Genomic DNA, 57,671 nt, shown 5'->3' on the forward strand with positions numbered 1-57,671 from the left:
TTACGATCGATCCGTTCAACGGCTTCATCATCTGCGCACAGCCTGCCCGGCCGACCAGCCGGGGGCGCATCGACATCAAGAGCGCCGACAGCACGATTGCACCGGCGATCCGTCCGAATTCCCTCGCCACGGAAGAGGACCGGCGAACCGTTATCGACGGCGGCAGACTGTGCCAGAAGCTGATGTCCAGCAATGCCCTGAGCAAGCTGGCAGAGAACTCCGTCGCACCGCACCTGAACGAATTGGACGACGATGGCATCCTGGCGGATTTCCGGGCTCGTGCAAGCACGGTCTTCCATCCGGTTTCCACCTGCCGCATGGGCGAGAACCGCGGGACCACCGTCGTCAGCAGCCGGTTGAAAGTCCACGGCGTCGATGGCCTTCGCGTTGTCGATGCTTCCGCTTTTCCGAATATCACTTCGGGCAATACCAACGCCCCGACCATGATGCTGGCCCTCAAGGGGGCCGATCTCATTCTCGAAGACCAAAGACGGAACATGCAATGACTGTCCAGGATATCGTACAGGACTACCTGAAGACGGGAATGCTGGTGTCGCTGCCCGATGGCCACTTCATAGACGGCAGGTTCACCGCCGCATCCGACCGCAAGATGGAAAGCTTCGATCCGGGCCGCGCGGAAGTCTTCGCTGAATTTTCCCTCGGCCGGGAGGCCGACATGGACCGGGCGATCGCGGCTGCCGAAAAGGCGGCGAAACACTGGCGCCATGTCGCTCCCGCCGAACGCTGCCGCATCCTGAACACCGTCGCCCGTGTCCTCTGGGAAAACGCCGACCGGCTTTCGGTCATCGAGGTGGTCGACAGCGGCAAGACCCTCGCGGAGGCCTCCGGCGACGTTCAGGCATCGGCACGCCTGTTCGAATATTACGCCGGCGCCGCCGACAAGCTCGATGGCCGGTCGGTCAATCTGGGGTCTGCCTACACCGCGTTCACCATGCGCGAACCGGTCGGAGTAACAGGGCACATCATTCCCTGGAACTATCCCACCTCGACCTTCGCGCGCGGTGTCGCCCCCGCTCTGGCCGCCGGCTGTTCCGTCGTGGCAAAACCCGCCGAAACCACTCCGTTCACAGCGCTGGTGATGGCGCAGCTGCTGTCCGAAGCCGGCGTGCCGGACGGGTTGGTGAATGTGGTGACCGGTCTTGGGACCGATGTTGGCGCGAAAATGGCGCAGGACCCGCGCATCAAGCAGCTCACTTTCACGGGCTCCGTTGCGACGGGGGTTCATGTCGCGCAGATGACAACACCAAACGTGACCCGCCTGACGCTGGAACTTGGCGGCAAGTCGCCGCTGCTCGCCTTTCAGGATGCCGATCCGGACAAGGTTGCCGATGGCGCCTATTGGGCGATTTTCTCCAACTCGGGCCAGATCTGCTCCGCCGGATCGCGTCTCATCCTGCACAAATCGATCCGAGACGAGGTTCTTGCAATTCTCGCGGAACGGGCACGAAAGATCAAAACGGCGCACGGCCTGACGGCTCCCGATATGGGAGCGATCAACTCGGACCTGCATCTGTCCCGCATCAAGGCTCATGTGGATGCGGCAAAAGCCAGAGGCGCCAATATCCTCACCGGCGGAGACGTCACCACCGACGCGGACACCGGCAAGGGCTGGTTCTTCCAGCCGACCATCATCGCGGACCTTCAGCCTGACGATCCGGCTGTGCAGGAAGAAATCTTCGGTCCGGTGCTCGCAGTGCAGAACTTCGAAACCGAAGAAGAAGCCGTCGCCCTTGCCAACGGCACGGAGTTCGGTCTGGTGGCCAGCGTCTACACATCCGATGTTGGCCGGTCGATGCGTATTGCCTCGGCCCTCGACTGCGGCCAGGTTTCGGTCAACGACTATTGGGCAGGCGGACTGGAACTGCCTTTCGGTGGCAACAAGAAATCCGGTTACGGACGCGAAAAAGGCTGGGAAGGCCTGGACGCATATACCAAGGTGAAATCGATCACCATCAGCAACGCAAGCTAAACGGTTCCAAATGAAACTCGACCAAATCGAGACATTCGTCGTTGAAAATGCTCCGCCACGCCATGGCGGCCGCTATTTCATCTTCGTCAAGCTGGTGACTGCCTGCGGCATCACCGGCTACGGCGAAATCTACAACGCCACCTTCGGCCCGCATCTGGTGGCCGACATGGCGAAGGATGTTTTCCAGCGCCAGTTCGAAGGCGCGGATCCGCATCATATCGAGAAACTCTGGCACAAAACCTATGGCGCCGGTTATACGCTGCGCCCGGATGTCACCGTCATGGGTGTGCTGTCCGGACTGGAAATGGCCTGCTGGGACATTATCGGCAAGGCGGCGGGCAAACCGGCCTACGAGTTGCTTGGCGGCAAGGTGCACGAGAGGCTGCGCACCTATACCTATCTCTACCCTGCGGAAGGCGACGTCTATCCGGACCCTGCCCTGCCGAATGTCTATAACGATCCGGACATGGCCGCCGAAGTGGCCGTCAAAGCCGTCGAGCAGGGTTTCACGGCGGTCAAGTTCGACCCGGCCGGGGCCTACACCATCTATGACGGTCATCAGCCGAGCCTGGAGGACCTGGACCGTTCGGAAGGTTTCTGCCGCGCCATCCGCGAAGCCGTCGGGACAAGAGCCGACCTGTTGTTCGGCACTCACGGCCAGTTCACGGTCTCCGGCGCAAAGCGCATGGCCCGCCGGCTGGAAGCCTATGATCCGCTGTGGTTCGAAGAGCCCATTCCGCCCGAACGACCTGAAGACATGGCGGAAGTTGCCCGCTTCACCTCCATTCCCGTTGCGACCGGTGAACGGCTTTGCACCAAATACGAGTTCTCCAGGGTTCTGGAAACCGGAGCAGCGGCCATTCTCCAGATGAACCTCGGCCGGGTCGGCGGGCTGCTGGAGGGCAAGAAGATCGCGTCGATGGCCGAATGCCGTTCCGCGCAGATCGCGCCGCATCTCTACTGCGGTCCATTGGTTGCCCTTGCGAACATCCAGCTGGCGACCTGCAGCCCGAACTTCCTGGTGCTGGAGTCGATCCGCCGCTTCGACGGCTTCTATGCCGATCTTCTGAAAACGCCGATCCGCTGGGAAGACGGCTACGTCATCCCCTCAGGTGAACCGGGCCTTGGCCACGACTTCAACGAGGAGATCGCGAAGGCCAATCCGTACACGGGCAACGAGTTGCACCTCGGGCTTCAGGAGCGGCCGGCTCTTCCGCTTTAGGGTGAGAGGCGGCAGAAATGCTGCCCTTTCACGCGACCTCGCTGACGGGGCCGATTTTACAGACCTCCGGAGGGTTGTTTTCTTCGGACCGGTCCGTCGCGAGCCTGGCGACCAGAGAGCGGATGTCGTCGACAGGCATTGGTTTGCCGAAGAGAAAGCCCTGCACTTCATTGCAGCCTTGCGCGGCCAGAAGGCCAAGGTGCTCTTCGGTTTCCACGCCCTCGGCGAGCACCGGGATATCAAGGCTTTCCGCCAGGATAATCGTCGCCTTCACGATGGCGTCGGATTGCCGGTTGCTGCCCAGATCCTTCACGAATTCGCGGTCGATCTTGATCTTGTCGAACGGGAAGGCCTGCAGGGTCGCCAGCGAGGAGTATCCGGTTCCATAGTCGTCCATAACGATACGCACACCGAGGCGCTTAAGCTGGTGAATGATCTGCAGGGCGTGTGCAGTGTCGGCAATGATGCCGGTCTCCGTAATCTCCAGTTCAAGCCGCGCCGGATCCAGTCCGCTGCGTTCAAGCGTCCGTTCCACAAAACCCGGAAATTTGCTGTCGGAGAGCTGCACCTGGGCGATATTCACGGCGATCTTGAGGGGCTCCGGCCAGGCAGCAGCCTCATGGCAGGCGGTGCGGAGGACCCAGGTGCCAATTTCGAGAATCAGTCCGGTTTCCTCGGCAATCGGAATGAATTGCGAGGGTGACACCTTTCCACGCTTTGGATGGTTCCAGCGCAACAAGACCTCGGTCCCGGTAACGGCCCGTGTCGCGACGTCGTTCTGAAGCTGATAATAGAGCTCGAACTCATCATTTTTGAGCGCATTGCGCAGATCCATGGCAAGGGCGCTGCGGTCGCGGATCTGCTGATCCTTGTCCTCATTGTAACAAAGGGCGGTATTTTCGCCCTCCTCCTTGGCGCGGCGCATCGCGCGCTCGGCCGCATCGAGAAGCTGAACCCCGCTGGAACCGTGGTCCGGATAAAGAGCATATCCAACATTGCAGCCAACACGGATATCCTTGCCGCGCCACGTCATGGGCTGCGATACCAACTTCTGCACCCGTTTGCAGAATTCGAGTACATAGCCTCGATTGTAAGAGGGTTTTCCGACAATGACGAATTCATCGCCGCTGAGCCTGGCAACATACTCGCCCTGTTCCAGGTGCTCGGACAGACATTTTGCGACGTGACGTAAAAATGCGTCCCCGCCGGAGTAGCCGAGAACCTCGTTCACTTCCTTGAATCTGGTCAGATTGCAGCTCATCACGACAATGCGTGCGTTGTCATTTGTGACCCCGGACAGGGCCGCGTCCAGATATCTGTCGAGAGCCCCCCGGTTGGGCAGCCCGGTCATGGGGTCGTGATGAGCCACGTGATGCAGCTTGTTGTCGGTATCCTGCGCATTTGCGGAATCGATCGAATACGTAATCATCGCCGACAGCATGAGAACGCCCATAGTGAAAACAATGGCTATTCCGACAAGCCTGTTGGAGACGAGATCGCTGGTGCTGGCGTCCAGACGCAATGGCGTGATATCCACGCCGGCCATGGAAACAAAATGCAGGCCGGACACCGCGAGGATGAAGCTGAGCACGGCGCCATATTTGCAATAACGTGTCGCCGGCCGCACCACTCGGTTGGTCACCAGCATTCCGAAGACACAGGCAAGGACGACCGAGGCGGCCACATACGACAGGGAAACCGTCAGGATCCCGGACACCTTCATCGCCTCGATGCCAATGAAATGCATGACCACGATGGACGCTCCGAGAACCAGCCCGCCAACCTCGATCAGTATCGATCTTCGCGTAACGCTGCTGATCAGCAGTCCGGCGGTGGCGCCGCACACGGCGACCACCAGCGACATCACCGTCAACCCGAGATCATACCCCAGTATGAACGGGCTTTCATAGGCGATCATCGCGAGAAAATGCGTACTCCAGATTGTTCCGCCCGCGATCAGACCGGAAAGAAGCAGCCACAGATACTTGAGACTACCATGCGTCCGGCGTACTCTTGCGAATAGCCGCATGGTCAGAACTGAGCCGACCGTCAAAATTATTACCGCCAGCAGAACAAACAGCGGATCATGTTCGAAAGCGATACATGAAAGAACAGTCAGCATCTCTTACTCCAGAAGACACAAAATACCTCCTTTCCCTGGAGAATTCGTAAAAACACGTGTTTGAAACACAGTATCAATAATGAAAAGTTACCCACCCTAATCCGTTGAAATAAATATCGTATCGGCGCGATTTCACACTTATTCCGGTAAACGATATTTATCTCAATTTTTAGGTGTTCATCTTTCGCGTTTCAACACCCACTCCCAGCTCACCCGGCAGCCCGCAAATGCCCCGGGCTGTAGCGCCATGCGGCGCTCGAAGGGCCCGGGCGCATGCCGCGCCGGCCCTCATGCAGCCGTCTTCGCCTTGAATTCGATCCGGCGGCGGTGGAGGACCGGCTCGGTATAGCCGTTCGGCTGTTTCGTTCCTTCCAGCACCAGCTCACAGGCCGCCTGGAAGGCGACGGAGTCGTCGAAATTCGCGGCCATCGGGCGGTAACCGGGATCTCCGGCATTCTGACCGTCAACCACTGCAGCCATGCGCTTCATGGTCTCCATCACCTGATCCTTGCTGACCACACCGTGATGCAGCCAGTTGGCGATGTGCTGCGAGGAAATTCGCAACGTCGCCCGGTCTTCCATGAGGCCGACATTGTTGATGTCCGGCACTTTGGAGCAGCCGATGCCCTGTTCCACCCAGCGCACGACATATCCCAAAATACCCTGGGCGTTGTTGTCCAGCTCCGCCTGGATATCTTCAGGCGTCCAGTTCGGCCGCTCCGCTATCGGAATGGACAGAATATCCTCCAGTCCGGCGCTTTCGCGGGACTTCAATTCGGCCTGGCGCTGCGCGACGGACACCTTGTGGTAATGCAGGGCATGCAGGGTGGCCGCCGTCGGTGACGGTACCCAGGCCGTATTGGCCCCCGCCATCGGATGGCCGATCTTCTGCTCCAGCATGGCTTCCATCAGGTCCGGCATAGCCCACATGCCCTTGCCGATCTGGGCATGGCCGGGGAGCCCGCAGGCCAGCCCGACATCGACGTTGTTGTTTTCATAAGCGGTGATCCAGGCCGCCGCTTTCATGTCGCCCTTGCGGATCATCGGCCCGGCTTCCATGGAGGTGTGCATCTCATCTCCGGTCCGGTCGAGGAAACCGGTGTTGATGAAGAACACCCGGTCTTTCGCCTGGCGGATGCATTCCTTCAGGTTCACCGTGGTACGGCGTTCCTCGTCCATGATGCCCATCTTGAGCGTATGGCGCGTCATGCCGAGCGCGTCCTCCACCCGATCAAAAATCCGCGATGCGAAAGCCACCTCCTCGGGTCCGTGCATCTTCGGCTTGACGATGTAAACCGAACCTGCGCGGCTGTTGGTTTGCCGGCCCTTCGGTCCGATATCGTGCAGCGCGATCATCGATGTGATCATGGCGTCCAGAAGACCTTCCGGCACTTCGTTGCCGTCCTTGTCCAGCACCGCGTCAATCGTCATGAGGTGGCCGACGTTGCGTACCAGCAGCAGCGAGCGGCCATGGAGCGTCACGGCGCTGCCGCTGGGTCCTGTATAGTGCCGGTCGCCATGCATGCGCCGGGTGACGGTTTTGCCGCCCTTTTCAAACGTCTCTTCCAGATCGCCCTTCATCAGGCCGAGCCAGTTGGTGTAAACGGCCACCTTGTCCTGCGCGTCGACCGCGGCGACAGAATCCTCGCAATCCATGATCGTCGACATGGCGGATTCCAGAACGATATCGGAGATATGGGCCTTGTCGGTGCTGCCGATCGGATGCTGACTGTCGATATTGATTTCCAGATGAAGACCGTTCTTGACCAGCAGGATCTTGTAGGGAGCGCTTGCATCGCCGGAAAAACCTGCGAATTGAGCTTCATCGGCAAGAGAGACGGAACCGGTTTCCGTAGCGATCTGAAGCGCGCCGCTGTTCACGGCCAGTCCGGTGACGCTGGACCAGCTTCCGCTTGTCAGTGGCGCCGCCTCGTCTAGCGCCTTGCGGGCATGCGCGATCACTTCCGCCCCACGCGCTTCATCATATCCGCCGCCCTGCGGCCGGCTGCCCATGGCGTCCGTGCCGTAAAGCGCGTCGTAGAGCGATCCCCAGCGGGAGTTGGCGGCATTCAGAGCGTATCGTGCATTCATCACCGGAACGACAAGCTGGGGACCGGCGACTTCGCCGATTTCCGGATCGACATCGGTGGTCCCGACCTCGAAATCACCCTCATCGGGCACCAGATAGCCGATTTCGCTCAGAAAGGATTTATAGGTCTCCATGTCCGGAGTCCCCGGATTGGCCTTGTGCCAATCGTCGATCCTCGCCTGCAGGGCATCGCGTTTTTCCAGCAGGGCCCGGTTGACCGGAGCCAGATCGTGAACCAGCGCGGAAAGGCTTTTCCAGAAATGATCCTGGTCGACACCTGTCTCCGGCAAGGCTTCGCCGTTGATGAAATCGAAGAGTACCCTTGCGACTTTCAATCCATGGACATCGATCCGGCCGGTCATTCCTGTCTCCCTAAAATCCGTTTGTCTTCAGGGCACGACCCCGAGACCCGTTACGAGCTGCCAGTGTTTTGGGATGAAACCGGGCGGGCGTCAATTGGCCGGGTTCACCCATGACTTTTTCTGTTTTGGAAACAATCCAGGGTATTATCTCCAGAACCCGATCCGTATTTTGAAAAGAAGGCCCTTTCGGTCCCTCCCTTCTTCCAGTACCGATGGCGGCATCAACACCGCTTTTCGCGGAAAGGTTCTTATGCTTTCGATTGCGAGACGACTTGGCGGCCTCGGCTACGGGAACGCCATTCTTATGCTCGGCCTCACCACCCTGTTCTGGGGTGGCAATGCGGTCGCCGGGCGCCTCGTCGTCGGTGAAGTCTCTCCCATGGTGGTGGTTTTCCTGCGCTGGTTCATCGTCGCCGGCATCCTGATGCCGTTGCTGTGGATACGCATCCGCACCGAATGGCCTGTCATGCGGCCCTATCTGCCGCGCATGATTCTGATGGCGGTCTTCGGATTCGTCGGCTTCAATTCCCTGTTCTATATCGCCGCGACCAGTACGACCGCCGTGAATATCGGCATTATCCAGGGATCGATCCCGATCTTCGTTCTTATCGGATCGGTGATCGCCTTCGGCACCCGTGTCAGGGTGCTTCAGATCCTGGGTATCGTTCTCACGCTGGTAGGGGTTACGTTGATCGCCTCCCAGGGCAAACTGGACACATTGCTGGCGCTGGCGATCAACCCGGGCGACGGCGTGATGCTGCTCGCCTGCGTGCTCTATTCAGGCTACACACTCGGCCTCAAGAACAGGCCACAAGTCTCCGGTCTTGCCTTCTTCGCCGTTCTTTCGGCCATATCCGCACTCACCTCCATCCCGGGTCTGACCTTCGAGATGGCCACCGGCGCCGCGCAGTGGCCAACGCTGAAAGGCTGGCTGGTGGTTTTCTACATTGCCCTCTTCCCCTCCTGCCTGGGGCAGATCTTCTTCATGCGCGGTGTGGAAATGATCGGCCCGGCGCGGGCCGGTGTCTTTATCAATCTGGTTCCCATCTTCGCGGCTATCCTTGCGGTCTCGATCCTCGGCGAGCCGTTCAGGTGGCATCACGGCCTCGCCCTTTCCCTGGTTCTGGGCGGTATCTGGCTTTCGGAACGCAAGGCGGCCGGCAGGCCAGACCAGCCTGATCCGGGAAGAGCCGCGTAAAAGCTGCAAGGACGGCACAAATTGCGTCCAGAACCGCAAATTATGCACTCGGCAAACGGTCGCCTTTACGCTTCTTAAGCGGAAATACTGCTATCGCTTGGGAGGCGAAGTGTTCTCAAGATGTGGCTTTGTTTGAAAAGCTGCTCCTGTGAATGGTGGCGGAGCCTTCGAGACACACGGGCTTGACGCACCAAGGCTCCGATCTACAAAATTTCCGCTTTCGCTTCGTCGACTTCGATAGTGGCCCGGTCCGGCGGAATTCAGGAGAGACACATTTGAAATCGCCGCAATCGCAAGGCACGATGGGTTCATGGAAACACCGTTGATTACAGGCGCTTTCGCGCTGCTGCTGATAACAATTTCCCTGCTGCAGCCACTTGCACGGCGGCTCGGGCTTGCCCCCAGCGTCTTACTGGCCACAGTGGGCACGATGATCGGCATTCTGGCGATCTATCTGCGCTATTCGGCCGAAACCAATGTCTTCAATGCCATTGCGGATGTCTTCATCAATCCTCCGCTGGATTCGGAGATGATCCTTTACATCTTTCTGCCGATCCTGCTGTTCCAGACCGCACTGACCCTGGACATCCGCCGGATCTTGGAGGACATCGGCCCCATCCTGTTGATGGCCATCGTGGCAGTTTTCGTGGCGACGGCCTTTATCGGCTTCGCGCTTTATCCACTCGCGCTGCTGTTCTCGCTTGAAGATATATCGCTGGTTGCCTGCCTGCTGCTTGGCGCGATCGTGGCCACCACCGATCCGGTTGCCGTCGTCGCCATATTCCGGGATATCGGCGCTCCCGCGCGGCTTGGCCGCATCGTCGAGGGTGAAAGCCTTTTGAACGATGCCGCAGCGATCGTGATTTTCGTCATATTTCTGCACATGCTCACCGGGCAGCAGACCTTGTCGATCAACGAGGCGGTGATTGCCTTCTGCCGGTCCTTCGCCGGGGGCATCATCGTCGGAGCCTTGCTGGGTCGGATCTGCGTCGCCCTCCTGCCGATCATGCGCGACATCCCCCTGGCCCAGGTAACCCTCAGCCTTGCCCTGCCCTATGGCACCTATGTTCTCAGCGACCAGTTCGCAGATGTCTCCGCCGTGGTGGCTGTGGTCTGCGCAGGAACCGTGTTCAATTTCTATGGGCCCGCGCGCATTCAGCCGGCCATCTGGCAGTTCCTGCATGCGGTGTGGGAGCAGATCTCCTTCTGGGCGGCATCGCTGATCTTTCTGCTTTCTGCAATCCTGATCCCGCGCTTCGTCGAGGGATTCAACCCCATCGACATTCTGCTGTTGCTGGTCGTGATTGTCGCGGCGCTGGCAGCGCGGGGGGTCGTGATTTTCGGATTGCTGCCGGTTCTGAGCGTTTTCAAGATCGGGCAATCGGTCAACAGCAAGTTCAAGACCGTGATGCTGTGGGGCGGCATGCGCGGCGCGGTGACGCTGACGCTGGCGCTCAGCGTGTCCGAACACACGGCGCTGTCGGCGGAAGTTTCCGGATTTGTCACCAAGCTGGCGACAGGGTTCGTGCTGTTCACCCTGCTTGTCTACGGCACCAGTCTGAAACCGCTGATCCGTCTGCTGGGGCTCGATAAGCTGAACGCCCGTGACGAGGCGTTCCGGACACAATTCCTGGCGCTCTCCCTGTCCGATGTGCGCCACGGGCTGGAGACGGCGGCGAAGGACTATCATATCGGACCGGAAGTCACCGCGCAGGTGCTGAAGGACTATGAAGACAGAGCTGCCGCCGCCGCGGCGGAAACCGACAAGCTGGAAGAGCTGAAGGATTGGGACCGGGTCCGCGTCGGCCTGATCGCGCTCGCGGATCGCGAACAGCAACTGGTTCTGGAACACTTCCACGAAAAAACCATCTCGGGCCGGTCCGTGTCGTGGTTCCTCACACTTACCGGCAGGACAGGCGACCTGACCCGCAGCGACGGCCGATCCGGCTATAACAAGGCCACCCGGCAACCGCTGAAGTTCGACCTGTCGTTCCGTCTGGCGCAGGCGCTGCAAAGACGGCTGCGGATCACGCGGCCGCTGGCGATCCGACTGGCCGACCGCTTCGAATTCCTGCTGGTTTACCGGATCCTCGCGGATGAGCTGATCGAATTCAGCAACCAACACATCCGGCCGCTGCTGGGCGACCGTGTCGGCGACATTCTGCAGGACACGCTCGCCATCCGTCAGGACGAAACCCTGCAGGCCATCGACGCCCTGCGTCTTCAATATCCCGACTACGCGGACGCGCTGGAAGCACAGTTCCTCAGAAAGACGGGCGTGCGCCTGGAGGAAACCGCCTACGACGATGCCAAGGCGCAGATGCTGATCGGAGCCGAGTTACACCGCGACCTTCTGCAAGATGTCGAACGCGCGCGCCGCGCCTGCCACACACGCCCGGCCCTGGACCTGGGCCTCAAGACACGCGAACTGGTGAGTGCCCACCCTCTTTTCGCCGATTTGCCACCCAAGCAGAAAAAGGCGATACGGCGCATGATGCGGCCGCAATTCGCGACCCCCGGAGAATTGTTGGTCCGCAAGGGTGACCGGGGCGATGCGGCCTATTTCATCGCCTCGGGCGCGGTGGAAGTACGCACGCCCACCCACGCCGTACGCCTCGGACGCGGCGACGTGTTTGGCGAGATTGCACTGATGACGGGGGGCCGGCGCAGCGCCGACGTGGTCGCGCTCGGTTATTGCCAGTTGCTGAGCCTGGGCGCCCAGGACTTCAAGGAGTTGATGGTACAGCATGAGGAACTGCGCGAGCATGTCGTTGCTCTGGCCAAAAAACGGCGTTTCATGAATTCCAACAACGACGCCATTGAAATGGACGACCCCGTGCTTTCGGTCTTCGCCGGAACATCGTCCACTTCGGATGAGGAGATGGAAACCTCGGCGGGCGGGGAGGAAACACCGGTCGATACGCCAGAAACCGCCGAAAGCACGGCGACAGACAGCTCCTCCGAAAACGAGGGCCAAACTCTGGAGACAACGGACCCTGATCCTGAGGGCCCTTCCGAGACAGGAGATCCTGTGGCACCCAAGAATGCCGAAGAAAACAAGGCGAACCAGAAAACAGAAACCGCTTAATACCAGGACCGGTTTCAGCCGAATGCCGACAAAGTCTCGACAAGGCCGGTTCCGACGGACCGAGCGGCCCGTCTCCTGCCCGGGGAAATTCAGCCCGCTTTGCGGATTTCCACGGAGTGCGGATACGGGATGGAAATACCGCCGGCGTCGAAGGCTTCCTTGACCGCCTTCAGCATGTGGAATTTCAGCTCCCAATAGTCACCGGAATCGCACCACAGCCGCACACCAAGATCGACCGAGCTGTCGCCGAGGTTCGTCACCCGGACCCAGGGCTCAGGGTCCTTGTGGATGCGCGCGTCGGCATTGGCGACATCCAGAACAATCTGAATGGCCTTGTTGGCATCGTCGCCGTAGTCGATACCGAAAGTCAGATCGAGGCGGCGCGTCGGATGAGCAGAGTAATTCGTCAGCACCGTTCCCCAGGCCTGACCGTTCGGCATGATGATCTGCACGTTGTCCGGCGTAACCAGTTCGGTGACGAATATATTGAGGTCCTTCACGGTCCCGCTGGTGCCGCCGATATCGACGAACTGGCCAATCCGGTAAGGGCGGAAAATGATCAGCATGACGCCGGCGGCAATATCGCTCAAGGTGCCCTGCAAGGCGAGACCAATCGCCAGTGTGCCGGCGCCGAGAACAGCCACGAGGCTGGTTGCCTGGATGCCGAAAAGTTGCAGCACGGCAATCAGCGTGACCAGAAGAACCAGCCAGCGCACGATCGAGGCGGCAAAGCCACCGATCGTGTCATCGATACGCGGATGGCTGACGATCCTCTTTTTAACCAGGGCCGACAGCAAACCGGCCAGAAACCACCCGATGAGAAGGACGATGACCGCCTTGACCGCGTTGATCAGCAGCGGCGTATAAACGCTGACCTGGTCCATGGCACTTTCCATGATGCATTCCTCCGTTGGGAAACCGGCTTCGACCATATGCGGATTTTGAAGACGGAATCCCGCCGGACCGGCAAAGTCCCCAACCTTTTCGACGGGCCCCGCAGATACCCTCGTCAGAACTGCGGAGCCTCAACGTGCAGTCTGGCGGATGCGAATGGACTGGGCGTCTTCGCTCCGCCACGACAGATCACACCCGGCCGGACCTTTCCTGCCAGTCTTCCAGAAACGCCGCCAAATCCGGGTTACCGCAATTGGAGACATAGTGAGGCTGAAGAACGCTGCCGGCCTCCAGCAACAGTCGCGCACAGGCAATATGGTCGGCTTCCGGCTGGCCGGGAGCGAACTCTGAGCCGTGAACCACCGTGTCGAGCGCGTCGCCGCCATAGTGGTTTTTCCTGGAAAGATCCGGTTCGAGCGACAGAAAGTAGCTCAGCTCCGGCACCAATCCGTGCCATCCCGCGATATGCAACGGTGGAAGCCCCATGTCATCGGCCATGTCGGGGTCAAGACCGGCCACGACGAGCGCTTTCAGGTGATCAAGCCGTCCGGAACAGGCGGCCAGTTCGCTCAGAAGTGTCCGGTCTTCCCTGGTCAATGCGTCAGGGTCCAGCCTTCCAGGCCGGGCAGTGCCATCGGCGCAGGCCGCGAGGATCGTCTCGCTTTCGGAGAGCGGAGACGCGTGCCCCTTTTCCGCCAACCGGTCTGCGGCAGCCTTGTTGCCGTGGATCCGCGCAAGCGCATAGGGCGAATGGCCCTGCCAGACGGCCTTCGCGTCCGCGCCGAACTCCAGAAGCAGCTCGACAATGGCGGCGGACCGGCCGCGCCTGACGGCCTGGTGAAGCGCGGGAATGGAATTCAACGGCAAACCGCCCGGCTGATCCGGCACGGTGATGTTCGGATCGGCGCCGGCCTCAAGCAGCATGCGCACCTTGACCTCATTCTCGAAATCGAGTGCCCGCGGCAGGGCGTTTGTGCCGTCTGGACGAGCGTTGTGCTTCAAGAGCAACTCCAGCGTCCTTGTGTGGCCAAGTTCAGTCGCGTGATAGAGGCTCTCGTTGTCATTGGGATCGGCCCCCTTGTCCAGAAGCCAGCGGCCGAGCGTGAAATTGTCCGCATGACACAGCGCGCCATACAATGCCGGGAGCATGTCCTTGTCGCCCGGCTGGTACGGGTAACCATCATTGACGTCCGCGCCGCTGGCCACCAGCAATTCGGCAATCGCCATCATGTCTGCCTCTTTGCCGGGACTGCGATGAATTTCCTTTGAAAACGCCAGATGCAGGATCGGCGACCGGATACCGACGGGCCGCACTGCCGCACCGGGATCGCTGCCGACAACCGTCCGCACAGAATCCAGATCGTAAAGTGCAATCTGCAGTCCGAGATTGTCGTCCTTCAGGGTCGGATCTTCAGCCAGAAGCCTGTCGGTCTTCCAGTGCTGCCCCTGATAGAGCGCCACCTTCAGCCGTTCGGCCTTTTCGGCCCGGCTCATGGCCGCGCTTTCGACCGTGAATTTCAGTTTCGGCCAACTGTCTTGGCCCTCTTCGCGGGCAATCACATGCAGAAAGTCGGCGTGCCTGAGCGCCTTGTCGGGGTCGACATGGGCGGCAACCCGTGCACGGGCATCCGGATCGCCGGCCACATGGGCTTTCCTGAGGCGGCGGGCCGCGTTCTTGAAGGTATCGAGGGTGAATGCAGGTCCATCGGACATGGCTTTTCTCCTGTTGCAAAGCCCGGGCGATCCGCTGGTTTCGGGCGCAGGTGAAAAACCGGCATATGTCGTCAGTTGTCAGGGTGCTTGCGCTTTCCGCGGATCCGGATGCCGCCCTCATCGGCTCCGGCAAATTGCATGAACAGGCGCGGCAATGCAAGCCTGTTCATCCGCTTTTTGCGCAGATGCTCAGCCTTTGAGCGGTCCGAGATCGCAGGGGGCCTCGCTGTCCTCCGGCACGAAAAAATCCGGCGCCAGCGCCTGTGTCGGATCGACCCTGTACCTGTTGAAATCGGTGACGCCCCGGCTTGCCAGGAAAGTGTCATCGATCAGGAACCGGCCGGAGAACTCCTTCGCCGGCGATGTGAATATTTCATGAGCGGCATCGGCAAGAATATCGGGTGTCCGGCTCTGTTGCATCATCTTGTCGCCACCGATGATGTTCTTGATCGCCGCCGTCGCGATGGTCGTGCGCGGCCACAGTGCGTTCACCGCAATCCCTTTTGACCGCAGCTCGCCGGCAAGGCCCAGGACCACTAGACTCATGCCGTATTTGGCTATGGAGTAAGGCGTGAACGGAGCAAACCATTTTTCCTGCATGTCGAGCGGCGGTGACAGCATCAGGACGTGCGGGTTGTCGGCATTCTTGAGGTGTTCGACGGCGTGTTTGCAACACGCCAGCGTGCCGCGCGTATTGACCTGGTGCATCAGGTCGAAGCGCTTCATGTCGGTCTGGGCCAGCGGGGTCAACTGAATGGCACTTGCGTTGTTGACCAGAATGTCCAACCCGCCAAATTCCGCGGCCGTCTTGTCGATTGCAGCTTTCACGGCCTCGTCATCGCGCACATCGACAACCAGGGGGAGCGCTTTGCCACCGGCTGCTTCAATCTCCTCGGCGGCCGTAAAGATCGTGCCTTCCAGCTTTGGATGCGGCTCGGCGGTCTTGGCGGCAATGGCGATGTTGGCGCCGTCCCGAGCCGCCTTGAGTGCGATTGCCTTGCCGATCCCGCGCGAGGCGCCTGTGATGAACAGGGTTTTGCCATTCAGTGACATCTTCTAGTTCTCCGGATTACCGCCGTTCTGGCGCATGTTCGTTTTTCAAGGCACTTGCCGCCGATGACAGCCGATATCTCTGTCTCTAAGTCTTCCCGGATTTCGACATGAAAGCCTGGAATGCGGCTATCGTTTCCGGCGAACTCAGCCGGCTTGCAAAGATCCTGATTTCTTCTTCCACGCGCTCTGAAAGCGGGCCGGTGTCGCCGCGCAGGAGCTTGCGAGACAGCGCCATCGCCTCCGGCGGCTTGGCCGCGATCTCCCTGGCGCAGTCCAGGGCGGCGGCATCGACATCGCCTTCCACCACCTCGTTGACAAGGCCCGCCATCTCAGCCTTTCGCGCTGAAAAGGGTCTGCCGAGACAAAGCAGTTCAAAAGCACGAGCCTGACCGAGCATCTGTGGCCCTAACAGGCTGGAGCCGGCTTCCGGCACGAGGCCAAGATCCACGAAGGGGGAGCGGATAACAGTGCGCGGACTGGCGAACACCATGTCGCAATGCATCAGCAAAGTCGTACCGACGCCGATGGCGATGCCGTCGAGCGAGGCCACAAGCGGCTTTTCGTTGCGCACCAGCGCGCGCAGGAAACGGACCACCGGGGTTTCCGTCATGCCGGACTTGCCGGCGTATTGCAGGAAATCGCCAATGTCATTGCCCGCCGTAAACACCTCCGGCTGGCCGCAGATCAGATGGCAGCGCACGCCGTCATCCGTGTTCCCGGCCTCCAGAGCCTCGGCGAGATCCGTATACATGGCCCCTGTAAGGGCATTTTTCTTTTCCGGCCGGTCCAGCCGCAGAATCTGGACACCGTTCTCAATGGTTTTCAGGATCATAGGGTTCTCCCGTGCGGCACTTCAGGATGCCAGAGCTTCCGCATCGAACGCCTGGATGGCTTCGGCCGACAGCAGGATGTCCGACTTCAGACCGGCTGTTTCGCAGAGCGTGGTCTCGCAGAAATTTCGGGCGAGCAAAGTCCGTTCGGCGAGCCTTTGTGCCGGTTCCCCCACGGAGCGCAACGCCCCCCTGGCGAGCAGCGCCCCGCCGAGTGCCAGTCCGGCCACGCGCAGGTAAGGCGTCGCACCTGAAAGAGCGTCGGCGATCCGGCCCTCTGACTGGGCTGCCAGCATATAGTCGCTCGCCTCTCTCAGATCCTCGATGCTGGCTGCGAGGCGTTCTGCTGTCGCGCCGAATTCCGGCCGGTTGGAGGCGGCGACCTCATCGGCAACGGCCTTGAGCTCGGCAATGAAGCCCCTGATGTGATCTCCGCCCGACAACGGCAGTTTGCGCAGGACAAGATCAATGGACTGAATGCCGTTGGTGCCTTCATAGATCGGCGCGATACGCGCGTCGCGCAGATGCTGTGCGGCGCCCGTCTCCTCGATGAACCCCATGCCGCCATGGATCTGAACACCAAGCGAGGCCACTTCGACACCGAAATCGGTCGACAGCGCCTTGGCGATCGGTGTCAGCAGGCCGGCGCGTTCGCTCCAGAACCTCCTGGTATCATCGTCCTCGGCTCCGTTCGTCATGTCGATGGCATGCGCGCAGGCGTAACAGATCGCGCGGGCAACCTGGGTTCTGGACTTCATGGCAAGCAACATACGCTTGATGTCGGGATGGCGGGCGATGGGGCTCATCCCTTCGCCCCTATCCTCCGGTGCCCTGCCCTGCTTGCGGTCCAGCGCATACTGCAGGGCATGTTGATAAGCGCGCTCGGCGACACCGAGACCCTGAATGCCGACGGCGAGACGGGCGTTGTTCATCATGGTGAACATGCAGGCGAGACCCCGGTTTTCCTCACCGATCAGCCAGCCCGTCGCTCCGCCCTCATCGCCATAGATCATGGTGCAGGTCGGGGAGCCGTGAATGCCCATCTTGTGCTCAACCCCGGCCACACGAACATCGTTGCGCGCGCCCAGCGAGCCGTCGTCATTGACAAGAATCTTGGGCACCAGGAACAGCGAAATACCCTTCGTCCCGGCGGGGGCATCAGGCAGGCGCGCCAGAACCATATGAATGATGTTGTCGGTCAGATCGTGATCGCCATAGGTGATGAAGATCTTCTGGCCGAAAACCCGGTAGGTCCCGTCGTCATTGCGTTCCGCCTTCGCCTTGAGTGCGTTGAGGTCGGATCCGGCTTGAGGTTCGGTGAGGTTCATCGTCCCCATCCACTCCCCGGAAACCAGTTTCTCCAGATATTTCGCCTTCAGATCTTCGGAAGCGTGTTTTTCCATCGCCTCGATCGCGCCCATGGTCAGCGTCGGGCCAATCGCGAAGGCCATCGAGCCGGAGTTCCACATCTCCAGCGCAGCGGCGGAGAGCATCTGGGGCAGCCCCTGACCACCAGTGGCCGGGGACGCCGACAAGCCGTTCCAGCCACCCTCGATCCAGGCATGATAGAGGTCCCGCCAGCCGGGAGACGTTGTGACCTCACCGTTCTGGAAGGGGGTTCCGTGCCGATCCGCGACGGCGTTGAGCGGTGCGATTTCCTCGGAGGCAAACCGGCCGGCCTCGGTCAGAATGGCATCGACAAGATCGTCACCGAGCTCCGCATGAAGCTTGTTTTTCTGCAGGTCATCAAGGCCACAGACATGTTTCAGGGTAAAAGCAATCTCATCGACCGGCGCGCGATACATTCATGTCCTCCCAAGGCAGCCTGTTTTGCCTTGAAAGCAATCAGGATGCTCTAACACTTTAAAATTGATCGACTTTTCAGCCCTCCACATCTTCAGAACAAGCTTGTCGATCCCTCATTCGCCAGTTTCTCCGCTGCTGGCAACCGGCTGTTTTACTGCTCAAAGCTTGACGACGGCAGTGGTTCTCCGCAAAAGGCGCATGAGACAGTGGTTTGACAGGACAGTAGCCCTGTTGACGTAAACGTCAACCCATATCGCAGCGGCAGGTGCGCAGGTTTTCGGTGAAAACAGACGCACCCGTCATGAAGAGACCGGCAATGCAACGTTGGACGCCCGACTTGAAGTCCCGGGATTGGCAGGACACCTCCGAAGCGGAGGCCGTGTGCGCAGCGCTGGTCGCAGGTGAACTGGTCGCGGTACCGACCGAAACCGTCTACGGTCTGGCGGCAGACGCCACCAGCGGGACCGCCTGTGCCGGGATCTTCGCAGCCAAGGGGCGGCCGCAATTCAATCCGCTTATTTCCCACGTCGCCTCTCTCGAGTCGGCCATGGAGCACGGTGTCTTCGACTCGCGAGCCCTGGCGCTGGCTGAAGCGTTCTGGCCCGGCCCGCTGACGCTGGTCGTGCCCAAAAGCAAGACTTGCCGGATATCCGATCTCGCCACCACAGGGCTTGAAACCGTTGCCCTGCGTCTTCCGGACGGTCCGGTGATGCGGTTCCTGTCCGAGAACACCGGCCGGCCACTGGCCGCACCAAGCGCCAACCGGTCCGGCCGGATCAGCCCGACGACCGCCGGTGACGTGATTACGGATCTCGGCCCGTCCCTGAGTTTCGTCATCGATACCGGACCTTGCACGGTCGGGATCGAGTCGACCATCGTCGGCCTGGGCGATGATACGGCGCGCCTGCTGCGTCCCGGTGGCATTTCGCGCCAGGACATCGAAACCGTTCTCGGTCATCCGCTGCAGGGTGCTTCTTCCGATATGCGCGCGGACGCACCGGCAGCTCCGGGAATGCTGTCCTCGCATTACGCGCCTGCGGCGGCTGTGTTCCTGAACGCGCCGGAAGCGCACCCGAAAGACGGCTTGCTTTCCTTCGGTCCCGATATACTCCCCCGTGCGTCCGAGGCCCTGGCGGAGGTCAATCTGAGCCCTTCGGGAAACCTCACCGAGGCAGCTGCCAACCTGTTTCAGGCCATGCGAACCCTGGATGCGAGCGGTGCCCGCACCATTCGGGTGCAGTTTATCCCCAACTTTGGACTGGGCGAAGCGATCAACGACCGTTTGCGCCGGGCAGCTGCACCGCGCGATTGACCGGGCAGCGCCCGGACAGACGCCGATATCCGGTCATACCGGCAACCGGGAAGGTGACAGCAAAGCTCGCTATCCTGCGGAAAAGCCTTAAAAATCAGCAACTCCTGCGAGAAACCTGCCACTTGCACTCAATCCGGACCGCATTAAGTTATTCGGCGACTTCAGCAAGTTCTCCGTCTTGAAGTTCTCAAGAACACAATGACCAAGCATCAAAAAAGCCTAAGCAAAACAATCGATGGCAGTTGATAATCACGGGTCAATTTTCGCGATTTCTACACCACGTTCTAAATGGATAACGGTTAAAGGCTCGCCAAAGCTTACCGGAATCACGTAATCTGTTTTTGAAATTGAGATGCAGCGGACCTCCCCTCGGGCATTGCGGTGCTCGCACCTTTAAACGGCCGGCCATGATTGCCGGCCATTTTTTTGTCCTGTTGCCGATATCCGGCCTTTCCCGTCTACTCCCCATCGTTAATTGACAGAAGCACCGGCGACCGCTCTGATAGCTTTGGTTCATGACGCAGGTCATTCCCCATAACAAAGCCGCCCGGAAACGCTCTCAGTGTCCACACTTCTGCTCCACCATCCGTCGTATCTTGATCACCTGACGCCGGTCGGCCATCCGGAACGGCCGGACAGGATACGCGCCATAGACCGGATACTGGAACACGAAAAGTTCCAGTCGCTGGAGCGGGATCTTGCTCCAGTCGGCGCTTTGGAAGATATCGCCCGGGCGCATCCGATGAGCTATATCGACCAGCTTCACAGGCTGGCCCCGAAAGAAGAAGGCACGACGAGGGTCGATGCCGACACCACAATGTCTCCCGGAACCTGGGAAGCCGCGTTGAGAGGGACGGGCGGAGCCTGTCTCGCCGTGGACGAAGTTCTGGCCAAAAAGGTCAGCAATGCCTTTTCCGCCTCCCGGCCTCCGGGTCACCACGCCGAAAAAGACAGGACAATGGGGTTCTGCTTTTTCAACAACGCCGCCGTTGCCGCCCGCCATGCCCGGACAGTCCACGGCATCGGACGGGTCGCCATCGTGGATTTCGACGTTCACCACGGTAACGGAACCCAGGATATTTTCTGGAACGATCCCGAGGTGATGTATTGCTCGACGCATCAGATGCCGCTTTATCCGGGCTCCGGTGCCGCCTCGGAATGCGGCGATGCCAACACGATGGTCAATGTGCCTCTTTCCCATGGTGATGACGGCGCTGTCTTCAAGGAAGCTTTCGAAGCCGTCATCCTGCCCCGCCTGGAAAGCTATGCTCCGGAGCTCATCATAATTTCCGCGGGCTTCGATGCACACGCACGCGACCCGCTTGGCGGACTCAATTTGGTGGAAGCCGATTTCGCCTGGGCGACCCGCGCTCTCATGGATGTCGCAGACAGGCACAGCGACGGCCGCGTGGTCTCGCTGCTGGAAGGCGGATATGATCTGGAAGGACTTGCCCGCTCGGTCGCCGCCCATGTCATGACCCTCATGACGGGCTGAGCCGCACCAGCAGGTTCGGGAGGCAAAACCACGGGGACCACCGGGCCGAATTTGAAATCAGACCTTGACCTCGGCCCTTTGGACCGCAAGTTTGCGCTGAAGATCAACCGACATCCAGAGATCAATACCGGGGACCGCAGCTATGAGCGATGCAGCCAAAGACATTTCCGGCCTTTCCTTCGAAGAGGCGCTCAAGCAGCTGGAGACCATCGTGCGCGAACTTGAGCAGGGCAATGTGCCGCTTGAGAAAAGCATCGACATGTACGAACGCGGTGACGCCCTGCGCAAGCACTGCGATGCGCTTCTGAAATCAGCCGAAGCGAAGGTGGAGAAAATCCAGCTCGGTCAGAATGGCGAAGCAAGCGGAACCGGCGCTCTGGATCCCCAGTAGATCCCACTGCCACCCTCCTCAACGAGGTACATATCTCTCCGGATTTGAAAAACGCGCGCGCGAGCCGATAACCCGCGCTCTTTGCTGAGCCTGTTTCCGAGAGTTTTCAATCGGTTGCATTTACGCCCGACACTTGCCTGCCCGATGTCTTAGACAAGACCAGACTCTTTAATATACTTGATCATGGAGAAATCCATTATATTCGCGCAGCTTTCGGTTATTATTTCCGTTGCGCTCGGCTTAGATAATTGTTAACAATATTTAACAAACTGTGGAGTTCAAATGTAATCGTTAGTAGATAAAGTATTCAATGCCCGAACTCAGTAAATCAGATGAAGCAAAACTACTTATGCGCGTTCTTGAGTGCTCTGCGCAACCTGAGGGATGGAATTCCATTCTTGAGCTCATCGAAGAACAACTGGACTGCAGATCATTTCTGGTGGATTTTGATCAGAACGGCGATCCGACACCGAAATTCGGCGAAGACCGGCGAGCACGACAACTTGGTGAAATCTTTCAAAACATACGGATGTCCAGTAGCCGCACCGCGCTGCAGTTTCTGATCGCCGAAGCATCCCTGTTCCAACCCTATTGCAAAACCTCGATCGACGCAGATACGGGCGGCAACAGCTCCCCACCGGATGCGTTGCGCGGCGACGGCCCGGACCGGATGGACCTGTCCGCGACCGGTCAGGATGAGCCGGAGCAGCATCAGATGAGGCTGCTATCCCGCGCTCCGGGACTTGTTTCTCCTCTCAGGCGAACAAAAAATTCAACAATATTGTTCGCCTGCCTGTTCACAGCTCATACGGCGGACACAATCGACAGCGCCGTCGCAAGCGACACCTTCAGGACAATCGTCAAGGCACTCGCGCCCGGCCTGCATACCTTCCTGCGACTCGAACAGGAGAGGTCCCTCGTTCAAATCCACCGCACGTTCCTGTCCGCTCTCGAAAGTCCTGCGATCCTCATCAATGCCAATCGCGATATTCTGGTGCAGACTCCCACGGCACTGGAGATGCTTCAGCAACTGGGGCTGGCCGGCGGGTCGAGCCTCAGGCTACTGGTCAGAAACAAGGATTTTGAAAACGGTCTTCAGGCTCTCGCGCTCGCCGAAGGTCACCAGCGCGCCACAAACGGCGAAACACCAATGGCGCGGTCCGTGTACATCACAGGCCGGGACGGAACGCTCAAACGGATTTCCATTGAAAGTGTCGAAAGCGCCGCCTCGTCTTATTCGAATTCAGACGATGTCGCACCACCGTTTTTCCTGATCCGTATCGCCGCCACGGCAGAGTTGTCCGAGGACGTCGAGAACATCCTCCACGACCTCTACGACCTGTCTCTGTCGGAAGCCCATCTGGCAAGATATCTGACGATGACCGGCTCAATGCATGTCACAGCTGAGCATCTCGACATCACCCGCAATACGGCCAAGACCCATCTTCGGCGTATTTACGAGAAAACCGGTGTGCACACGCAGCTTCAACTCGCAAGGCTGGTACACCAACTGGCGGGCCTTTTCTGAACATTCTGTGACGGACAGGATTGATGCCGCAACAAAACCGCCAGGCGGCCCTCCGCTCAATTTTTCCATCGGATTTCCGGCAGTCTCCGGGTTGGATGCGGGCGGGCGACCGGATTTTTACGGACTCGCAGGTGCGTGCGCATAAAAAAACGGGGCCGCATAAATACGACCCCTAGTTGATCACTGTGCACGTGGCCCCATCGACCACGAATAGTCCATTAAGACAGATCAGTAGGAGATGCATCACCCAAAAGGGTGACTGGGCCGAAATTCGTCCGAAGTTACGTAAAATCCACAAGCTCAACCCCTAATTTTACAACCTTTCCGGGAGCCAACTCCCGACTTGGGTACGCATCTGTTCACAACCGATGCTGTTACGCCGCATTCCATTTGCCGAATTTGCGCCCTATATCGGGTTGGTGTATGCCTGCCCGCCATGTTGCAACTCCCGGAGCCGTCGACAGAGTGACTTCCAAACCCCATACGCCTTTTCTCGACAAGGTGGCCTCGCCCGCGGATCTGCGCGAGCTAGAGGAAGCCGATCTCCAACAGCTTGCCGACGAGTTGCGCACCGAGACGATAGATGCCGTGTCGATAACCGGTGGCCACCTGGGGGCCGGACTTGGTGTCGTGGAACTGACCGTCGCCCTCCATTATGTGTTCAATACACCCGATGACCGGATCATCTGGGATGTCGGTCATCAATGTTACCCGCACAAGATCCTTACGGAGCGCCGTGACCGCATCCGCACCCTGCGCCAGGGCGACGGCCTGTCCGGCTTCACGAAGCGCACAGAAAGCGTCTATGACCCCTTCGGCGCAGCGCATTCCTCCACCTCGATCTCGGCCGGCCTGGGAATGGCAGCTGCCCGTGACCTGAAGGGCGGCGACAACAACGTGATTGCGGTCATCGGAGATGGTGCGATGTCCGCGGGCATGGCCTATGAGGCGATGAACAATGCCGGTCATCTCGGATCACGGCTGATCGTCATCCTGAATGACAATGACATGTCCATCGCGCCGCCCGTCGGCGCGATGTCGGCTTATCTGGCAAAGCTTGTGTCTGGCCCGACGTACCAGTCCCTGCGCGGCGCGGCGAAGAACATCGTCAAGAATCTTCCCAAGCCGCTGTTCGAGAAAGCCGCCCGGGCGGAGGAATATGCCCGCGGCTTCTGGACCGGCGGAACCTTGTTCGAGGAACTCGGCTTCTATTATGTCGGACCGGTGGACGGCCATAACCTGGAACATCTGCTTCCGGTGCTGAAGAATGTCCGCGACACCCACCAGGGCCCCGTGCTGATCCACGCGGTCACCCAGAAAGGCAAGGGTTACGGTCCGGCGGAAGGCGCCCGGGACAAGTACCATGGCGTGGCAAAGTTCGATGTCGTCACAGGCAAGCAGGCGAAGCCGAAGGCAAACGCTCCGAGCTACACCAATGTCTTCGCGACATCGCTCATCAAGGAAGCTGAAACCGACGACAAGGTCGTGGCGATCACCGCAGCCATGCCGGACGGAACCGGCCTGAACCTCTTCGGCGAGGCCTTTCCGGAACGCACCTACGATGTCGGCATTGCCGAACAGCATGCGGTGACCTTTGCAGCCGGTCTTGCGAGCGAAGGCTTCAAACCCTTCGCCACCATTTACTCCACCTTCCTGCAGCGGGCTTACGACCAGGTCATCCATGACGTGGCGATCCAGGGGCTGCCTGTTCGGTTCCCGATAGACCGCGCCGGACTTGTGGGCGCCGACGGGCCGACCCATGCGGGTGCCTTCGACACCGCCTTCCTGTCCTGCCTGCCCGGCTTCGTCGTGATGGCGGCCGCCGACGAAGTGGAACTCAGGCATATGGTGGCAACAGCCGTCGCCTATGACGAGGGACCGATTTCTTTCCGCTACCCGCGCGGCGAGGGCGTCGGCCTGGAAATGCCGGAGCGCGGCAGCGTGCTCGAGATCGGCAAGGGTGTCATCCGCAGGGAGGGCACGAAGGTCGCCCTGCTCAGTTTCGGCGGCCGTATGGGCGAATGCCTGAAGGCAGCCGATGAACTGGACGCCGCCGGTCTGTCGACGACCGTGGCCGATGCCCGGTTCGCCAAGCCGCTGGACATTGATCTCATCCGCCGGCTGGCCCGCTCGCACGAAGTACTCGTGACCGTCGAGGAAGGCGCTGCGGGCGGATTCGGCAGCCATGTCCTGACCAGCCTTGCGGACGAAGGTCTGCTCGACAACGGCCTGAAGATCCGCACGCTCGCACTGCCGGATGTCTACCTCGATCACGACAAGCCGGACACCATGTATGCCAAGGCCGGTCTCGATTGTGACGGTATCCTGAAAACCGTGTTCACAGCGCTCGGATCTCAATCCCTGAGGTCACCTCAGCGGGCCTGAGAGCTCCGGATGCGGCGATAAACCGTCACAAACGGCAACAGAAGCGTCCTTTGCGGGTTTGCGCGGCGCGCGCGCCCAGAACCTGATTGACACCCGCTGTCAGACCTGAAAATGCTGATCGGAAGAATAAACGCGTCGGCTCGAACCGGCGCTTTTGTTTTTAGCCCGATTTTCAGGAGACAGCCGTGGCTCAGACGCTTCTTTCCGTGTCCGCTCTATTGTTGTCCGTCGCGCTGCTGATCTTCGGCCATGGCCTGCAGACAACCCTCCTGCCGCTGGCCGCAGACCGCTTCTATTTCTCCGACTTCGAAATCGGCCTGGTGTCTTCGGCCTATTTCTTCGGCATGGTGCTCGGCTGTCTGGGAGCGCCGCTGATTATCATGCGGGCAGGTCATATCCGCGCATTCGCCGCACTGGTGTCCCTGATGTCGGCAGCCGCGATCCTGCACCCGGTGCTTATCGACCCCTATGCCTGGATGATCATCCGCCTGATTTCCGGTTTCAGCCTGGCCGGGTTCTACATGATCGTGGAAAGCTGGCTGAACGAGACCGCCACGAACGAAAATCGCGGCACCGTGATGTCGACCTACATTCTCATCCTGTTTGGCGCTCTCATGATGGGGCAGGTTTCCATCGCCACGATGAACATTTCCTCCTTCGTGCCGTTCGTGATCGCCTCGGTGATGGTCAGCCTTGCGGTCATGCCGGTTGCCCTGACCACCTCCAACCAGCCCGCGCCGATCACGCTGGTGCGCTTCCGCCCCGCACAGCTCTACAAGAACTCTCCAGCCGCGTTTGTCGGCGTTCTTTTTGTCGGCTGTTCGCAAGGGGCTCTGCTGACGTTATCGCCGCTGTACGGATCGCAGATAGGCCTGTCGACCACGCAGTCCGCCTTTTACGCGGCTGCGATTATCGGCGGCGGCCTGATCGCCCAGTGGCCGGTCGGCAGACTGTCGGACAAGCTCGACCGGCGCCTTGTCATGGCCGGCCTTGGCGGGGGAACAGCGGCCGTTGCCCTTGCAATCGTGCTGTTTTCGCCCGGTGAATTTCAGATCGCCATTCTGTGTGCCGTTGTTATTGGCATGTTCTGCCAGCCGCTTTACGCGATTGCGGTTGCCCATGCGTTTGACCACGCGGCGCATGAGGATTTTGTCGAAACCTCGTCCGGCATGCTGCTTTCCTTCGGGATCGGCTCTATCGCGGGACCGCTGATCGCCTCGCTTGTCATGAGCAAGACCGGCCCTTCCGGTCTGTACATCATGGTCGTCGGGGCCAACGTCTTGATGGTTGCCTTCATCCTGACCCGCGTGCTGACGCGCGGTGCGCTCACGGCGGAGGAAAAGACGGACTTCGAATATGCCTCTACCGCCCAGGTCGGTTCGGTCATTTCCGCCGAACCACTGGACGCTGACGAAGAAGAATATGTTATCTCGCCTGAAGATTTTCCGGCCTACGAAGACGATATCTACAACTTCGACCAGACCTCGCCCGATGATGAGGGAGAAGACCAGCCGGGCCTGGCGGCGGATAACAACTCCGAAACACAGCCAACGTCCGCGAAGGCCGGCGCAGACGACGACACAGACGGTCCAGCTCCGAAAAAGAACGGCTGACCGGGTGCCCCCGGCCGACCTGCTGCGCCGTTTCGCCGCTCGACATACGGCCCGATTGAGCCTATAGCCGCACCATGACCGCACGCATAACACCAATGCAAGTGTTCCGGAAGGAGCGTCACCCGCTGGTGACGCTAACGGCGCTTGCCTTTGCCATGCGTCTTGGCTTTTTCGTTCTCGCCTCGGCACTGTCTCCCGATGCGGCCGCGGCAGCAGGCCTGACAAGTCTGTGCAACTCTTCCGGCCAGCAGCAGTTTCTGCCCGGCGCGCATGATCCGGCCACCTGCCAGTGCGGACCGGTATGTGCCCATGGCTGCTCGCTGAAGACTGATCTTTCCGGCGGTGCGCATGCGCCCTTGCTGACCGGCTCTGCCAACGGAACCGGCGAGACGAGCGTTGCCCGGGACGGACTGCGTCCATTTCTGGGCAGGCTCGCCGCGATCCGTGGCCCTCCCCTTTCCTTGATCTGACACTTTTCTCAAATTCAGAAATCAAGGACATGAAAAATGAAGCTCTGGACATCCATCGCCGCAGCAGCGGCTCTCACGCTTGTTTCCCTTTCCGCCCTGGCCGCGGAATACACGGCCGGCGACCTTACGATCTCCGGCCCCTGGACCCGCGCAACGCCGCCGAAAGCCAGGGCCGGTGGCGGTTTCATCGAAATTGTCAATAACGGTTCGGAGGACGACCGGCTGATCGCCGCGGCTTCGGATGTGGCCGGCAAGGTCGAACTGCATGAAATGGCCGTCACCGACGGGGTAATGACAATGCGCGAAATGGAAGCCGGCATAGACATACCGGCCGGCGAAACAGTCGCCTTGCAGCCCGGTGGCCTGCACATCATGTTCATGGGACTTAACCAGGCCTTCGAAGAAGGCACCAAGGTGCCCGTCGTCCTGACATTCGAAAAGGCCGGTGATGTCGCAATCGAACTCGACGTCGCCGCCATGGGCGCTAAATCAATGGGCGCTGGCCACGCGGGCCATGGCAAGATGAAACACGGCAAGAACTGAATGTTTCCAGAAGAGGACACCTCATGTCAGGACTGAAACTCTTCCGGTACGGGGCCTGGGCGGCAGTTGCCGCCCTTGCCGTCGTCTCCGGCGTGCTGGTCTACCAGCAAACCGCGGGCAATCAGAATTCGGGCGCCCTGATCGAACCGCTCAGTGCCATCGGCGGGCCGTTTGAAATGGTCAACGGCAATGGCGAGACGGTGACGGACCAGACCTTCGCCGGCAAGCCCACGCTGATGTTCTTCGGCTTCACCTATTGCCCCGACGTCTGTCCGACTACCCTGTCGGAACTGCAGGGCTGGATGGAAGCACTCGGCGAGGACGCCGGCGGGCTCAATTATGCCTTCGTGACGGTAGATCCCGAACGCGATACGCCGGACGTCATGCGTGACTATGTCTGGGCCTTCGACAAGCGCATCACGCCGCTGACCGGATCCCGGGAGCAGGTCGACGCAATGATCAAGGCTTACCGGGTCTATGCCAAGAAAGTCCCGCTTGACGACGGCGACTATACGATGGACCATTCGGCGGCCGTTTACCTGATGGATTCCAACAATCGGTTCGTTGGCACCATCGCCTACGGGGAAGACGAGGAAACCGCGCTGAAGAAGCTGCACCGCCTGATCGGCAAGGCACCGGCTTCCAGCTGACCCTGCAACGGAGCAAACCGGACCGATGCGCATGCCGCTCTACATCGGACTGACCGTCGGCGCGACGAGCCTCGTCGCGCTGTCGGTTCTGTTGTGGCTGTATTCCGGTGAACGGGTCTATGCGGACCGGCTGATCTCCGCCATCGCCGGCTGTTTCTGAAAACCCGGCACGCATGTCCAAGCAACGCCTTGACCAGCATCTTGTCGATACCGGCCTGTTCGCCAGCCGCGCCCGGGCGCGCGACGCCGTCCTGCGCGGCACCGTTCGGGTGGGCGGCGAGATATGCACCAAGCCGGCCCGCAAGGTCGGTGCGGATGCCGCCGTGGAGGTGGAAGACCCGGCCGCACAATATGTTTCCCGTGCCGCGCTGAAACTGATGGAGGGACTGTCCCGGTTCGATATCGACCCCAAGGGCAGGATCTGCCTCGACATCGGCGCTTCCACCGGCGGGTTCACCCAGGTTTTGCTGGAGCGCGGAGCCGAGAAGGTGCATGCGATCGATGTTGGGCACGACCAGCTTCATCACACACTGTGCGGCCATCCCCGGGTCACGGCCAGGAACGGTCTCAACGCGCGCGATCTTACGCAAGACCACCTTGACGGTGACTGCCCGGACCTGCTGGTCTCCGACGTCAGTTTCATTTCCCTGAAACTTGCTCTTCCGCCCGCGCTCGACCTCGCCGCCCCCGGTGCGGAGGGCGTTTTTCTCGTCAAGCCCCAGTTCGAGGCCGGCAGGGACAATATAGGCAAGGGCGGCCTGGTCGAGGCAGGGGTCGCGGAGGAGACTGCAACGAGCCTGAAGATCTGGCTGGCATCCCTCCCCGGCTGGCAGGCGGGCGATCTTGTGCCCTCCCCCGTGAAAGGTGGCGACGGCAACAAGGAGTGGTTGCTTTACGGGAGGAAAACAGAATGAGCGTCGCAGGGCCGCAAACACTTTCGTGACGTTTCCAGCCTGTTACCCTTTGGGAAGGTCAACGGCATTTCTGCCAGAAACAAGCCCGGTCGTGTGCGTGTTCACTCTTTCGGCTGCGGAGCAATCTCGATCTTCACCGAAGCGTACCAGTCGGCCGCAGCGCGAATGTCCGCATCGCTCATGTCGGCTGCAACCTCGCTCATGATCTCGTGGGTTCGCTTGCCATTGCGGAAAGCCTTCAACTGAGTGTCGGTGTAGATGCTGGTTTCCCCGGCCAGGTTGGGCGCATCCTCGATCATCGCGATGCCATCGACACCGTGGCAGGAGACACACGCCTCCGGGGCTTCGCTTTCATCCCGGGTCAGCGTTACGGTGACTTCGTGTCCGGCATACCATGCTGCGAGGTCGGCAATTTGTCCGTCATCAAGGTTTTTAGCCACGACACTCATCATTTCATGAACGCGCGTGCCCTCGCGAAATGCCCTGAGTTGATGCTCAATATAGGCGGCCGGTTCACCGCCGATATGCGGGGCGATGGGAATTTTTGCAAAACCGTCAAGGCCATGACAGGTCCTGCACGCGCCGGCCTGTTTCCTGCCCGCTTGCGGATCGCCCGGCGGCAATTCTGTCGCCTGAACAGCCCCGGCGAGGAAAACCACGCCGAGGCTCAAAATCGCGGCTCGCATCACTGGCCGTAGCTGATGCGGTAGATCGCACCGGCCAGATCGTCGGAGACGAGAATGGAACCGTCACGCAATTGCGCGATATCCACCGGACGGCCGAGATATTCTTCGTTCTCGTCGATCCAGCCTTCGGCGAACGGTTCACTGGTCGCATTGCCCTCGTCATCTATGAAGGTGACCATGACGCGCGCACCGACCGGCGTCGTCCGGTTCCAGGACCCGTGCTGGGCCGAGAAGATCGCGTTCCTGTATTTCTCCGGGAACATCTTGCCTGTGTAGAAGGTCATGCCGAGATCGGCGGCATGCGCCACCATTTCGACGGCGGGGAACACGGCATCCGCAGGCGGTTCACTGTCCTTGTACTCATTGGTGCGGACGCTCCCGCCGCCATACCAGGGAAAACCGAAATGCTGGCCGGCCTCGGTCTGGTGGTTGAGCTCACCGGGAGGGATATCGTCTCCCATTCCATCGACCTGATTGTCGGTGAACCACAAGTCGCCGGTCACCGGGTGGAAATCATGACCGACCGAGTTGCGAATTCCGAGCGTATAAACCTCTCGGTCCGTTCCGTCGGTGTTCATCCGGATCATGCCGCCAATGCCCTGCTCGGTATAAAGATCCATCTTTTCCGGTGCGAAGACGTTGAACGGCTGACCGAGCGAGATATAGACCTTTCCGTCCGGGCCGATCTTGCAGACCCTGGCAGTGTGGTTGTAGCTCTCTTCTTCCGGCGGGACGAGTTTGCCGCCCGGTACAATAGGCACCGCAACGACGTCGGGGCTTTCATAGAAGAATTCTGCTGCCGGGTAGAGCAACACCCGGTTCTGTTCGGCAATGATCAGGAAACCGTCCTTGGTGAAGCAGGGCCCGTTCGGGATCGCCTTGGTCAGCGAGGGGGCGAAGTTCTTTACCTCGTCCGCCACCCGGTCCTTGTTGCGGTCGGTCACCGCCCAGACTTCGGTTTTCCGGGTTCCGACGAAGGTCACGATCCCCTGCGGTCCGACCGCCATGTGGCGGGCGTCCGGGACGACCGCATAAAGCTCGATCTTGAACCCGTCGGGCAACTTGATCCGCTCAAGGTTTTTCTTGATGCCGTCGGCAAAGGGGCCGGTCTGTTCGACAACGGTGAAATCCGTGACACCCGTGGTCTTGAAAGCACCGAGCTTTGCCAGATTGTCCGGCAAGGCTGCTGTTTGCGCAAGTGCAGGTGCGGCCAGCAGCGTGACCGCAGCCAATGTCGTCAGGAATGTCTTCATTACTTCCTCCCAAAATCAAGTCGACAAGTTTCTGTTTTCTTTTTTCGACACCTTCAACGCTAGATTTTTATTTCTCTCACTTCAACTTCGATTTGAAATCCAGGTTATCTGCAAAAATCAAAACACTTATTCCCCTGGGTTAAATATCCTGGTGACCAACTTGCGGTTTTCCGGCAGGTTTTCTCGCCCTTCTGTCAAACGGCTTGCTCATCCCCTTGCTTGGCGCTATCGCTCTGCAATGAGTGAGAGAGAGCTGACAATTTCTGAACTCGGTCATCGTGGCGATGGTATCGCCCGGACCGAAACCGGCCCGATATACGTCGAAGGCGCGCTGCTGGGCGAAATCGTCCGGGCACGGGTCGAGAGCGGCCGCGCGCTTGATGCGGTTATCGAAACACCTTCCGCGGACCGGATTTCACCTGTTTGCAGGCATTACGACGCCTGCGGCGGGTGTTCCATTCAGCATCTGGCGAAAGCGCCTTATCTGGCCTGGAAGCGCGGCATCGTCGTCAATGCACTGCGCGAGCGGGGGATCGAATGCGATGTCCCGGACACTGTTGCCGCGACAGAGGGCGGACGACGGCGAGCTGTGCTGACGGCAGCCCGGGCCGGCAACCATACGCTGCTCGGCTATCACGAGAAGGCCAGCCACCGGCTGGTCAATATCAGCGAATGCCCGGTTCTGGACCCCGCCATTGTGAGCGCCCTGCCCGGCCTGAAAGCGCTGGCCGCGCAGGTGCTGCCCAAAAAGGGCGAGCTGCGCCTTACGGTTCTGAACACGACCACCGGCCTGGATGTCTCCATCGACAAGGCCGACAAAGGCTACGACCGCAAGATACCCATGCTTTCGCAAAAGGCGGCCGAACTCGGTTTCGCCCGCTTGTCCGTCAACGGCGAAGTGATCGTCGAGTTTCGACCGCCGTTGCTCGACATGGGCGGGATCGGGCTTGTGGCCGCGCCGGGCGGTTTCACCCAGGCAACAGTTGCTGCCGAAGAGGCCCTGTCCCGGCTGGTTCTGGAGGGCGTCGGCAAGGCCAAGCGGGTGGCCGATCTCTATTCCGGCGCCGGCACCTTTGCCCTGCGTCTCGCCAGGAAAGCCAACGTTCATGCGGTTGAAGGCGATGCGGCCGCCATGGCCGCCTTCGACAAGGCGCTGCGCAAGCCGCAGGGCCTGAAGAAGGTCACCTTCGAGCGGCGTGACCTTACCCGCCGTCCGCTCGTACGCGATGAACTGGAGCCCTTCAATGCGGTGGTCTTCGATCCGCCCCGCGCCGGCGCGCAAGCCCAGGCGGAGCAACTGGCTCTCTCGAAGGTCAAAACCATCGTTGCCGTCTCCTGCAATCCGGCAACCCTGGCCCGGGACCTGAAAATCCTGATCGGCGGCGGCTATGTGCTGCAAAGCGTCACACCGGTGGACCAGTTCCACTATTCGCCCCATATTGAAGCAGTGGCAGTCTTGAAAAGGGAGTGAGCCATGAGTGCGGCGGACAATGAATTCAGGCCTTCTTCGGGCTCTTCTGGAAGTCCACCGCTCTGGTCAATTGCACGCCGGTCGCGCTATGCGCTCCAGCAAGGCAGCCGGGTCGCGCTATATACGCTGCACTCGGAAGTCATGCGGCGCATGAACCGGCGACTGCAGAAAGAACTCCCCGAAACGCCGAAGGTCGTGCCCGAGGGGCCGCTGCCGGGCCAGCGGCGCATGCTGGCGGATATCGTCAAGCTGTTCGCCGAGGATCTCAAGGCCGTCGAGAACGGTCTTTACCCGATGCCGTCGGACGGCACCATGACCCCGCGCGAACTGCTTTCCACCAGTCGGGCCTTTTTCCGGGATGTGCCGCAAGTCGCCCGCCGCAGAGCGGCCGGTGCGCATCAGGAAGTGAACGAACAGGCGGATGGATTTGCAGACGCCCTGCCGCGCTACTATCGCCAGAATTTTCATTTCCAGACCGATGGCTGGCTCTCGCAGGAAAGCGCACGGCTCTACGATTTTCAGGTCGATGTGCTGTTTTCCGGCGCCACGGCCGCGATGCGCCGCCGCGCGCTTGTGCCCTTTGCGGACATTCTGCGCAAAAAGGATCAGCGCAGGGTCGCCTTCGTAGACCTTGCCTGCGGTACGGGCGGGCTTCTGCACCCTGCCCTCGCGGCTTTCCCTCGCCTGAGAGGAACGGGACTGGATCTTTCGGAGCCTTATCTGAACGTTGCCCGGGAGCGAACGCCCTCGAAGCGCGCCAGCTATGTGACAGCAATGGCGGAAGATCTGCCGTTCGCGGACAATTCGCTCGATGTCGTATCCTGTGTCTTCCTGTTCCACGAGTTGCCTCCGAAGATCCGCAGACAGGTGATTGCCGAGGTCGCGCGGGTGCTGAAGCCGGGTGGATCCTTCCTCTTTGTCGACAGTCTGCAGAGCGGAGATGTGCCGGAATATGACGGGCTTCTTTCCGTCTTCCCGCAGCTTTTTCACGAGCCCTATTTCACGTCCTATCTCGACGAAGATCTGACCGACCTGTGTGCCAACAGCGGCCTGCAGCAGCAGCGCTGGATGACGCCGGCCTTCGTGTCGCGCGTGGTGGAATTCGTCAAAAGCAGCTAGATCTATTCAGCGATACTGAATTTTTGACGACCATTCTCTTGAGGCTGAATGCGAACAGGTTTATATCCTGTCGCATGAGACTCGATCAATGGCTCTTGCAGACCGGAGAAAACCGCAGCGCCTTCGCGCGCCGCGCCAACCTGTCCCCTGCTTCTGTAACCGCCCTTTGCAATGACCCCAACGTGTGGGTGTCGCGGGACATGGCCCGCAAAATCGCCATCGCCACCAGCGGCGAGGTTACTCCAAACGATTTTCTCGGACTGTCTACAACCAAGGAGCATCCCGTGTCCCAGGCCCGTGTCGCAGAAGCAATCCGTGCGTTCGAACGTGGTGAAATGGTGGTCGTGACCGACGATGACGACCGTGAGAACGAAGGTGACCTGATTGTCGCCGCCTCCAAGATCAAGCCCGAGCAAATGGCCTTCATGGTGCGCCACACATCCGGCATCATCTGTGCACCGATGACGGTTGCCCAGGCACGGCGCCTGAGGCTCGATCCGATGGTTGCGGAAAACGATGCGCCGCTGTCGACAGCCTTCACCATATCCGTCGACTACCGGCACGGCCTGAAGACCGGCATCTCTGCCGAGGAGCGCTGCTCCACGGTCAGGGCCCTCGCCAATCCCAATGTCGGTGCGGAGGATTTCGTGCGTCCGGGGCATATTTTTCCGCTGGTCGCGAAGGAAGGCGGCGTGATGCTCCGCTCCGGCCACACGGAAGCCGCCGTCGATCTCTGCCGCCTCGCCGGTCTGGAACAGGTCGGCGTCATCAGCGAACTCGTCAATGACGACGGCACCGTCAAGCGTGGCCAGCAGGTCGCGGAATTCGCCGCCGAGCACGATCTGAAAATGGTTTCGGTCTCCGACCTGATCGCCTGGCGCCAGCGCACGGAACGGCTTGTGGAACGGGTCAATGAACAGCCGGTCGAAACCGTCGCCGGCACGGCCTATGCAATGACCTATTCCACGCCCTACGATCCGATGCACCATCTTGCCATCGTCTACGGAGATATTCTCGACGGCCGCAGCGTGCCCGTGCGGCTGCAACTGGAATCCGTTCTCGACGATGTCTTCGGCGGCGGCAAGCCGCTCGATCATATCATGAGGCATTTCGCGGATCGCGGCAGGGGAATCATCGTCTATCTGCGCGAGGGCTCTGTCGGTGTCGCGCAACAATCCAGACGCACCCGGAACGATTTGGAAGCCGACGAAAACGAGGACCACAGCTCCGCGCAAGCTAGACAGGAACAATGGCGTGAGGTTGGACTGGGCGCACAGATCCTGAAAGATCTGGGTGTCAGCTCAATTCGCCTGCTGGCCACTCGTGAACGGCACTACGTGGGGCTGGAGGGTTTCGACATCAAAATAGACGAGACGGAGATTCTCGATAGCTGAGGTCTCTGAAGAGGTAGTCATTCATGGCAACTGGGAACGAGGCGCAAATTTCGGAAGACAGTGAACAGGAAGCCGCGGCGCCTTTCACGGTCAGTTTCAATCGCAGCCAGAGCGAACTCATTGTCTACGGGAGTCTTGTGCTCGGTGTCCTGTTTGCCGCTATCGGCGTCTTTACAGGAGTTCATCTGCTGACACTGGCCGCAGTCGCCCCCATTGCAATGGCCTACTGGCATTACCCGATGATCGAAAAGGGCAAACCGCAGCTCGGAGCTAACGAAGAAGGTCTTTACGTCGAACGGATCGGCTTCATCGACTGGTCTGCCATCCGGATGACTGATGTCAAACGGAAAACCGTCCGCAATATCGAACAGGTCCGGCTGGACGTGCTGCTAACCCGCCCTCTCGACAACGCGCTTACCAGGGCCCAGCCCTTTCCATTCTGGAAAAAATACATGAAACGGAACTGGAAAAGGTCCAGGCGCGAGCACGGCAGGGAGCTGATCGCCATCGACCTGCACACGCTTGCCGCCGACCCGGATGAAATCCTGAGCCGTATCCGCGCGTTCAAGTTTGTCTGAATTGCCGGAAACTGAGTCGCGACACCACTGACCGTCAAGACGGCAAGATGCGGCGGCAGCCTGAACAAGCTGCCGCCTTTCGCTTGCCTACATCAGGTGTTCCTTGAAGAACGCGACGGTGCGGTCTTCCGCGAGCCTTGCCGCTGCTTCGTCGAAACGCGGCGTCGTGTCGTTGTGGAAGCCGTGGTTCACGCCAGGATACATGTGGGCGACATAATCCTTGCCGTTGGCCTTCAGAGCTTCCTCATAGGCCGGCCAGCCGGCGTTGATACGCTCGTCAAGTTCCGCATATTGCAGCATCAGCGGGGCCTCGATCTTCGCGACGTCCGCAGCGTCGGGCTGACGGCCGTAAAACGGCACGCCGGCACCCAATTCCGGATAGGCAACCGCGATCGCATTGACCACACCGCCGCCATAGCAGAAGCCGACCGCACCCACCTTGCCGGTGCTGGCATCGTGGTTGAGCAGAAACTCAAATCCGGCGAAGAAGTCGTTCATCAGCTTTGTGCCATCGACCGTGCGCTGCAACTCGCGGCCCTGGTCGTCATTGCCGGGATAACCGCCGACCGAGGTCAGTCCGTCGGGTGCAAGGGCCAGGAACCCGGCCTTGCCGAGGCGGCGGGCGACATCCTCGATATAGGGGTTCAGACCGCGGTTCTCGTGGATTACCAGGACAGCTGCGAGTTTGCCGGTGGCGCCGGCCGGCCGCACCAGATAGCCGTTAACTTCGCCGTGACCATTCGGAGACGGATAGGTGATGCGCTCCGTGACGATATCGGCATCGTCCGGTGCCACCTGTTGAGCCTGCGCATAATCCGGAGACAACTGATCGAGCAGCATCGCGGCGGTCACACCGGCGACCGCAAATTTCGCCGCCCCGCTCAGGAATTCACGTTTGGTGATTTTGCCGTGCGCATAGAAGTCATAAAGATCGAGAAGTTCCTGCGGAAAATCCTTCGCCGTCATCCGGCGAACCGGTGTCATTTTATTCATGTGATCACTCCCTCAAAGGCACGAAACACTGCAGTGCTTCTGAAACTTAGAGAGAAGCTGCCCAAGGTCCAGCCCCGGGCTCTAGAGAATTGTAACAATATGTAACCGGGGGAGGGTTACCCCACCTGACCGCGGTGGCGCAGGAAGTGATCGGCAAGCACACAGGCCATCATGGCTTCGCCGACAGGAACGGCGCGGATACCGACACAAGGATCGTGCCGTCCCGTGGTTCTCACATCGACTTCTTCGCCCTGCCGGGTGATCGACATGCGTTCGGTCAGGATCGAGGAGGTCGGTTTGACGGCGAAGCGCACAACAAGCGGATCGCCGTTCGAAATTCCCCCCAGAACACCGCCTGAATTGTTGGAAAGGAACTTTGGACGGCCGGCATTGTCCATGCGGATCTCGTCGGCGTTGTCTTCACCGCTCAGGCTTGCCGCTTCGAAACCGTTGCCGACTTCAACGCCCTTCACGGCGTTGATCGACATCATCGCGGCCGCGAGGTCGGTGTCGAGTTTGCCGTATACCGGAGCTCCCCAGCCTGCGGGAACGCCTTCTGCCACAACTTCGATGACCGCGCCGACCGAGGACCCCGCCTTGCGGACATCGTCCAGATAGTCGGCCCACAAGGCCGCCGCTTCGGCATCGGGCGAAAAAAACGGATTTCTGTCGACTTCATCCCAATTCCAATTGCCGCGATCGATCCTGTGCGGACCGACCTGGACAAGCGCGCCGCGGATGCTTACCCCCTGGACAACCTTTCGGGCAACGGCACCTGCTGCAACCCGCATTGCCGTCTCGCGCGCGGACGAGCGCCCGCCACCCCGGTAGTCCCGGATACCGTATTTGGCATCGTAGGTGAAATCCGCGTGGCCCGGACGGAAACGGTCCTTGATCTTCGAGTAGTCCTTCGAGCGCTGATCGGTGTTTTCCACCATCAGGGAAACAGGTGTGCCGGTCGTCTTCTGAGTCCCGTCCTCATCGATCATGACACCTGACAGGATCTTCACTTCATCGGCTTCCCGCCGCTGCGTCGTGAACCGGGACTGTCCGGGTTTACGCCTGTCCATGAAGCCCTGGATATCCGCTTCCGTCAGCGGGATCAGAGGCGGGCAGCCATCGACGACACAGCCGATTGCCGAGCCATGGCTTTCCCCCCAGGTTGTGACCCGGAACAAGTGTCCAAAACTGTTATGCGACATGTACGGCTACCGTTCTCACGCGAAAGAATGTCAGGAGCCGAGCGATACGCCATACTGGATGGAAGCTCAAGTCCTTCGGCCACGACCTGTAAACCCCAGCAACCAAATCCAGGGCGTGCTCAATCACCGACGCCGACAGTCTCCCAATTATTACCCTCCCCAAGAACAATTGGTTCGCGCAACAGAATTGCAGGCTATCGCTATTCATGAGAATCCGCGAAATCCAGAAAACGGAAGAATTAAACGTATCGGACTTTCTAGACTTGATTTGCAAAGTCTTAAACCCTTGCAATTAATATGTAATTAGAACGATCAATAATCAAAAGGCATGCAGGTGCGGATCAGGGGCTGGTTGACTGGACTGATCGTGTTCATGCTGGCTCCCAGCCTGCTGTTCGCTTCCCTCTGGTTTCACAACAAGATCGAAAACGTTCGCGCGATTGACCGCAGCCTTGAAGGGCTGCATCTGATCGAGGCCCTCGGCCCGCTGATGCAGGAAAAAGCCCTGATCGGAAATGTGAAGGGTCCTTCCGCGAATTTTCGTGTTCAGCTCCGGGAACTTGCCGGAGAAGATCGTTCTCCCGCCCTGCTTGCAGACCTGGAGGCCTTTGTCGCCGAGCCCGGTGTCTCCGCCCTGCAACAGGCCCGCAAGCTTACGTCCGCCCTCTCGCAGCTTGCGAAGCTCAGTTCATCGGCCTCTCCCGAGACGTCAAGACTGCCCAGTCTGATCGACGATACGCTTCTGGCCGTCGTTATAGAATCTTCCAAAATGGCCAAGAACGCCGGTCACCTGGCAAGCCTTGAAGACATCAGCGTCTGGGACAAGATGCTGATCCCGGTGCAGGCCGGTCAATTCAAGGCGGCCGCGGATGAAGCCGCCAAGGACACGGCAATCTTTCTAGGGGACCCGGCAGTCACAGCCGCGAATGGCCTGAGCGAACAGGCCCGGCGTTACCGCAAGACCAACCGTTCCTTTCAGACAGCAGGCTCGCAACTGTTGTCTTCCACCATCAAGGCCCATACGAGCGCGGACATAGTTTCAGCCCCCCTCATCGCGAAGCAGCCGGAACTGGTTCAGGTGACTTTTCAGCTGTGGCAAGCAGCTCTGGACGCGCTCAGCGCGGATCTGCAGCAGCAACGGGCAGGGACCCTGTTCGCCGTTGCCCTTGCAGGGCTGGCAGGCAGCGTGGTCATCCTTGCCGCCTTTGCCATTGCCGTGGCGCTGAGCCGCACACTTGCCGCACGCACGCAGCAGGAATTTGAAAATCTCGGATTCCATGATCCGCTCACCAGTCTCCCCAATCGCCGGGCTCTGCTCAAAACCATTCAGAACCTCCCCCGCCCGGGCGAGGGCGTGAGGATCGGGCTGCTGGTCTTCGATCTGTGCCATTTCAAGAAGGTCAACGACCTTTTCGGAGATCAATACGGCGACTCCTTTCTCAGACAGGTAGCCGAGCAGCTGACGCAGCTTGCCGAGCCGGACGATTTCGTCAGCCGAACCGGAGGCACCGAATTCATGCTGCTGCGCCGACGGTTGAAAAATCCGCTGGAGTTCGAGCAGTTTGCGGCCAGGCTCATTCACGAACTTGGCAAGGAGCGGTACCTGCACACCCACAAGGTGACAATCGACGGCAATGCCGGTTTGTTCATCAGCCGGCCCGCCGCGGAAGTCACCGATCAGATCATCGTCGACGCGGCGCTTGCCCTGCGCTCGGCCAAGAAACTTGGTCCGAGAAAGTACAGTCTCTTCACCCGCAACATGCGGGAAACCTTCGAAGAGAACGGACAAACCGCCAAACAGCTTCTCAACGCGTTGCACGACGGCAACGTCGTCCCCTGGTATCAGCCGCAGATAGACATCCACACCGGCACACTGATCGGAGCCGAGGCCCTGGTGCGCTGGATTGACGGCAGTGACGTCCGCACGCCTGCTTCCTTCTTTCCGGCCGCGGTGGAAGCCGGCTATATGGATATGATCGAGAAAACCGTCCGGGAGAACGCGATAGGGCTGGCGGCCAGTGTGAGCGGCAAGACACTGCATCCGATCCATTTCGGTCTGAATGTCACCGCCGATCTTCTGGGCAACTCCGACGCGGTGGACGCATTGGACCGTCAGGTCCGTTCCATGGGCCTGCTCCCCTCCCATATCAGCCTGGAAATTCTCGAGGCGGTCATGATCGACGAGAGCACGGTCGCCCCGATCAAGGAGAATATCGCCCGCTTGTCCGACCTTGGATTCTTCATAGAACTGGACGACTTCGGCACCGGCCATTCCAGCATTTCCAGCCTGCGGGATCTGAAGGTGGACAGGGTCAAGATCGACCGCAGCTTCATCTCGGGCGTGGACACGGACCCGGATCTGCAAAAATTCACCAGCGCGTTGATCAACCTCGCCAAGAGCCTCGATATCCGCGTGCTTGCGGAAGGTGTGGAGACAGAGGGCGAACTTGAGTGGCTGAAGCAGAACGGCTGTGACGACATTCAGGGTTTCCTGATCTCGCCAGCTGTGCCCGAAGACCAGCTTCTGAGCCTGATCCTCAAACACAATTTCCTTTCGGCTCTGAGTGCTCCGGTGCCGCGTAAAACAGTTCTGGGGCTAAGTCGCCGGTGAGAGGGCTACCTGCCTTTTCTTGAATTCCGCGGCTGCAAGCGAAAGGCCGCCATCCGCGCCGTCGACGAAATGGATGTGACGGCAGTTGCCGATGTCCTCCACGAAACAGGTCATCAGCGCCGCGCCGGACACATGCATCCCGTAGACGACGTCTCCGGCTTCAAAGGCCCTGTTCAGGCAGCTTTCGACCGCCGCAAGCTGCGCCGACGTCAGATCGAGCACAAGCTGGAGACTGTCCCCCACTTTACGATGGTCGGTGTTGAGGCTCAGCTCCCGAAAATACTTCGTCGGAGCCAAAGGTCCAATTCGCCAGCCGGTGGTGGTGCTCAGCATGAAAGCCAGACACTCGAAAACGCTCGTCATCCAGCCGCGCGCAGCCTTGCCCGCGAAGGACATCGCCACTTCCAGCCGGAGGTTTCGGGGCGGGAACCTAAAGCGCAGCCGGTTTTTCTCCGCCAATTTTGTGCGGTTGTCGTCCGTCAGTGGATTGAATCCAAGCTCTTCGGCCACATCGTCCATGACTTCCGGAAGGGTTTTGCGGCCGGACGGTTTGACGATCAGAGAGACGATGTGACCATGTTTCGCCGGCAGCGGCTCCCAGCGGCAGGACAGACCGTCAAGTGGCGGTAGTGCCGTGTCCTGAAGTTGGATCGCGAAGGGCTGCGAGGCTTTCGGATCCTTGAGGATGCGGTCGGCTATGGCAAGCCCGTCTCCAAGGATCATCGCCAGGTGATTGCCTTCACTCAGCTGGTACTTGCGCAACTTGACGTCTCCGCCGAGCGCCCTGAGATGCGCCACCGGGATGGCTGCGGCGCGCAGATGCAGTTCCATGACCTGCCGGGAAAGGTCGACAACTCCGGCAAGCGCTTCGCGTCCTGCCTGCACATCGTGTTCGGACACCAAGAGCATCGCGCCGTCGCCGCCGAAGACGAAAGGCACCCGGTCGTGGCCAAGGCGGTTCACGATAGCGGCAATGACCGCCGCCCCCACCATGTTGACCTCCTTGTAGCGCCCGGCGGCAACAGCATCTCCCGAGCGCACGATGTCCGCAGCCAGGACGTACCAGTCATCCGGCACTGGTCGGTAACCGTCCAGTTCGCCGACCGAACTGAAATCCGAGAAGCTCGGCAGATCGCTGTAAAATTCATCCGCTGACACGACACATGCTCCTGACGCCTTTTCGAACCCCGGCTGACACGACGGTCAACACTCCGCAAATCTGTCTACGATGAGTGGAAGCGATCAGATCGGGAGCACCCGGCTCTCACAACTAAAATTTACCACCGGTTTGGTGCCGCCAGTTCCTCGTCAGAAATCGGACGTCGGCGGAGGCCGCGCACTCTCCGGGACCAGGGGTCTCAGCCGGGAGCAAGGCTTTTAAAACAGGCTGACAGGAGGCCCGCCCGCGGAGCCATCCGGTCGAACCGGTTCTCCCTCAATATCATGCTGGAAAGAAGTCGCGCCGGACTTCTGTTTGTCTCAGACGACCTCGAACCGGCTGTCCCTCCAGACGAAGATCTTGTCCTGAGGCACATCCAGCTTGGGAGCCGCCGTTTTTTGCAGCCCTTCCAGCAACCCGCGCACAACACGGAACACACCGCCATGCGACACGACAACCGAGGGGCGGTTAACCGAGCGCAGCCAGGGGCCGATCCGGCCGGTGAGCATTTCGTAGCTTTCGCCGCCCGGGGGAACAAACCCCCATTTGTCGGCCCGCCGCCGCGCGATCAGAGCCTCCTCCTCATCCGCCAGTTCCTCCAGGGTATGACCTTCCCAGTCTCCGAAGGTGATCTCCTTGAGCTGGTCGTCCAGCCGGTAGGCCGCGGGGTCCACGCCCAGTGCCGAGCGCAACAGTTCCATGGTCATACGGGTTCGCCCGAGCGGGGATGCCACGAAGTCGAGCCTGTCCGGCCGGATATTCCCGGCTTCCAGAAGTGCTTTCAACCGCTTGCCGTTTCCAGTCGCCTGGGCCTTGCCGGTGGCGTTGAGCGGAATGTCGCGCTGCCCCTGCATACGCCCTTCCGCGTTCCAGTCCGTCTGGCCGTGACGGATGAAGATCAGCAGTTCAGGGTCATGGAGCCTAGGAAGCAGGCCGGTGTCGGGTGCGGATTGCGGGATCGTCATGGTCTCACTCAGGCAATGCAAAGGCTTCAGCTGCAAACAGAAGACACGTAATAGAAGAATGGCCGGTTGAAACCGGCCATCACGAACTCTTCAGAAAAATAAGGCGGCGGTGTCCGGTCCTTGACCCGTTTAGTCCTTCACCACGGAAATGTCGGGTGCATCGACGGCCTTCATGCCGACGATGTTGTAGCCGCAATCAACGTGCTGGATTTCACCCGTGACACCGCGGCCAAGGTCGGAGAGCAGAAACAGCGCACTGTCGCCGACTTCCTCGATGGTGACCGTGCGGCGGAGCGGCGAATTGTATTCATTCCATTTGAGGATATAGCGGAAATCGCCGATGCCGGAGGCAGCGAGTGTCTTGATCGGTCCTGCGGAAATCGCATTGACGCGAATGTTCTGCGGGCCAAGATCCATTGCCAGATACTTTACGCTGGTTTCCAGCGCGGCCTTGGCGACGCCCATCACATTGTAATGCGGCATCACCTTCTCCGCGCCGTAATAGGTCAACGTCAGGATGGAGCCGCCATCGCTCATCAGCTTTTCGGCACGTTGGGTGACGGACGTCAGCGAATAACAGGAAATATCCATTGTCCGGGCGAAGTTATCGGAAGAGGTATCGACGAAGCGGCCGGTCAGTTCTGACTTGTCGGAGAAGGCGACCGCGTGGACCACAAAGTCGATCTTGCCCCATTTTTCTTCAAGCGCGCTGAACACCGCATCGATCGAAGCCCCGTCGGTCACGTCGCAGTGACCGGCCACAAAGGCGCCGAGCTGTTCGGCAAGCGGCTCGACACGCTTTTTCAATGCGTCGCCCTGATAGGTCAGCGCCAGTTCGGCTCCTGCGTCGGCAACTGCTTTGGCAATGCCCCAGGCAATTGACTTGTTGTTAGCCACGCCCATAATCAGACCACGTTTGCCGTTCATCAGTCCGCGCGTTTCCGCCATCGTCATCTCCGAAAAGGATTCCTGTACCGCCCCCGAGGGCTGGCATCCTATGGCACAAGGGGTTTCTTCCTTCAAGTGAGCAGGCACGCGAATGAAGCGTCGACGGCGGCGCAATCAGCCACTATGTTGGCGCCCGAATTTCACCGTCAAACTTCACAAGGATCCCGTTCATGGAGCGCTCTTCCCATGCTGATCGCTTCGCCGAAATGATCGGCGCGGCACATGTTCTGACCAACCCGGAAGACCAGGCTCCGTTCCTGACCGAATGGCGAGATCTTTACCAGGGGGTCACGCCTCTGGTGCTGCGTCCGGGCAGCACCGAAGAGGTCAGCGCGGTGATGACATATGCCTGTCAGCATGGTTTGAAAATCGTGCCGCAAGGAGGCAACACCGGGTTGGTGGGCGGACAAATTCCGCAGGAATCCGGGGATGAGATCGTCTTGTCCCTCTCGCGTATGAACAAGATCCGATCCGTCGACCCGGCCGGTTTCACCATCACGGTGGAGGCCGGAGTGATCCTTGAGGCCCTGCAAAACGAAGCTGAAAAAGTCGACCGTCTGTTCCCTCTTGCCCTCGGTTCGCAGGGCTCCTGCCAGATCGGCGGCAACATTTCCACCAACGCCGGCGGCACCGCCGTACTGTCCTACGGCAACACCCGGGACCTGGTCCTGGGCCTTGAAGTCGTGCTGCCGAACGGGGAGATCTGGAACGGTCTGAGGACCCTTCGCAAGGACAATACCGGTTATGATTTGAAACAATTATTTATCGGCGGAGAGGGGACCCTGGGGATCATTACCGCCGCTGCGCTGAAGCTGTTTCCCAAGCCGAAGAAACTGGAAGCGGCGTTTGTCGGATTGCCCGATCCACAGGCCGCCCTCAAGCTCTTCTCACTGGCAAAGGCGCAGGCCGGACCGGTTCTGACCGGTTTCGAAATCATGCCGCGCATCGGCCTGGAATTTTGCCTGCGACATCTGGAAGGCAGCCGCGATCCGCTGGAAAACGCTCATGACTGGTACATTCTCATGGAGCTCTCCAGCGCTTCGGAGGCGTTTCCGGTCCGCGACCTGCTGGAGAGCATTCTCGGCGAAGCCTTCGAAGAGGAACTGGTCGAAGACGCCGCTTTTTCACAGAACCTCTCCCAGGTGCAGGATTTCTGGCACATCCGCCACGGCATGTCGGAAGTTCAGAAGCCGGAAGGCGGTTCCATCAAGCATGACGTCTCCGTTCCCGTTGCCGCCATCCCGGACTTTCTCGACAAGGCCATGGCGGCGGTCGAGAGTCTCGTGCCCGGCTGCAGGCCGGTGCCCTTCGGCCACATGGGCGACGGCAACATCCATTTCAATGTCAGCCAGCCGGTCGGCGCCGACAAGGAAAGCTATCTCGCAGGATGGGACGAGATGAACGCTGTCGTGCACGATATCGTTCGTGACTTCGGCGGCAGCATTTCCGCCGAACACGGCATCGGACGCCTGAAGCGCGATCTCCTGGCAGAAGTGAAGCCGGAAATTGAGCTGGATCTGATGCGGCGGATCAAATCCGCGTTCGATCCCGGGAACCTTCTCAATCCGGACCGCGTCATCTGAAAGTATCCGCGCCGTGTCCCGCTGCTCTTGTCCTGATCTGACAATAAAGGACAGTAGTAGCAGACCCTCGAACAGGCTCCTGTTCACTGCAGTCTCTATTGCGCGTGTACTTGGAGAGCCTGACTTTCATCTACGGATCAGGCCGCCAGAAACGGATCGCTTTTCAAGACAGGGTTCGCAAGGCAGATCAATATGCACATTTGACGAGTTGCCGGAATTTCGGCAACCCTGTGGATAGCCTTAACGCAGTTGGCAAAACACGACAGTGCAAAGATCACTTTCACAACTCCGGTCAGCATTCTGTTCTGAAATGAATTTTCGTGACAGGTCATACCGGTAAAAATTTTACCTCTTGGTCAAATCAATCGAATCTTCCCGGAAAGTTTTCCCCACCTTCGCGATGCGCGGCAGGCCGGGTGGACAGGATTGAGTCGTTTTCAGGTCAAAACCATGTTCGCCAAGAGTTCGCCCCACTGAAACGTCTCTGTAAAAATTAACCTGCTTTTCAGCGAAGCATCGAAATCCAACTTGATGAAACTCACTATTTTTACAGCTGCCTTTTGAAAACCTTCAGAAAATTCTGCCGTGCGTTAATTTTTCGCTAATGATTTTCACCAGTCGAAAGTCAATGGTGAACGGACTACAGAAAATCAGCTCCCTCAGGACTTATGCCTCGTTCTGAAGTCGATGGAGCTTAAGATTTCCTATGTAAAAATCCACCTTTCGACCAGAAAACATCTACAAAAATTACTATGGGATCGATCTATGACCTTATAAGAATAAGCTATTTGAAAAGATGGTAAATCAAAGGTTAATTTCGTCTGATAGGCGTTAAAAAGCCATCCCGGTCAAGAGACCTTCAAAGGGTCCGCAGGCCGGAAACAATAAACGGGCTGCGACGTGGCAATTGCGGCTCAAACAAAGTGCACAGAGAGGCGTTACGCGCCCACCCCATGAAGGAGGCCACAATGCAGCTTCAGGCTTTAGCCGATTCCGGTCCTTGGGACCGGGTCAAGAAAGAACTGAGGAACGAACTGGGAGAAGATATCTTCTCGAATTGGTTCGGCAGGGTCAATCACGAGGAAACGACAGGTGACGCGGTTCGCCTTTCCGTTCCAACCCGTTTTCTGAAGAACTGGATCCAGAGCAATTACGAAAAACAGCTCGTCGGTCTTTGGAAGCGGGAAAAAGACGGCATCAGCCGTATCGAACTTACCGTTCGCGGCGCCTTGCGCCCCCGCCTGATCGAAGGCCCTCAGGCCTCGAAAGCCATCACGGCCCGGCGGATCAGCGGCCGCCCCGCTCCCTTCAACAGCACTCCGCAGTTCAGTGCCGGATCAGGCATCGCCGCGATCCCCTGCCTTGCGGACACAGGCGAGGAGTCCGCGTCGGAATTTCTGAGCGGCGCCGCCCTGAACCCGAAACTGACTTTCGACACTTTCGCGGAAGGCACATCCAACAGTCTGGCCTGCGCCGCCGTACGCCAGATGGCGGCGGGCCATGAAGGCACGTTGAACATGCTTTATGTTCACTCGTCCACCGGCATCGGCAAAACCCATCTTTTGCAGGCAGCCGCGTGCCAGGCCAGAAAGACCGGCCGGCATGTCGCCTACCTGTCAGCGGAATTCTTCATGTACCATCTGGTTCCCGCTCTGCGGACACCGGCTTTCCCGGTGCTGCGTCAGGCCATGAAGTCCATCGATCTGCTCCTGATCGACGATCTGCAATTTCTTCATGGCAAGCAGGCGCAAGAAGAATTCAGCAAGACGCTCGAGCTGCTGATGGAATTCCCGTCCCAGGTCATCATGGCGGCGGATCGCGCTCCGGAGGATCTTGAAACGCTTGGCACCGGCCTGTGCCAATACATCCAGAAAGGTGAAGTCATCGGCATTCAGGCAACGGACTATGCCCTGCGCCTCGACATCGTCAACAAGCGCATCGCGGCGGCGCGCAAGACACACCCCGGCTTTTCGGTTCCGGACGAGGTCACGGACTATATCGCCCGCTATGTGATTGCGTCGGCCAGGGATCTGGAAGGCGCGCTGAACCGGCTCTTCGCGCATAATCAGCTTTCCAGACAGCCGGTCACCCTCGAACTTGCCGAAAAGACCCTGCATGATCTGGTGCGGATCGGAGAACCCCGTTCGATCAAGGTTGAAGAAATCCAGCAGGTCGTCTGCAAGCATTTCAGTGTCACCAAGGCGGATCTTCTGTCCTCCTGCCGGGCCCGGGTTCTGGTCCGACCGCGTCAGATCGCGATGTATATCGCCAAGGTCATGACCGGCCGCTCGTTGCCGGAAATCGGCCGCCGCTTCGGCAACCGGGACCACACCACCGTTTTGCATGCGGTCCGCAAGATCGACAGCATGGTGAAAACGGACAGGGCTCTTTCACAGGAAGTGGAACTGCTGAAGCGCCTGATCCAATCCTGACCCTCAACAGGGCGGCCTCGCCCTGAAAATTCTGCGGCAGCGGGTTCACCCGCTGCCGCAGAACTCTGTTCAGGTCCTGAGTATCCGTCCTCCCGGAACATCCTTTTCAATCGGAACCAAAAGCAGGCACCGCGGCTTTCTTTTTGCGCCGTTGACAGCGCCCGCCCGTGTCCCTATGCCTGTTGCCGGTTTGAGGGAACCGGCCGCCCGCGGGCAAACAGCCTTGGTGAATCCCTTCAGCGAAGTTTTCTTTCGCTGTGCTGAGCGACCTTCACAAGGGAGTGCAGGCTGATGGTAATGCGGGCTCCATTACTTTCGCCTGACGTTCTTGAAAGGTATTCCCATGACGCTTCCCAGCGTTGACGCGCTCAAAACCCAGGCCAAACGCCTGCGAACAGCACTAACCGCCAAGGGGCAGGTGCTCTCGCACAGCCAGGCGCTCGAACTGCTCTCCGCCCAATACGGCTACAAGGACTGGAACACCGCCTGCGCCGCGGCGTCCACGAGTGGAACGGCCCTGCCCTTCGCTGTCGGCGACCGGGTTTCCGGCATCTATATGCGGCAGGCCTTTACCGGCGAGATAAGAGGGCTGTCGCGGGTTGGCCAGTCAGGGCACCTCCGCGTGACCCTTCAGTTCGACAATCCCGTCGATGTTGTGACTTTCGAGAGTTTTTCCTCTCATCGCAGCCGGGTCACCTGCGTTGTTCGCGAGGACGGAATTGCGATCAAGAAAACCTCGGACGGCGAGCCTCATCTGAGAATGAAGCGCGCCGGCTGAAACCCTTGATCAAGGCGGCTTCGACATTCCGATGCGTTGCCGTCACCGGCGCCGCGCCATGACAAGATGACCGGGCACGGGTTCGTTTTCCTCCAGCCGCACGACAATCGGTTCCATGGCGAGGATTTCGAACCCGGCCGCGTCGAGCGCCGTCCGGATGTAGACGTCCCCCTGAGCGAAGCGGTTTTTCGCGCCAACCATGTAGGGCCGCCCCTTCAGGGTTTCCTCCGGCAGCGTTTCGGTCGAAAAAGCCAGACAACCACCCGTCCGAAGACGGCCGTCAGCACCGGCCAGAAACGGTTCAACGGCGCCGAGATAAGGGAATACATCAGTGGCGGTAATCAGGTCCCAGCTCGGCTGCGAACCATCCTCTTCCTCGAATTCCTGCAGAAACTCCACAGCCTCGCCGACATACAGATCTTCATAGACCTGCCTGTCATAGGCCAGTTCGACAATGCGTTCGGACAGGTCCAACCCCGTCCGATGAACGGTGCAATCCGCAAGGGCCATGCCGGTCAGCCCGGTGCCGCACCCCAGATCCAGCAGACGGGTGAACGGCCCGATCTCCAGACGGCGGATCAGGTCCCGCACCAGCAAGGGAACGCAATAGCCAAGCTCATCCACCAGAATGTCGTCGAAAACGTCCGCATGCTGATCGAAGAGCGTTGCGACATAGGCATCGGGCATTTTTTCCGGGGCATCCTGCACACCCATGGCCGCGAGACGGATGCTGACACCGCCGGTATCTACCGGATCGAGCGTCAACGCATGGCGATAGGCCTTTTCCGCCCCTTCAAGATCGCCGGCTTTCTGGAGATCAAGGCCGCGATTATAGGCCTCCGCCAATGCCTCGTTTTCTTCCGTGTCTTGCTCATGGGGGGCGAAGTTGTCGTTGTCGCTCATGTCGTCATCCTTACCGGCAGAGCTTTCCCCTACAGCGGCCGCGAGGCGAATGCACGGCAATTCTGGCGGAGCGGCCGCGGTGTAGGCTCAGAACAGATCGAGCTGACTGTCATCGGGGGCCGGCTTTGCCGTCCGCTTCGCCCCGGTCTCTTTTCCGGCAACTGCCGGCCGGCCATCAAGATCCACGGGTTCGTGCAGATCCGCATGGTCGTTGGAAACCTTGTTGACCCGGCTGGACACAGGTGTCGCCACCAGAAAGCTGTCCTCTACCGGGAGAAGCAGTTTTTCGGCCTCTCTCCGGTCAACATGAGCGATGTCCAGCCAGGTGTCGAATACGTCGGGCTTGAGGATCACCGGCATACGATCATGGATCTGTGACATCATCCGGTTCGCCCTGATCGTCAGAATTGCGCCGGTATCGATGTCACCGCCGTCAGGATCCGACCAGGTGTCCCACAGACCGGCAAAGGCCATGACCCCGCCGTCCGCCGGCCTGATCCAGAAAGGCTGCTTGCCTTCGGGTGTCCGCCGCCACTCGTAAAACCCGGAGGCCGGTACCAGGCAGCGGTGGTGGCGCATGGCCGAGCGAAAGGACGGTTTTTGCGATGCGGTTTCCGCTCTTGCGTTGATGAGCAGGCTGAAGCTTGACGGATCCTTGCTCCAGGCAGGGATGAGCCCCCAACGGACAAGGTGGAACTGCCGTTTGCCGCCAAGGTTCTGACGGACGATCGCCAGCGGCTGGGTCGGGGCAATGTTGTAGCGCGGCGGAAAATTCGGCCGCTCATCATAGCCAAAAAAGGTCCGCACGGCGTCAGGGGGGGTGGTGAGCGCAAGCCGGCCGCACATATCGGGTTTCTCCGTTGCCTGACATCATTCACCGGATGCCGGTCCTATACTGCCAAGTTAGGTAATTGGAAATAAAAAGGAAGTAGCCTAGTTCACAGACTCGTAAATGAGCATGAAATGGTTTGAATAGGATTGCTCCTCGGCAAGGTTCGAAAGTGCAGGAAATGTAGCGCATTTCCCGGCCTTTCGCGCCGCGGAATTGGAGCAATCCGGTTAAATCCGGAGGACATGGAAAAGCTCTCTCCCGTTGCGTCAGCGCGCTGCACCGGGGAATAGCCCGCTCTTCATGTCCTTTTACGCGATTACCCGCCATTTCCGATGCCATTTCATCCTCATTTATGAGTCCGTGAGCTAGAAACGCAAACTCAACAAGCGGGGGCAAGGTATGGAGTGTTTGGATCCAGTTTTGGGCGCCGGAGATCTGGCTGCCGACAGGCTGGAACAGGCCAACATCAACCCCCAAACGGGGCTTGCCACCGATTACCTCAATCACTTCAATGAAGTAATGATGCTTCTTGAAATGCTTCCCGCGATGCCGGATTGCGCCGGAGATGTGCTTGACTGGAAGCCGCTTGACTATATCGGTCATTTCGAGATTTCGACCTTCAAGGACAAGAACCTCGCCATCCAGGCCTATCACGCCGCACCTGCCCAACTGCGCAATCACCTTGAGATCCAGGTCGCGAAAATCAATGCCCTGGTCGTACGAATCCAGGACCAGCTTCGCGAGGCTCCGTCCCCTTCAGCCGTTGCCGCGGAAATCGCCGACATTGCAACCCATGAAATCAAGCCGCTGATTTCCGTTGCCGGTGCGGTCATTCACGGTCATGTTGAACCGGAAGCAACCCAGCACGAAGGCGAAGGCGCCCAGGCGGAAATCGACGCACTGTTCGCTTGAAACGCCCCGCGTTTGAGATTTTCCAAGGCGCTCCATGTCCAGGTTATATCCAGATGCCCCCCGCGTCGGCGTCAGTGTCCTGTGCCACAGGAACGGACAGGTGCTGCTGATCAAACGCGGCAAGGCGCCCTACAAGAACCACTGGAGCCTGCCCGGCGGGCTGGTGGAACTGGGCGAGACGCTGCTTGAGGCCGCAGAACGGGAACTCATGGAAGAAACCGGCGTGACGGCGCACCTTGGAGCGCCTGCCGAAACCTTCGATTCCATTCAGCGGGATGCCGACGGGACGGTTTCCGCGCATTTCATTCTCACCGTTTTCTGCGGAGCCTATCAGTCAGGCAACGCCGAACCCGGAGACGATGCCAGCGCGCTTGAGTGGGTCGCCCCCGCCCGTCTGGACGAAAGGCTGACCACACCGGGCACACCGGACCGTATCCGCCGCCTGCTGGCCAGATAGCGAACGAGCCTTCGGTTCCATCGCCGACAGCCAATTCTTGGGATCACCGTTCATTGTGCTTGCGGCACGCCCTGCCGTTGCGCATGATCCGTTCATGATGAAACAGTGCATACGTTCTGTCTGCGCCGGCACCGCGTTGCTTGTGCTGGTCGGCCTGTCAGGTCCGGGTCAGGTTGTATCCGCACAGGAGAGCGCGGCCGACGAACCGCCTTTCGAGCAGCAGCTCATGCGCCTGTCGGAGATTTTCGGCGCCCTTCATTTTCTGCGGCCGCTCTGCAAGAAAAGCGATACTCCGAACTGGCGCGACCAGATGGAGGACTTTCTGGACGCCGAAACGCTTGACGACAATCGGCGGCGGCGGTTCATCGAACGCTTTAACCAGGGTTACAGAGGTTTTTCAGTCGCTTACAGAGACTGTACCGAGGCCGCGCGTATCGCAATGGCACAGTATCTGACTGAGGGCGAGACCATCATCAGCGACGTCACCAGCCGCTACGGACGATAAACCGGCAGAAAATCGTCAGTTTGTTACCGGTCGGTTAACCATTTGAATCAAATTTGTGGGTGGCCGTTAAGTTTGCGTTCACGGTTGCTTATCAGTGCGGTTAGCCGTGCTAGGATCAAGTCATCAGATTCGGGCATCGGCACGTTGGAGTTGACTCCAAAGCGTTCGGGAAGGACCGGTAAGGAAACGAATGATAAACGATGATTACGCTGAAGCGGCGATGGAAGCCGAGTTTGCGGAAGATGAAGACATCAGACGTGCTGCTCTCGGCTTTATCTCTGACGCGTGGGCAGAAGCCATCGCAAACGGTGTCGACGCCGACGCCGTTGCTCACGCAGCGATGTTCACGGCGCTAGCTGACCTTGTCGCTGCCTATGGTGAAGATGCCGTCGCCAAACTGGCCGAAGGGCTGCCCGACCGCATCCTGCAGGGCGACTACACGGTCAACCGCGTTCTTCAATAGCCAGCGGCGAAACGCTTCCCTGACAAAGGCCGGCACGTCCGGCCTTTGTGATTCCTGCAGCTGAGCGGAAGGCTTCGGATAGGGCGAATGGCGAATGCCGGTCCCGCATTTTCGGCTTATTTCAGGAGCGTGAGATCCAGGACCAGTTTCAGATAGATCAGTGCACCGAAGGTGATCAGAACGACCCCGGCGATGTGATTTGCCCTGCCCAGCCATCTGTCGTCGATCCTGGCCCTGTAATGTGACACCGCCGCCGAGACGACGATCCACCAGGTCGTCGCGCCGCAGGCGACACCCGAGACCATGACAAGCGCACCGAAGTGATCTCCGGGAGGTGGCCGGAACTCCCCCAATCCGCCGAATATCGCGACAAAGGCGATGACCGTTCCCGGATTGGTGATCGCCATGAAGAAGGCAGCCGTGGCGTCCCCCAGAAATCCGCGCTGCCAACCGTGGCCGTCCTTGTCGAGATGCGGATGCGTATTCCAGATCTTGAGACCGAAGACAATCAGCAGGGCGCCGCCGACAATCTCGATGAGATTGATCTGGCCTTCGATGAAATTGGTAATGGCCGACACACCGAAGATCGCGACGGCGGCGAAGACCGTGTCGGCGACGACGGCGCCCAGCCCGACATACACCCCCTGCCGAAACCCGCCATAGACCGCGTGCTGAATGGCCATGACATTAACCGGTCCGACCGGTGCCGTGGTAAGAATCCCGACGAAAAAGCCGATCAGCACATATTCCACAAATGTCACGAACAGCCCTTTTCGCTGAACCCCGCGTGGGGTGCGGCCCCATAGATGAAAAGTTTCGCTATTCGTTATCTGCCCTGCAGCGCCATGACAAGAACAGGAAAACCCAATCGACCACTTTCACTTTGGCACGAATTGTTTAAGGAATGACGCCGGGGTGTACGCTTTCAGCAGAAAGCATGGGAAACCGCGTTGATCCGGGCTATGCCTGAGCGACTGAAACCGGGAGATGGTCACCATGGCGCGCATTATCGCCGCAGCAATATTGACTGCCTGTCTTTCCCAGGGTGCCGCCCTGGCAAAGACCGTTCAGACCGAGATTATACGGCCTCTGGCGGAGAACCCGCAGAGCGATCCTGCGACCGGCAGCGGGCAATACCTGCCAGAGAGCCTCACCTCACCGCAGGATAGTGAAACCGACTCTGCGGACGACGACGGAAAACCCCAGGTGCTCTACAACACCGACATGCTGCCCAGGACGGTCGCGCGCATGCACGCGCAACTCCGGGAAGCCGCCCTTGCCGGCAGTATGGACAGGCTGCGCATGGTCCTGGAAAGCAACGAGCTTCCGCCGACGCTTTCCTTCACCGAAACCGGCGATCCCATCGAGTTTCTCAAATCGAGTTCCGGCGACGGCGAAGGTTTCGAGATTCTTGCAATCCTGGCGGACATACTCGATGCGGGCTTCCTGCATGTTGACGCCGGGACGCCACAGGAAATGTACATCTGGCCGTATTTCTCCCGCTATCCGCTCTTCGATCTGACACCGGACCAGAAGGTCGAACTCTACCGTATCGTCACGGCCGGAGACTTCGCCGAAATGCAGGATTTCGGCGCATGGACCTTTTACCGCGTCGGCATAGGCCCCGACGGAACGCTGCATTATTTCGTGGCGGGGGACTGATACCAACATCAACAAACAAGACCCTATTTGTTGATGTTGGTACCAGTTCCGTATCGCCTTCGATCAACCGATAGTTCAGAGCCGAATGGTCTCACGCATCACGGTTTGCAGCGAAACGCGGATGGCCGCTTTTGGCAAGCTCATAGTGTTTTCGCTGTATGACGAGTTCGGCGTCCGGGAAGAGGTCGTGGTTGCCGGAGTGGTCGTCGTCCAGATGCGAGCATACGAGGATATGTATATCGGATGGCGCCAGCCCGATTGAATTCAGGCGCGCGGTGACAGTGTCCTGCGGCGAAATTTCAAGTGTCAGTCCCGGCGGATTGTGAGGATTCTCCACATATGCGCGCGGCCAGCCGGTATCCTCGAGTATATTGCTCCCCTCGCCTGTTCGGAAGAGGTAGCCGGCAACGGGAATGTTCCCGGTTACATCTTGCCAAGAGAAAGGATGTAGAGGCGCATTATCTGACTTTCTCCGGTTGAGGCCCGGCCTCTTCGGCCAAGGCGTGGAAATTTGGCGACATGTCTATTGGGATACCCAAACGCAGGAAATCATCCCCATCAATCGGGCGACCGGCAGAAACGTCCGGGTTCCCGGCGTTTTTCCAAAGCATAGTGAATCATGCTTGTCAGCCCACCGATGTGCGCGCGCCTTGTTGACAGTTGATTTAAGCTGGACCCTGGCGCCGTCTCCGAAAGTGCCAGGGTATCGCAAAGATGGTTCGGTCTGGCTGATGCTCATCCGGGCATTTGTTCTCTTGCGTCTGAAACCAGGGCGGAGACACCGATGAAGTCGACCTTTCCCGTCCCGAGGAGTGGAACTCTGGGAACGATCCGCACTTCGGCGGGCACCATCAGATCCTGCACGCCATTGGCTCTGGCGAATTTCACGAAGTCCATGCGGGTAGCGTCCTTGTTTTCGGTGATCAGGATCAGCCTTTCGCCCTTGCGCTCGTCCTTCATCGTGGCGACCGCGGACAGGGCGTCGGGCCAGAGCGTGCCCGCGATCTCCTCGACCGCCGCCAGGGACACCATTTCCCCGCCAACCTTCGCGAACCGCTTTGCCCTTCCCTTGATGGTCACGAATCCCTCGGCATCGATCTCGACGATGTCGCCGGTATCGTGCCAGCCGTCCGCGAGCGGTTGCAATATTCCCGGGTTCTCGGTGCGCAAGTACCCCAGCATCACGTTCGGACCGGAGACGAACAACCGCCCACCATCCTTGACACCCGGGACCTTTTCCAGGCGCGAACGCATGCCGGGCATAATCTTGCCGACGGTGCCCGGTTTGCTGAACATCGGCGTGTTGATCGCGATGACGGGTGCGGTCTCTGTGACGCCGTAGCCCTCAAGAATACGCACTCCAAACCGCTCCATGTAGGTTTGCCGCGTGGATGCCTTCACCGGTTCAGCGCCCGCGAAGCAATACCGCAACGAGCGGAAGTCATAAGCATGGGCTACCCGGGCATAGCCGTTCAGGAATGTGTCGGTGCCGAACAGGATCGTTGCGTTTGATGAGTAGATCAACTCGGGCACGATCCGGAAATGCAGCGGCGAGGGATACATGTAGATCGGTACGCCGGAAACCAGCGGCAGGATAGTGCCCGCCGTCAGGCCGAAAGAATGGAACATGGGCAGGACGTTAAAGACCTTGTCCTCGGCCGAGAAATCGATCCGGGCGGCCGCCTGAGTGACATTGGCCAGTATGTTCTCGTGGCTCAGCACAACGCCCTTTGGCGTGCCTTCGGAGCCGGATGTGAACAGGATCGCAGCCGGATCCGTGTAAGCACGGCGAACCAGCGGGCGCGCACGCGTCAGGAGACCACGAAGTTTGTCGGCCAGACCTATATCCTTGCGGATGTCCTCCAACCAGACGACCTCGACATCGCGGCCAAGTGCCGCCACCAGATCGGACAATTTGGCCTGCTCGACGAAGGTACGCGAGGTCAGAACCCTGGCCACTTTCGCCGTGCGGCAGGCCGACACCACATTGGTCGCGCCGGCGGTGAAGTTGATCATTGCCGGCACCTTTCCGGCGGACATGACAGCGAGAGTCGTAACCGTAGCGCCGTTGGCATTCGGCAGCATCACGCCGATTGCTTCTCCTTCCCGGCCGATCCTGGAAAGTTTGCGTCCGAGGACAGCGATGCTCGTGAGCAGCTTGCCGTAGGTGAGAGCACCGGTGACCGGATCCTCAATCGCGACTTTGGACATCCCGCGATCCTTCGCGGTTCTGACGGTCCGTTCGATAATCGTTTGCCTGCTGGCCAGATCGGTCTCGAAAATAAGGCCTGACAAGATATCATAAAGCCGGGCCCCGGCAGCCGCGCGGCGGCGACGGCCTTTCAGAGCCTCGTCCACCGCGAGCTTTTCGGGCTCCAGAATAGTCACCGTGACCTTCGGAAACAGCCTCTTTCGGATCTGCGCCGGGCGCAGATAGGAGAACGGTGTCCGCTCCAGTCCCTCGATGCGGATCGGGACCACCATTGCTCCGGTTTTGTCGGCGACCATCGCCGCACCGTCGTAGACCTTCATCAGGCTGCCGGTGACGGTCAAGCGCCCTTCGGGGAAGATCACCATCGGCTGGCCGGCGTTGACCGCCTGAATCAGAGATCTCGTGGCCAGGGGTTTGGCCGGATTGATCGGCAAGGCATTTGCCATCTTCAGAAACGGGCGCACCCACCGGCGCCTGGCGACAGCGTAGTCAATGGCGAAGGTCGGCGCTTTCTCGGTCAAGGTCAGTGCCAGGCCCGCGTCCAGATAGCTGACATGGTTCAGAGCGAGGATCGGGGCCACTCCCGCCTTCTCGAGATTTTCAAGCCCCCTGATTTCTATCCTGAAGAACGCACGATAGATGATCGAGACAAGGTCCCGGAGCGGATCTGTCGGCAGGAACCTGAACATGATGACCCCGGCAAAGGCGTTCAGAACCGCCAGCACCAGCATCACGTGAACCGGTTCGGCACCGGCGCCCTGCGCGATGGCGAGCAGGCCGCTTGACACTGCCATCAGGCCCGCACCCAGTGCGTTGGCCCCGGCGATGGTCCGCGCCCGCCGTTCGGGGACGGCCCAGGCCTGAAGGGCGGCAAAGGTGGGAACG

48 protein-coding genes (2 of these 48 running past the window's edge) are annotated in these 57,671 nt (G+C 59.6%); 30 read left to right on the forward strand and 18 right to left on the reverse strand.

Annotated elements, in window-relative coordinates; genetic code table 11:
• The 3 genes in view from OA90_RS03115 to OA90_RS03125 are tightly spaced (at most 10 nt apart) and all read left to right on the forward strand, a layout consistent with a single transcriptional unit that may run on beyond the window.
• Positions 1-506: the 3' end of a GMC family oxidoreductase N-terminal domain-containing protein gene (locus tag OA90_RS03115; RefSeq protein ID WP_068407768.1), read on the forward strand. It extends 1,111 nt beyond the left edge of the window; 506 of the gene's 1,617 nt are visible here — the last part of the coding sequence; its start codon lies off the left edge, out of view; it ends in the stop codon at positions 504-506.
• The gene (locus OA90_RS03120; RefSeq protein WP_068407029.1) at positions 503-1,990 is read left to right on the forward strand and encodes an aldehyde dehydrogenase family protein; all 1,488 of its coding nucleotides are present in this window, start codon (positions 503-505) and stop codon (positions 1,988-1,990) included. Before OA90_RS03115 ends, OA90_RS03120 begins: the two co-directional genes overlap by 4 nt.
• A 10-nt stretch (positions 1,991-2,000) precedes the next feature.
• On the forward strand, positions 2,001-3,212 hold the full coding sequence (locus OA90_RS03125) for a mandelate racemase/muconate lactonizing enzyme family protein (RefSeq protein ID WP_068407032.1): 1,212 nt from the start codon (positions 2,001-2,003) through the stop codon (positions 3,210-3,212).
• A 28-nt stretch (positions 3,213-3,240) separates the two neighbouring features.
• On the opposite strand, the gene OA90_RS03130 is transcribed toward OA90_RS03125, so the two are convergent.
• Positions 3,241-5,334 carry an EAL domain-containing protein gene (locus OA90_RS03130; RefSeq protein WP_068407034.1) on the reverse strand — a complete coding sequence of 698 codons (2,094 nt, stop codon included), beginning with the start codon at positions 5,332-5,334 and terminating at the stop codon, positions 3,241-3,243.
• A gap of 288 nt (positions 5,335-5,622) precedes the next feature.
• The gene (locus tag OA90_RS03135) at positions 5,623-7,785 is read right to left on the reverse strand and encodes a malate synthase G (RefSeq protein WP_068407037.1); all 2,163 of its coding nucleotides are present in this window, start codon (positions 7,783-7,785) and stop codon (positions 5,623-5,625) included.
• 250 nt (positions 7,786-8,035) lie between these two features.
• Here OA90_RS03135 and OA90_RS03140 point away from each other — a divergent pair, with 250 nt between their 5' ends.
• Both OA90_RS03140 and OA90_RS03145 read left to right on the forward strand, forming a co-directional pair.
• Positions 8,036-8,983, forward strand: coding sequence for a DMT family transporter (locus OA90_RS03140; protein ID WP_199823587.1), 948 nt, complete (start codon positions 8,036-8,038; stop codon positions 8,981-8,983).
• A 310-nt stretch (positions 8,984-9,293) separates the two neighbouring features.
• Entirely contained in the window at positions 9,294-12,071 is a 2,778-nt protein-coding gene (locus tag OA90_RS03145) for a cation:proton antiporter (protein ID WP_082836814.1), read from the forward strand.
• 89 nt (positions 12,072-12,160) lie between these two features.
• Here OA90_RS03145 and OA90_RS03150 read toward each other — a convergent pair whose 3' ends face one another.
• From OA90_RS03150 to OA90_RS03170, 5 genes are all read right to left on the reverse strand, one after another.
• Positions 12,161-12,967: a mechanosensitive ion channel domain-containing protein gene (locus OA90_RS03150; protein WP_068407774.1), complete on the reverse strand. Its 807-nt coding sequence runs from the start codon at positions 12,965-12,967 to the stop codon at positions 12,161-12,163.
• A 187-nt stretch (positions 12,968-13,154) separates the two neighbouring features.
• Complete coding sequence (locus OA90_RS03155; RefSeq protein WP_068407040.1) at positions 13,155-14,678, reverse strand: ankyrin repeat domain-containing protein; 1,524 nt, start codon at positions 14,676-14,678, stop codon at positions 13,155-13,157.
• Between the two features lie 189 nt (positions 14,679-14,867).
• Complete coding sequence (locus OA90_RS03160; protein ID WP_068407042.1) at positions 14,868-15,731, reverse strand: NAD(P)-dependent oxidoreductase; 864 nt, start codon at positions 15,729-15,731, stop codon at positions 14,868-14,870.
• A gap of 85 nt (positions 15,732-15,816) precedes the next feature.
• On the reverse strand, positions 15,817-16,563 hold the full coding sequence (locus OA90_RS03165; protein WP_068407045.1) for a crotonase/enoyl-CoA hydratase family protein: 747 nt from the start codon (positions 16,561-16,563) through the stop codon (positions 15,817-15,819).
• Between the two features lie 21 nt (positions 16,564-16,584).
• Positions 16,585-18,366 carry an acyl-CoA dehydrogenase gene (locus tag OA90_RS03170; protein ID WP_068407048.1) on the reverse strand — a complete coding sequence of 594 codons (1,782 nt, stop codon included), beginning with the start codon at positions 18,364-18,366 and terminating at the stop codon, positions 16,585-16,587.
• A 317-nt stretch (positions 18,367-18,683) separates the two neighbouring features.
• Between OA90_RS03170 and OA90_RS03175 the strand changes: the two genes are divergently transcribed.
• From OA90_RS03175 to OA90_RS03220, 11 genes are all read left to right on the forward strand, one after another.
• Entirely contained in the window at positions 18,684-19,679 is a 996-nt protein-coding gene (locus OA90_RS03175; RefSeq protein ID WP_068407776.1) for an L-threonylcarbamoyladenylate synthase, read from the forward strand.
• 562 nt (positions 19,680-20,241) lie between these two features.
• Positions 20,242-21,174 (forward strand): histone deacetylase family protein, encoded by a 933-nt coding sequence (locus tag OA90_RS03180; RefSeq protein WP_068407051.1) that lies wholly within the window; start codon positions 20,242-20,244, stop codon positions 21,172-21,174.
• 142 nt (positions 21,175-21,316) lie between these two features.
• A complete protein-coding gene (locus tag OA90_RS03185; RefSeq protein WP_068407054.1) occupies positions 21,317-21,565 on the forward strand; it encodes an exodeoxyribonuclease VII small subunit in 249 nt (82 codons plus the stop codon).
• A 529-nt stretch (positions 21,566-22,094) separates the two neighbouring features.
• The gene (locus OA90_RS03190) at positions 22,095-23,093 is read left to right on the forward strand and encodes a hypothetical protein (protein ID WP_156510367.1); all 999 of its coding nucleotides are present in this window, start codon (positions 22,095-22,097) and stop codon (positions 23,091-23,093) included.
• Between the two features lie 423 nt (positions 23,094-23,516).
• Complete coding sequence (gene dxs, locus OA90_RS03195; RefSeq protein ID WP_068407060.1) at positions 23,517-25,478, forward strand: 1-deoxy-D-xylulose-5-phosphate synthase; 1,962 nt, start codon at positions 23,517-23,519, stop codon at positions 25,476-25,478.
• Positions 25,479-25,663: 185 nt separating this feature from the next.
• Positions 25,664-27,091 carry an MFS transporter gene (locus OA90_RS03200; RefSeq protein ID WP_068407063.1) on the forward strand — a complete coding sequence of 476 codons (1,428 nt, stop codon included), beginning with the start codon at positions 25,664-25,666 and terminating at the stop codon, positions 27,089-27,091.
• Positions 27,092-27,186: 95 nt separating this feature from the next.
• A complete protein-coding gene (locus OA90_RS03205; protein WP_068407066.1) occupies positions 27,187-27,561 on the forward strand; it encodes a hypothetical protein in 375 nt (124 codons plus the stop codon).
• 36 nt (positions 27,562-27,597) lie between these two features.
• The gene (locus OA90_RS03210; RefSeq protein ID WP_068407069.1) at positions 27,598-28,104 is read left to right on the forward strand and encodes a copper chaperone PCu(A)C; all 507 of its coding nucleotides are present in this window, start codon (positions 27,598-27,600) and stop codon (positions 28,102-28,104) included.
• 23 nt (positions 28,105-28,127) lie between these two features.
• Positions 28,128-28,754 carry an SCO family protein gene (locus OA90_RS03215; protein WP_068407071.1) on the forward strand — a complete coding sequence of 209 codons (627 nt, stop codon included), beginning with the start codon at positions 28,128-28,130 and terminating at the stop codon, positions 28,752-28,754.
• Positions 28,755-28,785: 31 nt separating this feature from the next.
• On the forward strand, positions 28,786-28,914 hold the full coding sequence (locus tag OA90_RS29760; protein ID WP_279625798.1) for a hypothetical protein: 129 nt from the start codon (positions 28,786-28,788) through the stop codon (positions 28,912-28,914).
• Positions 28,915-28,927: 13 nt separating this feature from the next.
• Positions 28,928-29,668 carry a TlyA family RNA methyltransferase gene (locus tag OA90_RS03220; RefSeq protein WP_068407075.1) on the forward strand — a complete coding sequence of 247 codons (741 nt, stop codon included), beginning with the start codon at positions 28,928-28,930 and terminating at the stop codon, positions 29,666-29,668.
• Positions 29,669-29,769: 101 nt separating this feature from the next.
• On the opposite strand, the gene OA90_RS03225 is transcribed toward OA90_RS03220, so the two are convergent.
• Both OA90_RS03225 and OA90_RS03230 read right to left on the reverse strand, forming a co-directional pair.
• Positions 29,770-30,354: a c-type cytochrome gene (locus tag OA90_RS03225; RefSeq protein WP_156510368.1), complete on the reverse strand. Its 585-nt coding sequence runs from the start codon at positions 30,352-30,354 to the stop codon at positions 29,770-29,772.
• Positions 30,354-31,607, reverse strand: a complete 1,254-nt coding sequence (locus OA90_RS03230) for a PQQ-dependent sugar dehydrogenase (protein ID WP_068407081.1) — start codon at positions 31,605-31,607, stop codon at positions 30,354-30,356. The genes OA90_RS03225 and OA90_RS03230 overlap by 1 nt, the downstream gene beginning before the upstream one ends.
• A gap of 238 nt (positions 31,608-31,845) precedes the next feature.
• Between OA90_RS03230 and OA90_RS03235 the strand changes: the two genes are divergently transcribed.
• The 4 genes from OA90_RS03235 (at position 31,846) to OA90_RS03250 (ending at position 36,169) form a co-directional block, all read left to right on the forward strand.
• Positions 31,846-33,078, forward strand: coding sequence for a class I SAM-dependent RNA methyltransferase (locus tag OA90_RS03235; RefSeq protein WP_068407779.1), 1,233 nt, complete (start codon positions 31,846-31,848; stop codon positions 33,076-33,078).
• Between the two features lie 3 nt (positions 33,079-33,081).
• Positions 33,082-34,197 carry a class I SAM-dependent methyltransferase gene (locus OA90_RS03240; protein ID WP_068407084.1) on the forward strand — a complete coding sequence of 372 codons (1,116 nt, stop codon included), beginning with the start codon at positions 33,082-33,084 and terminating at the stop codon, positions 34,195-34,197.
• Positions 34,198-34,271: 74 nt separating this feature from the next.
• Positions 34,272-35,591 carry a 3,4-dihydroxy-2-butanone-4-phosphate synthase gene (gene ribB, locus OA90_RS03245; protein ID WP_068407087.1) on the forward strand — a complete coding sequence of 440 codons (1,320 nt, stop codon included), beginning with the start codon at positions 34,272-34,274 and terminating at the stop codon, positions 35,589-35,591.
• 23 nt (positions 35,592-35,614) lie between these two features.
• Complete coding sequence (locus OA90_RS03250) at positions 35,615-36,169, forward strand: hypothetical protein (protein WP_068407090.1); 555 nt, start codon at positions 35,615-35,617, stop codon at positions 36,167-36,169.
• 87 nt (positions 36,170-36,256) lie between these two features.
• On the opposite strand, the gene yghX is transcribed toward OA90_RS03250, so the two are convergent.
• A complete protein-coding gene (gene yghX, locus OA90_RS03255) occupies positions 36,257-37,162 on the reverse strand; it encodes a YghX family hydrolase (RefSeq protein ID WP_068407093.1) in 906 nt (301 codons plus the stop codon).
• A gap of 116 nt (positions 37,163-37,278) precedes the next feature.
• Positions 37,279-38,364, reverse strand: coding sequence for a chorismate synthase (gene aroC, locus OA90_RS03260; protein ID WP_068407095.1), 1,086 nt, complete (start codon positions 38,362-38,364; stop codon positions 37,279-37,281).
• Positions 38,365-38,716: 352 nt separating this feature from the next.
• Here aroC and OA90_RS03265 point away from each other — a divergent pair, with 352 nt between their 5' ends.
• The gene (locus OA90_RS03265; RefSeq protein ID WP_208985950.1) at positions 38,717-40,975 is read left to right on the forward strand and encodes a bifunctional diguanylate cyclase/phosphodiesterase; all 2,259 of its coding nucleotides are present in this window, start codon (positions 38,717-38,719) and stop codon (positions 40,973-40,975) included.
• Here the strand turns inward: OA90_RS03265 and OA90_RS03270 are convergent.
• The 3 genes from OA90_RS03270 to fabI all read right to left on the reverse strand — a co-directional run bounded on the left by OA90_RS03270 (position 40,961) and on the right by fabI (position 44,047).
• Positions 40,961-42,133, reverse strand: a complete 1,173-nt coding sequence (locus OA90_RS03270) for a DUF3095 family protein (RefSeq protein WP_082836815.1) — start codon at positions 42,131-42,133, stop codon at positions 40,961-40,963. The genes OA90_RS03265 and OA90_RS03270 overlap by 15 nt on opposite strands.
• Positions 42,134-42,454: 321 nt before the next feature.
• Positions 42,455-43,099 carry a histidine phosphatase family protein gene (locus OA90_RS03275; protein WP_068407098.1) on the reverse strand — a complete coding sequence of 215 codons (645 nt, stop codon included), beginning with the start codon at positions 43,097-43,099 and terminating at the stop codon, positions 42,455-42,457.
• Positions 43,100-43,228: 129 nt separating this feature from the next.
• Positions 43,229-44,047: an enoyl-ACP reductase FabI gene (gene fabI, locus OA90_RS03280; protein WP_068407101.1), complete on the reverse strand. Its 819-nt coding sequence runs from the start codon at positions 44,045-44,047 to the stop codon at positions 43,229-43,231.
• 170 nt (positions 44,048-44,217) lie between these two features.
• Here fabI and OA90_RS03285 point away from each other — a divergent pair, with 170 nt between their 5' ends.
• The 3 genes from OA90_RS03285 (at position 44,218) to OA90_RS03295 (ending at position 48,840) form a co-directional block, all read left to right on the forward strand.
• On the forward strand, positions 44,218-45,630 hold the full coding sequence (locus tag OA90_RS03285; protein ID WP_068407104.1) for an FAD-binding oxidoreductase: 1,413 nt from the start codon (positions 44,218-44,220) through the stop codon (positions 45,628-45,630).
• A gap of 968 nt (positions 45,631-46,598) precedes the next feature.
• Positions 46,599-48,062 (forward strand): chromosomal replication initiator protein DnaA, encoded by a 1,464-nt coding sequence (gene dnaA, locus OA90_RS03290; protein WP_068407787.1) that lies wholly within the window; start codon positions 46,599-46,601, stop codon positions 48,060-48,062.
• Positions 48,063-48,405: 343 nt separating this feature from the next.
• Positions 48,406-48,840 (forward strand): glyoxalase superfamily protein, encoded by a 435-nt coding sequence (locus OA90_RS03295; protein WP_068407107.1) that lies wholly within the window; start codon positions 48,406-48,408, stop codon positions 48,838-48,840.
• A gap of 42 nt (positions 48,841-48,882) precedes the next feature.
• Here the strand turns inward: OA90_RS03295 and OA90_RS03300 are convergent, their stop codons facing one another.
• Positions 48,883-49,743, reverse strand: a complete 861-nt coding sequence (locus OA90_RS03300; RefSeq protein ID WP_068407110.1) for a methyltransferase — start codon at positions 49,741-49,743, stop codon at positions 48,883-48,885.
• Between the two features lie 87 nt (positions 49,744-49,830).
• On the reverse strand, positions 49,831-50,589 hold the full coding sequence (locus OA90_RS03305) for an SOS response-associated peptidase (protein ID WP_068407113.1): 759 nt from the start codon (positions 50,587-50,589) through the stop codon (positions 49,831-49,833).
• Positions 50,590-50,995: 406 nt separating this feature from the next.
• On the opposite strand from OA90_RS03305, the gene OA90_RS03310 reads away from it, so the two are divergent.
• The 4 genes from OA90_RS03310 to OA90_RS03325 all read left to right on the forward strand — a co-directional run bounded on the left by OA90_RS03310 (position 50,996) and on the right by OA90_RS03325 (position 52,912).
• On the forward strand, positions 50,996-51,487 hold the full coding sequence (locus OA90_RS03310; protein WP_208985951.1) for a hypothetical protein: 492 nt from the start codon (positions 50,996-50,998) through the stop codon (positions 51,485-51,487).
• Positions 51,488-51,521: 34 nt separating this feature from the next.
• Positions 51,522-51,944, forward strand: a complete 423-nt coding sequence (locus tag OA90_RS03315; RefSeq protein ID WP_068407118.1) for an NUDIX hydrolase — start codon at positions 51,522-51,524, stop codon at positions 51,942-51,944.
• Positions 51,945-52,038: 94 nt separating this feature from the next.
• Positions 52,039-52,449, forward strand: a complete 411-nt coding sequence (locus OA90_RS03320; RefSeq protein ID WP_068407792.1) for a TIGR02301 family protein — start codon at positions 52,039-52,041, stop codon at positions 52,447-52,449.
• 190 nt (positions 52,450-52,639) lie between these two features.
• A complete protein-coding gene (locus tag OA90_RS03325) occupies positions 52,640-52,912 on the forward strand; it encodes a hypothetical protein (RefSeq protein ID WP_068407121.1) in 273 nt (90 codons plus the stop codon).
• 116 nt (positions 52,913-53,028) lie between these two features.
• On the opposite strand, the gene OA90_RS03330 is transcribed toward OA90_RS03325, so the two are convergent.
• Complete coding sequence (locus OA90_RS03330; RefSeq protein ID WP_068407124.1) at positions 53,029-53,673, reverse strand: LysE family transporter; 645 nt, start codon at positions 53,671-53,673, stop codon at positions 53,029-53,031.
• Between the two features lie 235 nt (positions 53,674-53,908).
• On the opposite strand from OA90_RS03330, the gene OA90_RS03335 reads away from it, so the two are divergent.
• Both OA90_RS03335 and OA90_RS29425 read left to right on the forward strand, forming a co-directional pair.
• Positions 53,909-54,574, forward strand: a complete 666-nt coding sequence (locus OA90_RS03335) for a hypothetical protein (RefSeq protein ID WP_068407805.1) — start codon at positions 53,909-53,911, stop codon at positions 54,572-54,574.
• Positions 54,575-54,659: 85 nt separating this feature from the next.
• Entirely contained in the window at positions 54,660-54,836 is a 177-nt protein-coding gene (locus OA90_RS29425) for a hypothetical protein (protein WP_244274526.1), read from the forward strand.
• A 473-nt stretch (positions 54,837-55,309) separates the two neighbouring features.
• Here OA90_RS29425 and OA90_RS03340 read toward each other — a convergent pair whose 3' ends face one another.
• Positions 55,310-57,671: the 3' portion of an acyl-[ACP]--phospholipid O-acyltransferase gene (locus OA90_RS03340; RefSeq protein ID WP_068407127.1), read on the reverse strand. It continues 1,037 nt past the right edge of the window; only the last 2,362 of its 3,399 coding nucleotides appear in the window; the start codon falls outside the window, past its right edge — the gene reads right to left on this strand; it ends in the stop codon at positions 55,310-55,312.

The sequence above is a fragment of the Labrenzia sp. OB1 genome, from assembly GCF_001624695.1.
Taxonomy (GTDB): domain Bacteria; phylum Pseudomonadota; class Alphaproteobacteria; order Rhizobiales; family Stappiaceae; genus Roseibium.

What these genes read in the sequence shown, in the direction of transcription:
- OA90_RS03120 (WP_068407029.1), top strand. Translation starts at nt 503, where the DNA reads ATGACTGTCCAGGATATCGTACAGGACTACCTGAAGACGGGAATGCTG.
- OA90_RS03125 (WP_068407032.1), top strand. Translation starts at nt 2,001, where the DNA reads ATGAAACTCGACCAAATCGAGACATTCGTCGTTGAAAATGCTCCGCCA.
- OA90_RS03130 (WP_068407034.1), bottom strand. Translation starts at nt 5,334, where the DNA reads ATGCTGACTGTTCTTTCATGTATCGCTTTCGAACATGATCCGCTGTTT.
- OA90_RS03135 (WP_068407037.1), bottom strand. Translation starts at nt 7,785, where the DNA reads ATGACCGGCCGGATCGATGTCCATGGATTGAAAGTCGCAAGGGTACTC.
- OA90_RS03140 (WP_199823587.1), top strand. Translation starts at nt 8,036, where the DNA reads ATGCTTTCGATTGCGAGACGACTTGGCGGCCTCGGCTACGGGAACGCC.
- OA90_RS03145 (WP_082836814.1), top strand. Translation starts at nt 9,294, where the DNA reads ATGGAAACACCGTTGATTACAGGCGCTTTCGCGCTGCTGCTGATAACA.
- OA90_RS03150 (WP_068407774.1), bottom strand. Translation starts at nt 12,967, where the DNA reads ATGGAAAGTGCCATGGACCAGGTCAGCGTTTATACGCCGCTGCTGATC.
- OA90_RS03155 (WP_068407040.1), bottom strand. Translation starts at nt 14,678, where the DNA reads ATGTCCGATGGACCTGCATTCACCCTCGATACCTTCAAGAACGCGGCC.
- OA90_RS03160 (WP_068407042.1), bottom strand. Translation starts at nt 15,731, where the DNA reads ATGTCACTGAATGGCAAAACCCTGTTCATCACAGGCGCCTCGCGCGGG.
- OA90_RS03165 (WP_068407045.1), bottom strand. Translation starts at nt 16,563, where the DNA reads ATGATCCTGAAAACCATTGAGAACGGTGTCCAGATTCTGCGGCTGGAC.
- OA90_RS03170 (WP_068407048.1), bottom strand. Translation starts at nt 18,366, where the DNA reads ATGTATCGCGCGCCGGTCGATGAGATTGCTTTTACCCTGAAACATGTC.
- OA90_RS03175 (WP_068407776.1), top strand. Translation starts at nt 18,684, where the DNA reads ATGCAACGTTGGACGCCCGACTTGAAGTCCCGGGATTGGCAGGACACC.
- OA90_RS03185 (WP_068407054.1), top strand. Translation starts at nt 21,317, where the DNA reads ATGAGCGATGCAGCCAAAGACATTTCCGGCCTTTCCTTCGAAGAGGCG.
- OA90_RS03190 (WP_156510367.1), top strand. Translation starts at nt 22,095, where the DNA reads ATGTCCAGTAGCCGCACCGCGCTGCAGTTTCTGATCGCCGAAGCATCC.
- dxs (WP_068407060.1), top strand. Translation starts at nt 23,517, where the DNA reads ATGCCTGCCCGCCATGTTGCAACTCCCGGAGCCGTCGACAGAGTGACT.
- OA90_RS03205 (WP_068407066.1), top strand. Translation starts at nt 27,187, where the DNA reads ATGCAAGTGTTCCGGAAGGAGCGTCACCCGCTGGTGACGCTAACGGCG.
- OA90_RS03210 (WP_068407069.1), top strand. Translation starts at nt 27,598, where the DNA reads ATGAAGCTCTGGACATCCATCGCCGCAGCAGCGGCTCTCACGCTTGTT.
- OA90_RS03215 (WP_068407071.1), top strand. Translation starts at nt 28,128, where the DNA reads ATGTCAGGACTGAAACTCTTCCGGTACGGGGCCTGGGCGGCAGTTGCC.
- OA90_RS29760 (WP_279625798.1), top strand. Translation starts at nt 28,786, where the DNA reads ATGCCGCTCTACATCGGACTGACCGTCGGCGCGACGAGCCTCGTCGCG.
- OA90_RS03220 (WP_068407075.1), top strand. Translation starts at nt 28,928, where the DNA reads ATGTCCAAGCAACGCCTTGACCAGCATCTTGTCGATACCGGCCTGTTC.
- OA90_RS03225 (WP_156510368.1), bottom strand. Translation starts at nt 30,354, where the DNA reads ATGCGAGCCGCGATTTTGAGCCTCGGCGTGGTTTTCCTCGCCGGGGCT.
- OA90_RS03230 (WP_068407081.1), bottom strand. Translation starts at nt 31,607, where the DNA reads ATGAAGACATTCCTGACGACATTGGCTGCGGTCACGCTGCTGGCCGCA.
- OA90_RS03235 (WP_068407779.1), top strand. Translation starts at nt 31,846, where the DNA reads ATGAGTGAGAGAGAGCTGACAATTTCTGAACTCGGTCATCGTGGCGAT.
- OA90_RS03240 (WP_068407084.1), top strand. Translation starts at nt 33,082, where the DNA reads ATGAGTGCGGCGGACAATGAATTCAGGCCTTCTTCGGGCTCTTCTGGA.
- ribB (WP_068407087.1), top strand. Translation starts at nt 34,272, where the DNA reads ATGAGACTCGATCAATGGCTCTTGCAGACCGGAGAAAACCGCAGCGCC.
- OA90_RS03250 (WP_068407090.1), top strand. Translation starts at nt 35,615, where the DNA reads ATGGCAACTGGGAACGAGGCGCAAATTTCGGAAGACAGTGAACAGGAA.
- yghX (WP_068407093.1), bottom strand. Translation starts at nt 37,162, where the DNA reads ATGAATAAAATGACACCGGTTCGCCGGATGACGGCGAAGGATTTTCCG.
- aroC (WP_068407095.1), bottom strand. Translation starts at nt 38,364, where the DNA reads ATGTCGCATAACAGTTTTGGACACTTGTTCCGGGTCACAACCTGGGGG.
- OA90_RS03275 (WP_068407098.1), bottom strand. Translation starts at nt 43,099, where the DNA reads ATGACGATCCCGCAATCCGCACCCGACACCGGCCTGCTTCCTAGGCTC.
- fabI (WP_068407101.1), bottom strand. Translation starts at nt 44,047, where the DNA reads ATGGCGGAAACGCGCGGACTGATGAACGGCAAACGTGGTCTGATTATG.
- OA90_RS03285 (WP_068407104.1), top strand. Translation starts at nt 44,218, where the DNA reads ATGGAGCGCTCTTCCCATGCTGATCGCTTCGCCGAAATGATCGGCGCG.
- dnaA (WP_068407787.1), top strand. Translation starts at nt 46,599, where the DNA reads ATGCAGCTTCAGGCTTTAGCCGATTCCGGTCCTTGGGACCGGGTCAAG.
- OA90_RS03295 (WP_068407107.1), top strand. Translation starts at nt 48,406, where the DNA reads ATGACGCTTCCCAGCGTTGACGCGCTCAAAACCCAGGCCAAACGCCTG.
- OA90_RS03300 (WP_068407110.1), bottom strand. Translation starts at nt 49,743, where the DNA reads ATGAGCGACAACGACAACTTCGCCCCCCATGAGCAAGACACGGAAGAA.
- OA90_RS03305 (WP_068407113.1), bottom strand. Translation starts at nt 50,589, where the DNA reads ATGTGCGGCCGGCTTGCGCTCACCACCCCCCCTGACGCCGTGCGGACC.
- OA90_RS03315 (WP_068407118.1), top strand. Translation starts at nt 51,522, where the DNA reads ATGTCCAGGTTATATCCAGATGCCCCCCGCGTCGGCGTCAGTGTCCTG.
- OA90_RS03320 (WP_068407792.1), top strand. Translation starts at nt 52,039, where the DNA reads ATGATGAAACAGTGCATACGTTCTGTCTGCGCCGGCACCGCGTTGCTT.
- OA90_RS03325 (WP_068407121.1), top strand. Translation starts at nt 52,640, where the DNA reads ATGATAAACGATGATTACGCTGAAGCGGCGATGGAAGCCGAGTTTGCG.
- OA90_RS03335 (WP_068407805.1), top strand. Translation starts at nt 53,909, where the DNA reads ATGGCGCGCATTATCGCCGCAGCAATATTGACTGCCTGTCTTTCCCAG.
- OA90_RS29425 (WP_244274526.1), top strand. Translation starts at nt 54,660, where the DNA reads ATGGTCTCACGCATCACGGTTTGCAGCGAAACGCGGATGGCCGCTTTT.